Raw genomic sequence first — 53959 nt, 5'->3', positions numbered from 1 at the left:
CCAGTGGTCATGGTCGAGCTGGACCAAAGGTGTGACGGCGGCATGCGAAAAACGGCCATAGGCGGCGTCGCACAGAGTCTGGAGTTCCTCTGCGGTCAGGCTGTCGCCGACGAACGGCGCCATGATCCTCGCGGCGGTCTGCGCATAGGACAGGCCTGCCAGCCCCTCGATCTCTTCGCGAGTCAGGGTCGGCCAGGTCTCGGGCACGTAGAGCCCGCCATCGCTGGCGAGACCGGCCAGGGTCGCACCCCGGAAATCGAGGACGGGGGCGGAGCCACGGGTACTGAGATAGCGCATGATGCGCTGCGGCTTAACGGGGTGCGTTGCGTACCACAACCATTCGATTGCGCCGGATGACCGCCAAAACATAGATAATTGCGGCGATGGCGGCGAACAGGAACCATTGCACCGCATAGGCGAGATGGTTGTTGGGCACGGAATCAATGTCGGGTCGCGGGTTCGCCGCAAGGCCCGCGACGGGCGTGTCGGCGACCAGCAGCATCGCCTGCGGCCGGTGATCGAAAGCCGACTGGATCAGCGAGCGGCCGTCCGGGGCATGGGCGACATAGCCGGTCACGCGCCCGCCCGGCCATGCGATTTCGGCACGCGGATCATGCGTCGTGCCCAGCTGCACCTGCAACGACCCGTGCGGGACCGAACAAGTGGCGATCAGCCGGAACCCCGCCGCCCCCGCGCCGGCGCGGCGGATGGTCACGGGCGGGCGGCAATCGGCGACCGTGCGGCGGAAGAGCAGGCTTTCGTCGGGGGTCAGCGGAAAGGCGATGACGGGACGTGCCGGATTGGCGGCGAGCTGCGCCAGATACGCTTCCTTTTCCGGCAGGCGATCGAGCAACTGCCACAGGCCGAGCGCGACCATCGCCGCGACCGCGAGACCGACGACCAGCGTGGGAAGGATCGGCAGACGCTTCATGCGTCGTCCGCGTCCTCGTCGGGGCGAACCACGGCGCCTTCGCGCGCCTCGTTACGATATTCGGCCGCCATCAGCGCCCCCTTGGCAATGCGCAAGCTGTAGACCACGCCGATCGCGGTCAGCGGCAGCCAGATCGCCATTTGCAGCCACAGCGGCGGATGCAGGGTCAGCTCGACGGTGATCGCCGCGATGGTGATGATCGTGCCCAGGATCAGCGTCAGGAACGCGGCCGGGCCATCGCCGACATTGAAGCGGGTGAAGTCCAGCCCGCACGCGGCGCAAGTATCGGCAAAGGTGGTCACCTTGGTCGAAAAGACCGGCCCTGCAAACAAATGGGGCTGGCCGCAACGCGGACACAGCCCCTGAAATGCCGCCTGCGCGATGGTCGGAGGCGTAAACTCAGCCACTATGAACCGGCGCGCCCCAGCCACCCCAGACATAGATGGTGACGAACAGGAACAGCCACACCACGTCGACGAAATGCCAGTACCAGGCCGCCGCCTCGAACCCGAAATGCTGGCGGGGCGTGAAGTCGCCGCGATAGGCGCGGATCAGGCAGACGATCAGGAAGATGGTGCCGACGATGACGTGGAAACCATGGAAGCCGGTCGCCATGAAGAAGGCCGCGCCATAGTTGATGCCCTTGAACGGGAAGGGCGCGTGCATGTATTCATAGGCCTGGATCGCGCTGAAGATCAGGCCCAGGATCACGGTCAGCCACAGGCCCTTGAGCACGCCGTCGCGGTCGCCCACGCCCAGCGCACCCCACAGGCCGCGCTTCTCGCCGCCGCGCTGGTTGTGGATCAGCGCATGGTGCGCCCAGGTGACGGTGGTGCCGCTGGTCAGCAGGATCAGCGTGTTGAGAAGCGGCAGCTTGAAGGCATCGATCACCTCCAGCCCCTTGGGCGGCCAGGTCGCGGCGATGGCGGCGGCGCCCTCGGTCGCGCGCTCGACCTGTCCGTCGACGAAGCTCATCGCGGTCGGGAAGAGCGCGAAGTCGAAAAAGGCCCAGAACCAGCCGACGAAGAACATCACTTCCGATGCGATGAACAGGATCATGCCGTATCGGAAATGCAGTTGGACGACGGGGGTATGGTCGCCATGATGCGCCTCGCGCACCACGTCCGCCCACCAGCTGCCCATGCAGAACAGCACCGCCGCCAGGCCCGCCAGGAACGCCCAGCCGCCGCCCTGCACGCTGTGCATCCACATGATCGCACCGGAGGCCATGAGCAGCGCCGACATCGAACTGGCCAGCGGCCAGGGGCTCGGCGGCAGGATATGATAGTCGTGGTTCTTCGCGCCAGCCATGATCCCGTCCCTATGTTTTTGCTATTTTGGGGACAGGCTAACCCGCTTTCTTCGCCGAATCCACCGGGTAAAATGTGTAGGACAGGGTGATGGTCTCGATGTCGCGCGCGTCGGGGTCATTCAGGATCTTCGGGTCGATGAAGAAGATCACCGGCATCCGCGCCGTCTCGCCGGGTTTGAGCGTCTGCTGGGTGAAGCAGAAGCACTGAATCTTGGTGAAGTAGCGGCCCGCCTGATCGGGGGTGACGTTGAACGTCGCGGTCCCCGTCACCGGCACCTTCGCGTTGTTGGTGGCGGTGAAGAACACCATGTCGCGCGCGCCGATATCGACGGTTTCGTGCGGATTCTCGGGCTTGAAGGTCCAGGCGAGCCGCGAGGAGACGTTGGCGTCGAAATTGACGGTGATCTGGCGGTGGACGCTGCCCGGCGCGGCGTTCCCACGCTGGGTCGTGCCCTGATAACCCGTCACCTGGCAGAACATGCGGTAGAGCGGAACGCTGGCAAAGGCGAGGCCGGTCATGAACACCACGCCGAAGATCGCCAGCGCAACCGTCCGACCCTGGCGCGTCAGTCGCATCAGTGCATGCCCGACCGGATTTTCGACAGGGTGATGAAGAAGATCAGCACCACCAGAAAGCCGAGCAGCAGCGCCATGGCGGTGGCGCGGGCGCGTTGCTTGGCGCGAATCCGATTCGAATCGTCAGGCGTCATGCCCAACGATCCACCACCAGCGCGCCAAAGAGAAGGAAAAGATAGAGTATCGAATATTTGAACAGCCGCTTTTCCGGCTTCATCGTGTCCTCGGGCTGGGTATGCCGGAAGGCGACGATCGCGGCATAGGCGGCGAACAGCGCGGTCCCGGCGGTCGCGATCACACCATAGATCGGACCCGTCAGCCCCAGCGGCCAGGGCGCGACGGCGGCGATCGCCATCGGGATGGTGTAGAGTCCGATCTGCGCGCGCGTCACCCGCTCGCCCGCGACCACGGGGAGCATCGGCACGCCCGCATTGGCGTAATCGGTCTTCACGAAAAGGGCCAGCGCCCAGAAATGCGGCGGCGTCCACAGAAAGACCAGGCTGAACAGCAGGAAGGGGAGGAGCGCGACCTCACCCGTCGCGGCGGCCCAGCCGATCAGCGGCGGAAACGCGCCCGCCGCGCCGCCGATGACGATATTCTGCGGCGTCCGCCGCTTCAGCCAGACGGTATAGACCAGCACATAGAACAGGATCGAGACGGTCAGGATGCCGGCGGCGACATAATTGACCGCCAGCCCCATCAGCAAGACCGAGAAACAGGCGAGCCCTACGCCGAAATGCAGCGCCGATTCGCGGGTCATGCGCCCGGCGGGCAGCGGCCGCTTGGCGGTGCGCTTCATCAGCGCGTCGAGGTCCGCCTCATACCATTGATTGAGTGCTCCCGCCGCGCCCGCGCCCAGCGCGATGCACAATATGGCGGTGAAGCCGATGACCGGATCGACGCCCACGGGCGCGGCCAGCATCCCGCACAGCCCGGTGAATACCACCAGCGTCATCACCCGCGGCTTGGTGAGCGCCAGGAAGTCGCGCCAGTCGGCGGGAACGAAGACGGAGGAGGGAATGCTGGACATGGGAGCCCCGCATATAGGGCTTGGGGGGAAGGGGGGCAATCGAAGCGGTTGGTTGGTGCGCCACATCCTCACGGCAAACGCACCCCCTCCCGCAGGCGGGAGGGGGCCGGGGGGAGGGCGGGATGTCTCACCGAGACCAACGCCCGTGGCTTTCCCTCCCCCATCCCCTCCCGCCTGCGGGAGGGGCGTGAGACTCATGAAGGTCAGTCCTGCTTCAACGTCGCCATGTCGATCACGAAGCGATACTTCACATCGCTCTTCTGCATCCGGTCATAGGCGGTGTTGACCTCGTCCATCGCGATCATCTCGATATCGGCGGTCAGGCCATGCTCATGACAGAAATCGAGCATCTCCTGCGTCTCGGCGATGCCGCCGATCAGCGAGCCCGCCAGCGAACGGCGGCGGAAGACCAGGTTGCCGACCGAGGGCGACGGGTGCGGCGAATCGGGGACGCCGACCAGGGTCATCGTGCCGTCGCGCTTCAGCAGCATCAGGAACGCGTCCAGGTTATGCGGCGCGGCGACCGTGTTCAGGATGAAGTCGAAGCTGTTCGCGTGCTCCGCCATCTGCGCTTCGTCCTTCGACACGATCAGGCCCTTGGCGCCCAGTCGCTTGGCATCCTCGGCCTTGCCCGGCGAAGTCGAGAAGACATAGACTTCGGCCCCCATGGCGGCGGCGATCTTCACGCCCATATGGCCAAGGCCGCCGAGACCGACGATGCCGACCTTCTGGCCCGGCCCGACCTTCCAGTGGCGCAGCGGCGAATAGGTGGTGATGCCCGCGCACAGCAACGGCGCGACGGCGGCCAGATCGGCCTCGTCATGGTTGATCTTCAGGACGAAGCCTTCCTTGACCACGATATGGTCGGAATAGCCGCCAAAGGTATGGCCGCCCAGCACGGGGTCGGGGCCGTTATAGGTGCCGACGAAACCGGTCGTCTCGCAATATTGCTCTTCGCCGTCATGGCAGGACGGGCAGTGGCCGCAGCTGTCGACCATGCAGCCGACGCCGACCAGATCGCCGACCTGGTACTTGGTCACGTCGCCGCCGACGGCGGTCACTCGGCCGACGATCTCATGCCCCGGCACGCACGGATATTGGGTGCCCGCCCACTCGCCGCGTGCGGTGTGCAGGTCGGAATGGCAGACGCCGCAATAAAGGATGTCGATCGCGACATCGTCGCCCTGCGGGTCGCGACGCTCGAAGGAGAAGGGGGCGAGCGGGGTTTCGGCCGACTGGGCGGCATAACCCTTGGCGGGAGTGGGCATGGAAGCTCCTCTGGAAATCTGTGACGCGAACGAACGAACGCGGCCGCCCATATGGGGGCCGCGCGGTTCGGTGCCAGACGAGCAGAGGGTTAAGTTTTCCGATCGGCGCTGATCGGAGAATTGCTTCAAATCAATATGTTATATTGTCACTAGCGGCTGAACTTATCCCAGGAACCCCTGATTCCAGGTCGACGCATCGTAATTGCCGATATTGGGCAGCACGGTGCGCAGGCCGCTCGAGTCGATGCCGAACCAGCTGGCCAGCGTCGCGGCATATTGGTCGACCGACATGGTGGGGAGCAACCGGCCTTGGCCGACATCGTCGCCGGTGCCGTTACCCACCGCCGGGGCCTTGCCATAGAAACGCTGTCCGTGCACCGCGCCGCCGACGATGAAGTGCATGCCGCCCCAGCCATGGTCGGAGCCGTCGTCGTTCGACTGGAGCGTCCGGCCGAAGTCCGACGCGGTGAAGCTCGTCACCTGATTGGCGACGCCCAGCGCATTGGTGGTGTCGTAAAAGGCCTTCATCGCCGCCGACACCTTGGACAACAGCCCCGGATGCTGCGCGACCAGATTGTCGTGCAGGTCGAACCCGCCCATCGACACGAAGAAGACCTGCCGCTTCAGCCCCAGCGTCTGGCTGACTGCAATCATCCGCGCGACCATCTTGAGCTGGTCGGCCAGATTGTTGTTCGACGGGAAAAGCGGGAAATTGGCCGCCGGAGCGCCCGCCAGCGCGCTGCTGAGCTGCGCCTGCACGTCGAAGGCGCGCTTGGAGATGCGCGCATGTTCGCTCGCCATCGCAAAGCTCGATTCGGTCGTCATCAGGCTGCGCAGCGTGTCGAGCGCGGAGGATGAGCCATAGAGCGTGCGGCTGTTGTTGAGCAGAGCGACCGGGCCGCCGGTGCCGACCGCATATTGGATCGCGGTCCGCCCGGTCAGGTATACCGCATTGCCGCTGGTGTTGATGCAGGTCAGCGCGGCGGTGCCGTTGCCGTTCTGGAACACGTCGCCGATCCGCCCGCCCCAGCCGCTCGTCGCGCCTTCGGGGCTGGACGCCTGGAAGAAGCTCTGCTGGTCGTTGTGGCTGAACAGCTTGGGCGGCAGCCGGACGGTGCGGTTGTTGTACTGCGTCTTGGTCGTCGGCTCGACCAGCGTACCGACGTTCAGCGCGACCGCCATCCTGCCCGCCGCGAACAGCTGGCCCATTTCCGGCATGGCGGGCGACAGCGCATAGCTGCGCCCTCCGGCCAACGCGACGGCGGGGTTCAGGACGCTGGCGGCCAGCGCATCGCGCTGATAGCCGATATTGGCCCGCGCCGCGCGATAGGCGGCAAAGCTCGTCTCGTCATAGGGGACCAGCGTGTTGGCATAGTCGTTCCCGCCATAGAGGAACACGCAGACCAGCGCCTTGTAATCGGACGCGGTGGCCGCCGCCGCCTCGCCGATCGCGGCCAGGCTGGAGACGAAGGGGGTGGCGGTCCCGGCCAGGCCGAGCAGTGCGCTGCGCTTCAGGAAGGCGCGTCTGGATTGGTCTTGCATCATGCTCGTCACCGCAGGTTCAGATATTCGGGGGAGGCCATGGTCAGCAGGATGGCGATGCCGACCCGGTTGATCGGGCCGTTCGCGGCGGTCGCCGCCACGCTGTCGACCGCGCTGCGGATCGTCGTCACGGTCGAGGCCGACAATTGCCCGGCGGCGAGGACCAGATTGACCTCATCGACCAGCGCCTTGCTGTCCGCCGCCAATGTCTGGATCGCGGTGTAATCGGCCTTCACATCGCCGATACCGTTGGCGATCAGCCCGTACATGAAGTTCACATAGCCGACGACGCTCTGTTCGTTGGTGATCTGGAACTCGGGCGCGACTAGGCCGCCGCTTGCCAAACTGGTGCCGGGCGGGGTGTAGCCGGGGCGGTAGAAGTTGAAGACCGAGGGGCTGCGGCCCTTGCTCTGCCCCAACCGGCTGGTCGCGTTGGAGGTGTCGCCGATCGCCCAGGCGTTGGAGGGGGAACTCGCCCCGAAGGCGCGCGCCCAGCCGGTCAGTCGCAGCACCGGCTCGCGCAGCTTGCCCGCATTGGCGGTGGCGGGCAGGGTCCGCGCCTCGCTGTCGAGCAGGATGGTGCGGATCACCGCCTTCATGTCGCCGCGCACGCCCTGGCCGTTGTCGGTGAAGGTGCTGGCGACGCGGCTGATATAGGCGGGCGAGGGGTTGCTGGTCACGAGCCGCTGGATCAGCTGGCGCGAGACGAAGGGCGGCAGATTGGGGTGGGCGAAGATCGTGTCGAGCGCGCTCTTGATCGCCGCCATGCCGCCGCCGCTGACCGTCGTGCCCAGAAAGCTCGCCGTGCCGGTCTCGTTGATCCCGGCATTCATCACCAGCGGCATCCGGTAACGCGCAGGTGTGCTGCTGTCGCTGGTCGCCGGGGCAAGCCCGGTGAAGACGCGGGCCAGCCCCGACACATCGGCCTGATTATAGGTTTCGATCGGCTGGCCGCCATTGGTCTTGGCCGAGCCGTCCATGTTGAGCTGGTAGAGCCCCAGCGTGAACAGCTGCATCAACTCGCGCGCATAATTCTCGTCGGGTTGCGCGCCGGTCGTCGGATTGCCCTTCCGGTTGTTGAGGAAGGTCAGGAAGCTGGCCATCGCGAAATTGGTCGTGATCGCGCCCAGCAGGTCGCGGTAATTGCCGAACGCATTGTCGAGCAGCACGTCGACATAGGCCGCCATGCTGAACGCACGCCAGGCATCGGTCACGCCGTCGACGCCGACCACCAATATGTCGAGCAGCGCCATGCCGATCCGCTGGCGCAGCTGATCCGGCTCGACGATCATCTGCCGCCAGAGCGTCGGGTCCAGCCCGGCCAGCGAATTGCGGTTGGCGGCGGCGTCATAGCCGCCCGCGATCATCCAGTCCCAATGGCTGGTCGCGCGGGGCAGGGCGAACTGGTCGGTCAGCCAGCCGTCATAGCCGCGCGAGACGACCGTATCGATCATGGTCCGGGTCGCGCCCATCGTCGCCTGGGCGAGGAAGCGGCTGGCCTCGGTCGTGGTGGGCGCGGCGCTGACCACCACGACGGGCGTGGTCGAGCCGGCGGGGCTCGCCGAGCCGCCGGAAACGCTGCTGCTGGAGCCGCTCCCGCCCCCGCCGCCACACGCCGCCAGCGCCAGCAAGGGCAGCATCGCGCCGCTGGTCTTCATTGGCGAACGGCCCGCATCCGCGCCGATGCCGGGCGCATCCGCACCCTCGCGCACGGCCGCCGTCACCGGCGCCGCACCTGTATCCCGCCCCATCATTGGATATGTACCCGCTAACCGCCCCAGCTGGGCGACCGGGGCAATTTGGTGTCAATGTGGATAACAAAATATGAAAGGTTCCGCCGCTCGTCGCATCAGCGGGGCTATTCGACCGATCCGGACCTATCGTGACGTACGTGTAATGAAAAAGGCCCCGAAATCCTGTTTCGAGGCCTTGTTCGGATCAAGGGATTGGGGGCAATCAGTCGATGCGCGGCAGCGTCTCGAACTGGTGGTAAGGCGGCGGGCTGGACAGCGTCCATTCCAGTGTCGTCGCGCCTTCGCCCCAGGGATTGTCGCCCGCAGGCTTGCCCGCGATCAGCGACCAGATCAGGTTGATGAAGAAGATCGCCATCCCTGCGGCCATGATCTCATAGCCATGCGTCGCGACCTTGTTCCACAGCGCGAAGGCATCCGGGTAATCGGGATACCGACGCGGCATCCCCTGCAGCCCCAGGAAGTGCATCGGGAAGAACAGCAGGTTCACGCCGATGAAGAAGACCCAGAAATGCAGCTGGCCGAGGAACTCGTTATACATCTTCCCCGACATCTTCGGGAACCAGTAGTAGAAGCCCGCGAACAGCGCGAACACCGCGCCCAGCGACAGGACGTAGTGGAAGTGCGCCACGACATAATAGGTGTCGTGCATATAGTCGTCGATGCCGCCATTCGCGAGCACGACGCCGGTTACGCCGCCGACGGTGAACATGAAGATGAAGCCGATCGCCCAGACCATCGGCGTCTTGAAGGTCAGCGATCCGCCCCACATGGTCGCGATCCACGAGAAGATCTTGATGCCGGTCGGCACCGCGATGATCATCGTCGCGGCGGTGAAATACATCTTCGTGTTCACGGACAGGCCGGTGGCGAACATGTGGTGCGCCCACACGACGAAGCCGACCACGCCGATCGCGACCATGGCGTACGCCATGCCAAGATAGCCGAAGACCGGCTTGCGGCTGAAGGTCGCGATGATCTGGCTGACGATGCCGAAGCCCGGCAGGATCATGATGTAGACTTCGGGGTGGCCGAAGAACCAGAACAGATGCTGGTACAGGATCGGGTCGCCGCCCCCGGCGGGATCGAAGAAGGTCGTGCCGAAATTGCGATCGGTCAGCAACATGGTGATCGCGGCGGCCAGCACCGGCAGCGACAGCAGCAGCAGGAAGGCGGTGACCAGCACCGACCAGACGAACAGCGGCATCTTGTGCAGCGTCATGCCCGGCGCACGCATGTTGAAGATGGTGGTGATGAAGTTGATCGCGCCCAGGATCGACGAGGCGCCCGCCAGATGAAGCGCCAGGATCGCCATGTCCACCGATGGACCCGGCTCGCCGAAGGTCGATAGCGGGGCATAGGCGGTCCAGCCCACGCCCGCGCCCGACCCGAAGAAGGGCGAGGCGAGCAGCAGGGTGAAGGCCGGGATCAGCAGCCAGAAGGACACGTTGTTCATGCGCGGGAACGCCATGTCCGGCGCACCGATCATGATCGGCACGAACCAGTTGCCGAACCCGCCGATCATCGCGGGCATGACCATGAAGAACACCATGATCAGGCCATGCGCGGTGATGAGCACGTTCCACAGGTGCAGCGACTGGTCGAGGCTCTGCGCCCCGCCATGCAGCATCCCGGCCCAGATCCCCAGATACTGGATGCCCGGCTCGCGCAGCTCGGCCCGCATCAGGCCGGAGATCGCGCCGCCGATGATCCCCGCCACGATCGCGAAGATCAGATAGAGGGTGCCGATATCCTTGTGGTTGGTCGACAGGAACCAGCGCGCGAAGAAGCCGGGCTTGTGATCGGCGTCATGATGCGCGTGGTGGTGATCCTCATGACCGACGAATGCCGATCCGGGGTGAAGTGCGGTGTCGGTCATGGCTTATTGTCCAGCGTTGCCGGGGCCGGCCGGATTCCCGGTGGCGCCCTGCGCGGAAGAAGGGGACTGGGCGGGGGTGGCCATGTTGTCGGCCGGACCGGTGACCGCCTCGGCCGCATTGGCCTGGGTGGCTTCGACCTTCGAACCCTCGGCACCCGGCTGCGGGATGACCGCCGCCGACGGCGCGACCGAACCCGGCATCTTGCCGCCCTTGGCCGCGACCCAGGCGGCGAACTGCGCCGGGGGCACGGCCTGCACCGCGATCGGCATGAAGGCATGGCGTGCGCCGCACAGTTCCGAACACTGGCCGAAATACAGGCCCGGCTTCTCGATGGTGAAGCTCGTCTCGTTCAACCGGCCGGGCACCGCGTCCAGCTTCATCCAGAAGGCCGGGATCGCCCAGCTGTGGATGACGTCGTTGGAGGTGGTGATGAGGCGGATCGGCACGCCGACGGGCAGGACGATGCGGTTGTCCACCGCCAGCAGGCGCGGGCCGTCGGCATCGGTACGCGCACGCTCACCCGGCGCGACCTGGTCCTTTTCCTTCAGCATGTTGGCGGTGATCTCGATCCCGCCATGATCCGGATATTGATAGGTCCAGTACCATTGGTTGCCGATCGCCTTCAGCGTGACGGCACCGGCGGGCGCGGGCTTGAACTGCGCCTGGAGCAGGCCGATCGAGGGGATGGCGATCAGGACGAGGACGACGACCGGCCCCAGCGTCCACAAAACCTCGACCAGCGTGTTGTGGCTGGTCTTGGACGGCACCGGATTGGCGGCGCGGCGATAGCGGAACACGACCCAGGCGAGCAGCAGCAGGACGAGCACGCAGATCGCGGTGATGACCGGCACCAGCACGTCGTTGTGCATCCAGTGCGCGAACTCGCCGTTCTTCGTCACCTGCGGCTGGAGGCCAAGGCGGCCGTCGATCGGCAGGCCGACATTGGGATCGATCGTCGTCGCGGGCGCGCCGTCCTGCGCCAGCAGGGGGCTGGTCGGCGCGGCGGTGGCGGGGGCCGCGGCGCTGGTCGGTGCGGTGTTGGAGACGCCCGCCCCCTCGGCGGCGGCCTGCGGCGCTGGCGCGGCTTTCGCGGCGGGCGGCGCGGCCGGAGTCGCGAAGGCGACGCCCGACAGCGCGGCGCATCCCATTCCGGCGGCGATCGCCAGCGCCTTCATGCGTTTGGGCATCCTCATCCTCCGGGGTCCGGACATGCGCTTGACCTCGCTCATCCCGCTCTCGTCTCCCATCTCCCTCGCCTGTCCATCGGTCGTCCGACGAGCTTTGACGGGGCATATGTCGTTTTTGTTAGGCGGACTATAGCACGGGACTTCGCCCCCTCAACCCTAGAGCGTCACATGCCAGATTGCGTGGGGCCGGGTGCGATCCTATGAGGCCGGGTCATCTGACCGATGCCGGAGTTGCCCCCATGACCGATGAAGACGTCCTCGCCGAGTTCCGTGCCGCCGAGGCGCTGCTCGAAGGGCATTTCATCCTTTCCTCCGGCCTGCGCAGCCCGCGCTATCTGCAATGCGCGCGCGTCCTGATGGACCCGGCCCGCGCCGCCCGACTGTGCGAGGCGGTGGCCGCGAAGATTCCGGCCGACATTAAGGCGCAGATCAGCGCCGTCGTCGCCCCCGCCATGGGCGGCGTCATCGTCGGCCATGAAATGGCGCGCGCGCTGGGCGTGCCGGGCATGTTCCTGGAGCGGCCCGAGGGAACCTTCCACCTGCGCCGCGGCTTCCGCCTGGAGAAGGGGCAGAAGGTGCTGATGATGGAAGACGTGGTCACGACCGGCCTGTCCAGCCGCGAGGCGATCGCCGCCATCGCGCGCGAAGGGGGCGAGACGATTGCCGCTGCCTCGCTGGTCGACCGCTCGAACGGCGCCGCCGATCTGGGCGTGCCCTTCTTCCCGCTGATCCGGCTGGACGTGCCGAGCTACAGCCCCGACGAGCTGCCGCCCGAGCTGGCCGCGATCCCCGCCATCAAGCCGGGGAGCCGGGCGGCGGCATGACCGAGCATCTGCGCCTGGGCGTCAATATCGACCATGTCGCGACCGTGCGGAATGCGCGCGGCGCGGGCTATCCCGATCCGGTCAAGGCGGCGATGATCGCGGCGCAGGCGGGCGCGGACGGCATCACCGCGCATCTGCGTGAGGACCGGCGGCACATCACCGACGACGACATCGCGCGGCTGTCGGCTGAACTGACCGTACCGCTGAACCTGGAGATGGCGGCGACCGAGGAAATGCTCGCCATCGCGCTGAAGCATCGCCCACACGCCGCCTGCATCGTGCCGGAAAAGCGCGAGGAGCGGACGACCGAAGGCGGCCTCGACGCCGCCGGGCAGCGCGAATGGCTGGCGCCCATGGTGGCGAAGCTGGGTGAGGCGGGAATCCGGGTCTCGTTGTTCATCGAACCCGATCCGCGCCAGATCGAGGCGGCGCTGCATCTGGGTGTGCCGGTGATCGAGCTGCACACCGGCCGCTATGCCGAACTGGACGGCGAGGCGCGCAGCGTGGAGTTGCGCCGCCTGTCGGACGCGGCGGCGCTGGCGGCGAAGAACGGGATCGAGGTTCATGCCGGGCACGGTCTCACGTACGACAATGTCGCCCCCATCGCGGCGATCCCGCAGGTCCGCGAGCTGAACATCGGCCATTTCCTGATCGCCGATGCGGTGTTCGTCGGCCTGCCCGAAACGGTACGCAAGATGCGCGCCGCCATGGATATCGCGCGTTGAATCCTCCCCGGCACGGGGAGGGGGACCAGCCGCAGGCTGGTGGAGGGGGAGCGCCCCAAAGGACTCGCGTGGTGGAGAACCCCCTCCACCATCGCTGCGCGATGGTCCCCCTCCCCGTGCCGGGGAGGATGGCATGATCATCGGTCTCGGCTCCGACCTCTGTAACATCGAGCGGATACAGGCCGCGCTCGACCGGCACGGGCCTCGGTTCGAGGCGCGCTGCTTCACCGACGTCGAACAGGCCAAGGCGGCCAAACGCCCCTTTACCCGCGCGGGCACCTACGCCAAGCGCTTCGCCGCCAAGGAGGCCTTTTCCAAGGCGGTCGGCACCGGCTTCGCGCAAGGCGTGTTCATGCGCGACATCGGCGTCGTGAACCTCCCCGGCGGTGCGCCGACCCTGTCTTTGACCGGCGGCGCGCGCGAACGGCTTGACGCGATGACGCCGGAGGGCCACGTCGCCCATATTCACTTGACCATGACCGACGATCACCCCTGGGCGCAGGCCTTTGTCGTGATCGAGGCACGACCGGAAGTTTCCGCATGAAGGACGCGGTGTTGGACACGAACCCAGGCTCGCCCGCCGACCCGACGGTGAGCGCACCGCCGCCACCTGCGCAGACGCCGCCCGCCAAGAAGAAGGGCACCGATTGGTGGGCCGAGGTCAAGGGGCTGTTCTGGCTGCTGCTGATCGTGCTGGGCTTTCACAGCTTCATCGCCAAGCCCTTCTATATCCCTTCCGAGTCGATGCTGCCGGGGCTGCGCGTCGGCGACCGTCTGGTCGTCAGCAAGTTCGCCTATGGCTGGTCCTATGTCTCGCCGACCATTCCCAACCCGGTCGCGATCTTCAAGTCGGTGGTCCTGCGCCAGCCCGAGGCGAGCTGGAGCTATCAGCTGCCCTTCATCCACGGCCGGTTGTTCGGCTCGCTGCCCAAACGCGGCGATGTCGTGATCGTGACCCCGCCGGGCACGCATAACGACTATATCAAGCGGGTGATCGGCCTGCCGGGCGATACGCTGCAGGTGCGCGACGGCGTGGTGATCCTGAACGGCAAGCCGGTGCAGCGCGGGCCGCTCCATTATATCGATATTCTCATCGATACGAACAGCCCGTGCAAAGACTATGGCGAACAGGCGCGCGTCCGCACGGCGAGCGGCCAGTGGGTTTGCCACCTGCCGATCGTGACCGAGACGCTGCCCAATGGCCGCCGCTACGATACGGTCGAGATGGGGTGGAGTCCGGGCGACAATTACCCCGCGATCACCATCCCGGCCGACCATGTCTTCCTGATGGGCGACAATCGCGATCGCTCGGCCGACAGCCGCTATTCGCTGGCCGAGCTGGGGCTGGGTGGGCCGGTGCCTTATGAGAATATCGGCGGGCGGGCCGAGTTCGTGACCTTCAGCCTGGACGGCGACACGACGTTGAACCCGCTGAGCTGGTGGAGCTCGTTGCGCTCCGGCCGGGCGGGCCTGTCGCTGCACCCGACCACGGTGAAGGCCGGCGACGGCACCGCGCGATGAGCGATCCGGCCCCGCTGACCGACCGTCCCGCCCCGATCGAGTTCCGCGAAGGCTTTGTCCGGCGCGAGCTGACCCGTGCGGCGATCTGGCTGGGGCTGATCGCCGTGATGGCGATCACCGTGCTGCTGGTCCAGCCGCTGCTGGTGATCTTTGCAGGGCTGGTCTTTGCCACGCTGCTCGACGGTGGGGTCCGGCTGCTCGGCCGGGTGTTGCCGATCGGGCGCGGCTGGCGGCTGCTGATCGTCGTGCTGGCGGTAGTCGTCTTCCTGCTCGGCACCTTCTACCTGACCGGCGTCGAGATGACGCAGCAGGTGACGCAGCTTCGCTCGACGCTGGAGACGCAGGCGGGCAAGGTGACTGGCTGGCTGGCCGAACAGGGGCTGATGCCCAAGACCTCGGACCTGAACGGGCTGCTGAAACAGTCGATGGGGTCGATCGGCAAGCTGACCTCCTGGGTCGGCACCGCCGTCGGCGCAGTCACGACGATGTTCATGATCCTGGTCATCGGCCTGTTCCTGGCGATGGACCCGGAAGGCTATGCGCGCGGCCTGCAATGGTTCGTGCCGCGCGCCGCCCGTGCCGAGTTCGCGGTCACGCAAGCCCGCGTCATGTTCACGCTGCGCCGCCTGCTCGCCGGGCGTCTGCTGGGCATGGCGGTGGAGGGGGTGCTGACCGGCATCGCCCTGATGATCGGCGGGGTGCCGATGGCACTGCTGCTGGGCATCATCGCCGGTATCCTGGCCTTCATCCCCAATATCGGGGCGATCATCACCGGCACGCTGATGATCGCGGTCGGCTTTTCGGCCGGTAGCGATGCGGGCTTCTGGGCGATCGGCACCTATCTGATCGTGCAGACCTTCGACGGCTATGTCGTGGTGCCGATGGTCGCCAAGCGCACCGTCGATCTGCCGCCCGCGCTGACCCTGTCGACCCAGATCATGGCGAGCGCGCTGTTCGGTATCCTCGGGCTGGCGCTGGCCGACCCGATGACCGCCATGGCCAAGTCCGCGCTGCAACGCCGGTCGGCGCGCGAGGCGGAGCAGGACGGCGACACCGCCCGCGCCGAGGCGGATATTTAAGACCGATCGACTTTCGGAGCGGTTTTTCTATCCCTCTCCCCTGGACAGGGGAGAGGGATAGCGGAGCTGGCTAGCGTAGCTTGGGTGAGGGGTTGAGCGAGGCTTTGGCTCGCGCGCCCGCTTGGGCGAGCGCAGCACCCCTCACCCAGCTCCGACTAAGCCTTTGCCGTGCAAAGACTGAGTCTGCGCAACCCTCTCCCCCCAGAGAGGGGCGAGGGAGGGATAGGCATCGTTGATGTCGTCGGGCTAGTCCCCCGCCGTTCTACCCGACCAGCGCGGGTTCGAGCCGCCCCGTCTCGGCCCCTGTCTCACTGGGCGCCCGGCGGCCGCGCGCGGCGACGATCGAGTCGAACAGCGCCAGATAGCGCTCGGCCGAATCCTGCCCCGGTTGCGGCACGGGTTCGGGGCGCGGCGCCACCGGGTCGAGCCAGTGGCGCAGCGCCGCGACCAGCGCCCCCAGATCCTCGCGCGGGACGATCGTGCCCAGCGAGCGATGGGACACGATCTCATGCACCGCCGGGCTCGAATCGGTCGCGACGACGGGGGTTCCGACTGCCAGTGCCTCGCGCAGCACGCCCGGCACGCCCTCATAATCGGACGAGAGCGCCACCACCTGCGCCGCGGCCATCGCGGCGGGGGCGTTGGTGCTGTGGCCGGGCAGCGATACCCGGTGCGACAGGCCCAGTATCTGAATTTGCGCGGTCAGCGCCGGGCGCAGGCTGCCTTCGCCCAGGATCGTCAGGCCGATATCCTCGGGCAGATGGGTCATGGCGGTAATCAGCCGGTCCCAGCGCTTCTGCGGCTCCAGCCGCCCGACGCCCAGGATGCGGCGGCCCGGCGTCGTGGCGCGGGGCGCGGCGACGGGGTCGAGCAGGGTCGGCGGATTGGGGATGACCGCCACCGACAGCCCGGTGGCACTCTGCGCTTCCCGCGCGGTCGCCGGGGTCATCGCGACCAGCGCGTCCAGGAACAGCCGATGCCCCGCCAGCCATTGCCGCTGGCCCCAGGCGATCAGCGCCGCCTGATCGCCGCGATCGACCGCATTGGACATTTTGGCGACGATCGGCGGACAGGCGCCCGCCAGCCTCGCCCGCGTCCACGCCGCCATCGCGGTATAATGATTGCCCGGACAGAAGACGATGTCGGGCCGCACCTGCGCGATCAGCCCGGGCAGCGCGCCGCACAGCCCGCCATAGCGTTGATGCCCCAGCGTCACCGTCTCGACGCCCAGCGGCACGCCGCCCTGGAACTGTCCGTCCTCGTCCCCGAGGATCAGCGTCACGCGCCGTCCCCGGTTCAGCCAGCCCGGCAACATCCGGCCCAGCGCCGCCTCCACGCCGCCACGCATCGCCAGGGCATAGGTCAGGATATGATCGGCGGGCATAGGCTCCGGGCGGCAAAGGACGTTTCGATAATGGGAGCGCTAATCGCCGCTTGTCGCTCAATTATGTCAGTTTCAGCCCTAAGGTGGACACAATCGCGCGACAGAGGATGAATTCTTATTCAGGTGCGAGAAAGCAGTGTTGAGGTTAGCGGGCGCCACCGGCGAACGCCGCCGAGGAATCTCCATAACGTGCAGAATGAACGAGATGACCCCATGACCCCGCAACAGGCCCTGCCTGGCGGCCTGGCCCACGGAGCTGGCGGCGACACCGGCCCGGTGGCGCGCGACATGGCCGCGCTGGAGCCGTTGAAGACGGTCAAGAACCGTTGGCCCGCCATTATCGGCGGGCTGCTGACGCTCGCCATGATCGTCGGGCTGGGGCATGAGCTGCTGGGGCGCGGCCTGGTCGGCCTGAGCCATTCGGTGCCAACCAACCCGCTCTTCTACATCGTCTTTTTCGGCCTCTACATGGCGCTGCCGATCGGCGACTACATCATCTTCCGGCGGCTGTGGGGCATCCCGATCAGCGGCATGGCCGCGCTGATCCGCAAGCGGATCGCGAACGAAGTGGCGTTCAGCTATTCGGGCGAGGCCTATTTCTACGCCTGGGCGCGGGCCAATGCGAAGATGGTCGCCGCCCCCTTCGGCGCAGTCAAGGACGTCGGCATCCTGTCCGCCATCGCGGGCAACGCGATCACCCTGTTGATGATCGGGCTGGCCCTGCCGGTCGGGCGCGAGCTGCTGACCGCGGAGCAGTTGCGGCTGGTCTGGGGATCGATCGCGATCGTCATGGCGACGTCGCTGCCCTTCCTGATCTTTTCGCGGCGGGTCTTCTCGCTCGATCGCAAGACGCTGTGGTGGGTCTTCATGGTCCACTGCATCCGCCTGATCGCCAACTCGCTGCTGGTCGCGCTGGCATGGCATTACGGGATGCCGAGCGTGTCGCTGGGCATGTGGCTGTTCCTGTCGGCGGCGCGGCTGCTCGTCTCGCGCCTGCCGCTGGTGCCCAACAAGGACCTTCTTTTCGCCAATTTCGCGATCCTGTTGATCGGGCAGGATCAGGAACTGAGCGAGCTGATCGCCTTCACCGCGGCGCTGACCCTGCTGGTCCATGTCGTGCTGATCGCAGGGTTCGGTCTGACGGCATTGGTTCGGAAGGTACGCGCATGATTCGCGTGATGAAGATGATGGTGGCGGCGACGATCGCGCTGGCGGCCCTGCCGCAGGCGGCGGATGCGCAGATTCTGGGCAGCGACGCGGCGGCCTGTGCCGGCGGTGGCGGTCCCGCCATCCTGGCGCGGATCGAGGGGCTGAAGGACCGCAAGGGCAATCTGAAGCTCGAGCTGTATCCGGCGAACGAGGAGGATTTTCTCCAGGACGACGGCGTGCTGGTTCGCGCGGGCAAGACGTTCCGCCGCGTCACGGTGCCGACCCCGGCGGGCGGCGGGCCGATCGCGATGTGCATCCGCGTGCCGCATCCCGGCCGCTATGCCTTGCTGTTCACCCATGACCGCGACGGCAAGAACAAGTTCAATTTCTGGAGCGACGGGGCGGGCTTCCCGGCCAATACGAAGCTCGGCCGCCGCAAACCGCCGCTTGCATCCGCGCTGATTGACGTGCCCAACGGGGTGGCGACGACGACCATCCGTGCCCAATATCTGCGTGGGCTGGGCGGTTTCGGTCCGGTGGAGTAAGGAACGGACGATGCGCATCGTCGACGTCAACGAATTCTACTCCCCCACCGGCGGGGGCGTGCGGACCTATATCGACCGCAAGATGTCGATTCTGGCCGAGATGGGGCATGAGCTGATCGTGCTCGCCCCCGGCACCGAGGACGTGGTCGAGGAGCGCCCCGGCGGCGGCAAGATCATCTATATCAAGGCGCCGCGCCTGATCCTGGACACCAATTACGGCATGTTCTGGGACTCCGCGCCCGTCTGCCGCCTGCTCGACGAGCTGGACCCCGACATCGTGGAGGTCTCCTCGCCAGCCAAGCCCGCTTGGTTCGTCGCCAGCTGGCAGGGGCGCGCGAAGAAGGTCTTCTTCATGCACAACGACAATGTCGGCACCTATCCGGTGCGCTGGCTGGACGGCCTGGTCGCGCAGGAGCGGGTGGAGGACTGGTTCAGCTGGTACAGCCGCTACATGAACCGCTTCCTCGACCATTACGACCTGGTGCTGTCCAACGGCCCGGCGCTGGTCAAGCGACTCGGCAAGCGCGGCGTGCGGGTGGACGAGGGGATTCCGCTGGGGATCGAGCGGCATTTCTTCTCGCCCGACCACCGCGACGAACGCCTCCGCGCCGCGCTGTTGGCGCAGTGCGCGCTGCCCGAGGACGCGCATCTGCTGCTCGGGCTGGGGCGGCATCACCCTGAAAAGCGCTGGCCGATGGTCATCGATGCGGTGGAACGCGTGGCCTCGACCCGGCCGGTCGGCCTGATCCTGATCGGCGGCGGCGTCGCCAGCCGGACGCTGGAAAAGCGGATTGCGGGCAGCCCCCATATCCGGCTGTTCCGCCCGGTCTATGACCGCCCGCGCCTCGCCCGGATCATGGCGAGCTGCGACGCATTGGTGCACGGCTGCGAGACCGAGACGTTCGGACTGGTCGCCTCCGAGGCGCTGGCCTCCGGCCTGCCGCTGGTGGTGCCCGATTATGGCGGGTGCGCCGAGGTGGCGAACCCGCTGTTCGCCGAAACCTTCCGCGCGCGCGACGGCGCGGCCTGTGCCGAGGCGATCGAGCGGCTGCTGGCGCGCGACCAGCGCGTGCTGCGCAACGCCGCGCGAGTCGCGGCGGGCAAGGTGTTCAGCGATCGCGACCATGCCGAGGCGCTGATCGCGCGCTATCAGGCGCTGCTGGATGGGGAAGTCGGGGAACGGGTGGCGGCCTGAGCCCCAACCTCCGTTCAGCCTGAGCGAAGTCGAAGGCCAAGGGAATCCCTACCCGCAAGCACAGGGCGTGCGCTTCGACTTCGCTCAGCGTGAACGGAGGGAGGGGGCTGGTTGCGTCAGGCCGCCAGCAAATCCGCATAACGCGACGGCGTGTGCGTCTTCGTCAGCCGCGAATAGGTCTTGTCGATACTGTCGAGCAGGGCAGGCACGCCATTGTCGCCCGGATGCACCGCGACTCGCGCGACGGGGGTCGGGCGCAGGCCGTGGCGGAGCACGGCGGCAGCGGCGAGCGAGCTGAGCTGGCGCCCGCGCGAACGGCTCGCCCAGGTGACGACGGGGCCGCGCGCGATGATCTTGCCATCAGTCGGCGTCCAGACGCGGAAGTGATCCTCCGCCAGCCCGAAACCCGCATCGCCCAAGGCCAGACGCGCTTCGTCCGAATAGAGCCAGGCGGGGGCGATGAAGCCGGTCGCGCGGCGGCCGATGATATCCTCGATCAACGCGGTGCCGCGCTGCATCCGGTGGAGCGCCTCGGCGCGGTCCAGGCCAACGAACTCACCTTCGCCCGCCGTCATGTGCTTGGCCTTCAGCGCGGTCTTCGAGTCGGTATGGACCATATCGTCTTTGTGCGACCAGCCATGGACGAACATTTCGATCCCCATGTCCGCCCAGTTGCGCAGTCGCGTGGCGAAGGGCGTGCCCGGCGCAATGGGGGCGCTGTTCCAATGATCGGGGATGACCAGCATGGCTAGGCGCGGGCCGCCGAGATGCCCCGACAGCCGGTCGTACAGCGCATCGACCGCCCCCTCGAAGCGGGGGGACACGTCATGGATCGAGGCGAGAAGGCGTTTCATCGCGTGGATTTATAGACGCTGATCGTCTCATTGCCCATCGGCAGTTTCGCCGCCAGCCGGTAGCCGTCGGCCATCGCCGCGACGACGCGGGCATGCGCCTGGGGTCGCTCGCCATTATAGGGCGGGCGCATCACGACGACGGCGGGATGCTGCGAGAGGATGCGGGTGATCTCGGCATCCTGGTCGACGCCGGTGGCCCCGGTCTCGCGCGCGCGGCTGAGATGCGCGGGCACGATCCAGCGCGACAGCGCGCAGCGCTGGTTCGCGACATAGAGCATGGTGCTGCCCGAATAGACGTACAGGCAGCCCGGCCCCCTGCCGACCGCCTGGGACAGGGCCGCGAACTCCGCCGCGTCGCCGCGCTCGTGTCGTAAGGACAGCAGCACGATCTGGCCCGCCAACGCCACGGTCAGCAGCAGGGCGACGGTATAGCGCCGCCGCCAGTCCTCGCCCCCCAGCATCGCGGCGGCGGCAGTGCAGGCGGGGAGCAGGATCGGCAGGCCGTAATGGTCGAACCACGGCCGGAACAGCAGCACGCCGACTATGCTCGCGCCCAGCCAAACGGCGAGGAAGGTCCGCTCCCGGTCGCGGCTTGCGCGCTTCAACCCCAGCACGGCCAGCGCCACGATCGGCGACAGGATCAGCGCCATCTGCCCCAGATTGCCCGCCAGCTCGCCGATGGGATCGGGGTTGCGGTGGAAGATCGACAGGAAATTGGCATAGAGGAACGCATCCCACTGGCCGATCGCGGCATAGACCCCCGCCGCCAGCAGGGTGGGGGCCAGCGACAGGACGATCAGCCCGGCGCCATAGGCGATCAGCGCGGCGACCGACCGGCTCCGCCGCCACTCGCTGGCGAGCAGCCAAAGGCCGAAGACCATCCCCTCGAACACCGCAGAATATTTGATCTGGAGAACGATGCCGACCAGCGCCATTGCGCCAAGCCCCAACGTCCGGGAGGCGCGCCGGTCCGATTCGAGGATCGCCCAGGCCGCCGCCATCATCAGCAGATTGTAGAAGACCGGCGCCTGTCCGCCCTGTCCGCCCAGCAAATCCAACCACAGGATATAGGCGATCCCCGCCGCCGTCGCGCCCGCGCCCCAGCCGAGTCGCTCGGCCATCCGCGCGATCAGCCAGCCGGTTGCGACGACGCTGGTCAGTGCCATCGCCTGATAGGCCCATATCCCCGCCGGAAAGCCGAAGGCGGCGGGTATGGCGTAGAGCAGGAACAGCCCGACCGGCTTGCGGTCCCACACATCGACGAACGGCCATGCGCCCTGCCACATGGAATGGCCGGTGAAGAAATAGAACTCCTCGTCCACATGGACCACCGGATTGCCGAAGGTGAGCGCGCGGGCGAGGATCGCCACGGCGAGCAGGATGAGGAGGCGGTGGCCCGAGGGGGGCAAAGGCTTGTGCGTGACCGACATCAGAATAGGTCCGATCTTATTCCTCCCCTGTAAGGGGAGGGGGACCAGCGAAGCTGGTGGAGGGGTGTCCCCGGTGGCGAGGGAATCCTGTCCTATCAGGCCGGGACACCCCTCCGTCAGGCCTTCGGCCTGCCACCTCCCCTGCAAGGGGAGGAATGATCCTATCGCGTCGCGGTCACGAAATAGTCGAGCGCAGTCGAGTCGCTGACCATGAACCCCTTGGTCGGCGAATAGCTCAGCCCCCGCACGTCGCGCACCGACAGCCCGGCGTCGGCCAGCAACGCCGACAGCTCGTCGGGCGTCAGGAACTTCGACCAGTCATGCGTGCCCTTGGGGATCGCGCCCGTCCCCTCGGCCAGCGTGATGAGCGCCAGCCTGGACAGCGGCGTGCGGTTGGGCGTCGACAGGATCATGAGGCCACCCGGTGCCAGCGCATCGGCCAGCCCGCGCACGAATCGCGCCGGATCGGACACATGCTCGATCACCTCCAGCGAGGTGACGAGGTCGAACGTCTCGCCCGCCAGCCCCTCGACGCTGCCCGCACGGTAGTGGATTTCGAGGCCCGACTGCGCCGCATGGGCGGCGGCGACCGCGACATTCTCCGGCGCGGCGTCCAGCCCCGTCACCTCGGCGCCGAGTCGCGCCAGTGGCTCGCACAGCAGCCCCGCGCCGCAGCCGACATCCAGCGCCCGCTTGCCCGATAGCGGCGTGAAGCCCTGTCCATCAGCGTCCCAGTGCAGGTCGATCTGCTCGCGAATGTAACGCAGCCGGGGCGGGTTGAGTCGGTGCAGCATCGCGCTCGACCCCTTGGGGTCCCACCAATCGGCCGCCATCTTTCCGAAATGTGCGGCTTCGGCCCCAATAATGGTAGAATCGTTCAAATGGCTTGCGTTCGTCATGGGGGCTACCTATCAGGACCGCCGTTTTACCCCAAGGAGATTGGCAAAAACCGCATGGCCCGTATCGTGATGAAGTTCGGCGGCACCTCGATGGCCGGAATCGAGCGCATCCGCAACGTGGCGGCGCGTGTCAAACGCGAGGTGGAGGCTGGGCATCAGGTCGCGGTCGTCGTCTCCGCGATGGCGGGGGAGACCGACCGGCTGGTCGGTTTCTGCCGCGAGGCCTCGTCGCTTTACGATCCCCAGGAATATGACGTCGTCGTCTCGGCGGGCGAACAGATCACCAGCGGGCTGCTGGCGATCACGCTCCAGGCGATGGGCGTCCCCGCCCGCTCGTGGCTGGGCTGGCAGCTGCCGATCCATACCGACACGGCGTTCGCGAAAGCGCGGATCGGCGAGATCGACACGACCGCGCTGGACGAAAGCCTGGCGGCGGGCGTGGTCGCGGTGATCCCCGGCTTCCAGGGCGTGGCCGAGGGCAATCGGGTGACGACGCTCGGCCGTGGCGGCTCGGACACCAGCGCGGTCGCGGTCGCGGCGGCGATGAAGGCGGAGCGGTGCGACATCTACACGGACGTCGACGGCGTCTACACCACCGACCCGCGCATCGTGCCGCGTGCGCGCAAGCTGTCGAAGGTCACCTATGAGGAGATGCTGGAACTCGCCAGCGTCGGCGCCAAGGTGCTCCAGACCCGCTCGGTGGGTCTGGCGATGAAGGAACAGGTGCGCGTGCGGGTGCTCAGCTCGTTCGACGACGCACGGGACGAAGACGGACATCGCGGCACGTTGATCGTGGGCGAAGAGGAAATCGACGATATGGAACGCCAGCTCATCACCGGCATCGCGCATGACAAGAACGAAGCCAAGATCACCCTGACCGCCGTGCCCGACCGGCCCGGCTCGGTCGGCGCGATCTTCGCGCCGCTGGCCGATGCGGGGATCAACGTGGACATGATCGTCCAGAACATCGCCCATGCGACCGGCTCGACCCCCGCGTCGACCGACGTGACCTTCACGGTCCCCTCGGCCGACCTCGCCCGCACCCTGGACGTGCTGGAAAAGGCGAGCGGCGACATCGGCTATGCCAAGATGGTCCACGACACGCGCGTCGCCAAGATCTCGGTCGTCGGCGTCGGCATGCGCAGCCATGCGGGCGTCGCCTCGACCATGTTCCAGACGCTGGGCGCGCGCGGGATCAACATCCTTGCGATCACGACTTCGGAGATCAAGGTCAGCGTGCTGATCGAAGAGGACTATACCGAACTGGCGGTGCGTGTCCTGCACACCGCTTACGGCCTGGACGCCGAAGCGGCCTAAAGGCTTCCCCCCTCTCTGGGTTCGGCTTGGGGAGGGGGCTTTCGTTCGCGCGAAGCCGCGAAGACGCGAAGCGTCTTCAAGAAGATGTGTTCGCGCAGAGGCGCTGAGGGCGCTGAGGTGGCCTATCCAGCCGCCATTCTTGCCCTTCAATGATGGCCTGTTGCGGTGGAGATTGCGCTGCCGCGCGCGAAACTTCTCTGCGTCCTTTGCGCCTCTGCGCGAACCAACTTCTTCGCGTCATCGCGGCTTCGCGTGAACCAAAATCTTGCCGTCCGCCCCGCTCCACGGCATGGAGCATCGATGACCGACACCCTCACCACCACCACCGGCGAACAGCGTCTCACCACCCGCATGGCGCGCGGCGCGGAATTTCTGGGCGCCGACATGGCGATCATGGCGGGGGCCATGTCCTGGGTGTCGGAGCGCAACCTGGTCTCCGCCATGTCCAACGCGGGCGGCTTCGGCGTGATCGCGTGCGGCGCGATGACCCCCGAACTGCTCGATACCGAGATCGCCGCGACCAAGGCGATGACGCAGCGCCCCTTCGGCGTGAACCTCATCACCATGCACCCGCAGCTGTTCGACCTGATCGCCGTGTGCGGCCGTCACCAGGTCGGCCATGTCGTGCTGGCCGGCGGCCTGCCGCCCAAGGGCGCGCTGGAGGCGATCAAGGAGACGGGGGCCAAGGTCATCTGCTTCGCGCCCGCGCTGAGCCTGGCCAAGAAGCTGATCCGCTCGGGCGTGGACGCGCTGGTGATCGAGGGCATGGAAGCGGGCGGCCATATCGGGCCGGTGTCGACCAGCGTGCTGGCGCAGGAGATGCTCCCCGAGATCGCGGACCAGATCCCCGTCTTCGTTGCGGGCGGCATCGGCCGGGGCGAGGCGATCGCCGCCTATCTCGACATGGGCGCGGCGGGCGTTCAGCTCGGCACGCGCTTCGTCTGTGCGACCGAATCGATCGCGCACCCCAATTTCAAGAAGGCGTTCATCCGCGCCTCGGCCCGCGATGCGGTGGCGAGCGTGCAGATCGACCCGCGCCTGCCGGTCATCCCGGTCCGCGCGCTGAAGAATGCGGGCGGCGAGCTGTTCACCGCCAAGCAGCGCGAAGTCGCCCAGTCGCTCGACGAGGGCAAGGTCGCGATGATGGAGGCGCAGCTCCAGATCGAGCATTACTGGGCGGGCGCGCTGCGCCGCGCAGTGATCGAGGGCGATGTCGAGCATGGCTCGGTCATGGCGGGCCAGTCGGTCGGCATGGTGACGAAGGAAGAACCGATCGCCGATATCCTCGCGCAGCTGATGGCCGAAGCCGCCGCCGCACTGGTCGCGCGCGCGGCGTAAACCTGTTCCTCCCCTGCAAGGGGAGGGTGAGCGAGCTTTGACGTGCCCCCGGCACGTCAAGATGGTGCCGGGGGCACCATCTCGCTCGCACATATCCAAAGGATGGTGGAGGGGTGTCCCCACTGGCCGTGACACCCCTCCGTCAGGGCTTCGCCCTGCCACCTCCCCTTGCAGGGGAGGAATAACGCGACCTCCAACCCCCTGACATACGCCTCGTTTCATCGCACAGGTTACGACGCGTTAACCTTGATTCGGCATGACGTGGCCCGATAACCGGGGGCGGGGTTTTCCGAGGATCAGGGTCATGGCGAGTTTGCGTATTGTATCGGGTTTGGCGATCGGCCTGTCGCTGGCGGGTTGCGCCGCGCGGGAAACGGCCAAGGTCGCGCCGCCGCCGGTCATGGTCCCGGCCCCGCCGCAATATGTCCGCGCGCCGATGCCCGCCGGTGCGACGCCGGGGATGCGAATTCCGGCGCTCCTGCCCGATGGCAATTACGCCACGCCGAATCGCTCGCTGACCAGCGCCGCCACGGTCTGGCACCTGCGCTCGGGGCTGAACGTCGCCGCGCTCGCCTGTCGCGGGCCGGATGAGGGACAGATCGTCACCCGTTACAACACCATGCTGACCGTCCAGCGGATCGAGCTGGCGGCGGCGGAAAAGCGCTATTCGGCGGAGTATCAGGCGCAGGGCGGCGACTGGCGCGACAGCTATGACGATGCGATGACCCGGCTCTACAATTTCTTCTCGATCACTCCGGTCCGCAAGACCTTCTGCGCCGCCGCCGACGAAGTGCTGGCTGACATCAGCGCCGCCCCGACCACCGCTTTCGACATGAAGGCGGCCGAGCGGCTGGAAAAGCTCAACGCGCCCTTCATCGCCTTCTTCCGCGCCTATGACGCATGGCGGGCGGGAACGATGGTGCCGGTGAAGCAGGGCGTCGCCCCGCTGACCGTCGCGAGCAGCGCTGCCCCCGCCGTCGCCCCGGCCAGCGCGCCGAGCGGCCCGGTCCTGTCGAGCCAGCCGGTGCCCGCCGCCAAGCCCTATACGCCGCCAGTCATCAACCCGCCCTCGCTGAAGGTCGATCCCGCCGCGATCCAGTAAGGATCAGTCGGCGATCCAGAACAGCGATTCGACCGACCGGCCCAAGGCTCGCGCCAACTTGAGCGCGAGCAGGGTCGAGGGCTGGAAGACGCCGTTCTCTACCGTGTTGATCGTCTTGCGGCTGACCCCGATCGCCTCGGCGAGCGCGCCCTGGGTCAGCCCGGCGGCTTCGCGTGCAGCCTTCAGGTCGTTGCCCAGCGTCTCGTTCATCGACTAGCACGCAGTTCCAGCGTCGAAAAGGCGATCAGCGCCGCCATCAGTCCGGCGGTGATGACAACCCGCCCCGCCGAGATGGTGTCGAGGGGGACAAGCGATCCGACGATGACGGTCGCAGCCGCCGCAGCCAGCATGGCCCAGAAGCCTGCCGCCAGACTCGACCGCCGATGGTCGCGTGTCGTTTCGTCGTTCATCAACCGGGATACCGGCCCGCATCGGCTCCAGCGGAACGGCAAAGCGGTGAGGTTGAGTGCGGTCAGCCCTATCATGACGAACCAGGGTGCCAGTCGCTCGGCTCCCTCGCTATGTCCGTGAATCGCCAGGACGGCCGATGCCAGAAGCGTTGTCGCCAGCAGATAGCCGATGATCGCCCGTGCCCGGCTTTGGCGTTCGGCTTTCTCGACGAGACCCATGCGTTCCTCCCCTATTCATCTTGTGTGGTTCACCGGCTGGCGCGCAGTTCCAGCGTGGCGAAGGCGATCAATGCAGCCACGAGGCCGGCGGTGATGACGATCCGGGCCGTCGCGATGGCGTCGAGCAAGGGGAAGCGTGGCAGCCCGGCCAGGAGCGCGGCGGTGGCCAGCATGACCCAGAATCCGGCGGTGAAGCTGGACCGTCGATGATCGCGGGTCGTCTCGTCGTCGAGCAGGGGAGCCAGCTTCCTCCATTCGAAAAGCCGGATGGGCAGGCTCGTCAGGCTGAGGGCCGCGCCACCGACCAGGACGAACCATGAACCGTCGGACACCCGGATGCGGGCGATAGCCATCATCAGCAATATCAAAGCGGTCAGATAACAGACGATCGCCCGGTCACGGCTTCTGGCTTCGGCCTTTTCCACGAGATTCATCACGACCTCCTGTAACCTATAGGTATCATGTAACCTGTAGGTAACAGCGCCGCAAGTGCCTTTCTTCCCCCGGACGGATGGGTTAACGGGCAGCCACCATGATGGTGACGGGAGAAGACCAGCCGAAGGGCGGCCGCTTCGAGGGGCATGAGCATCGCTTCGCGGTGCGCGTCTATTTCGAGGATACCGACCTGTCGGGCGTGGTCTATCACGCCAACTATCTGCGCTATATGGAGCGCGCCCGTTCCGACATGCTCCGCGTGGCCGGGATCGATCAGCGCGCCGCGCATGAGGCGGGGCAGGGCGCCTATGCCGTCACCGACATCGCCATCCGCTATGCCGCCTCCGCGCGGCTCGACGACGACTTGGTCGTCACATCCCGACTGATCGAGGTCAGTGCGGTTCGCGTCGTCATTCATCAGACAGTCAGGTGCGGGGCGGTCAAGCTGACCGACGCGCGCGTGACCGTCGCGTGGGTCGGCCCGAACGGTCGCCCGCGTCGGCAGCCCGCCGACTGGATCGCCATCTACCAACGCCTTGTCTGGCAAGGGGACACCCAACACCCATGAATCCCGTCTTCAACATGGATGCCGCCAGTTTGTCGCCCGTCGCGCTGTTCATCCACGCCGACTGGGTGGTGAAGTTCGTGATGATCGGCCTGCTGCTCGCCAGCATCTGGACCTGGGCGATCATCGTCGCCTTTTCGCGCAAGCTGGCGCGCACGAAGAAGGGCATGACCCGGTTCGAGCGCGATTTCTGGAAGGCCGAGGACATCGACGCCTTTCACCGGATGGAGCAGGACAATGAACTGCCCTCCGCGCGGGTCTTTTCGGCGGGCGTGCAGGAATGGCGCCGCTCGACCGCAGGCGGGCATATCGACCGCGACGGCACGCGCGAGCGCCTCGCCACCGCGATGGGATCGGCCGTGGCGGGCGAGATCGACAAGCTGTCGGACCGGCTGAACGTGCTGGCGACGGTCGGCTCGGTCGCGCCGTTCGTCGGGCTGTTCGGCACCGTCTGGGGCATCATGCGCAGCTTCACCGGCATCGCCCAGGCGCAGAACACCTCGCTGGCGGTCGTGGCGCCGGGCATTTCGGAGGCGCTGTTCGCCACCGCGATCGGCCTGTTCGCCGCCATTCCGGCGGTGATCGCGTACAACCGCTTCAGCCACGGCATGAACCGGGTGGAGGCGTCGCTCAACCGCTTCGCCGACGGGTTCCACACCACGCTCAGCCGCCAGCTCGACTCGGCGCGCTAAGGGACCGCCGCCATGGCCATGAACCTTCCCTCCCGCTCCGGCCGGGGCCGCCGCGCGCCGATGGCGGACATTAACGTCACTCCCTTGGTCGACGTGATGCTGGTGCTGCTGATCATCTTCATGGTGACGGCGCCGCTGTTGACCTCGGGCGTGCCGGTGAACCTGCCCGACAGCCGCGCCAAGGCGCTGGACCAGGAGCAGAAGCCCGAACAGATCGCGATCGACGAACAGGGGCGCATGTTCCTGAACGACGACGAGATCACCGAAGGCGACCTGCCCGCGAAGCTCGACGCGATCGCCGCGCGCAAAGGCCCCGACGGACAGGTGCCGCAAGTCTATCTGCGCGCCGACCGGGCTCTGGATTATGGCCGGGTGATGCGCGTGATGGGCGAGCTGAACCGCGCCGGGCTGAACCGCGTGTCGCTGGTCACCGTTGAGGGCGGACCGTCACAGGGGGCGGGCACCCGCTGATGGAGCGTGGGGAACGGACCGGACTGGCGATCGCGGTCGCAGGACATATCGTCCTGTTCGGCCTGTTGTCGGTCGGCTTTCTGTCGACGCCGAACCCGGAGAAGCTGAAGGTCACGCCGATCGACATCTCGCTGGTCAAGGATGTCGCGCTCGAAGCCGCGTCGCCCAACCCCAACGAGCAGGCCGCCCAGTCGATCGCGCCCGAGGAAGGGCTGCCCGAGGATGCCGCGCCGCCTGAGCCGGTGGAGGCCGAACCCGAGCCCCAGCCCGCCCCGCCGCCCCCGGCGCCGCAGCCGAAACCTCAGCCACAACCCAAACCCCAGCCGAAACCCGAACCGGCCAAGCCCCAGCCGCGCCCGGAACCCAAGCCGCAGCCGAAGCCCCAGCCCAAACCGGCGGAAAAGCCCCAGCCGCAGCCCAAGCCGAAACCCGCGCCCGCCAAGCCCGCCCCGGCCAAGCCGGTACGCGAGGCCAAGCCCGCGCCCGCCGCTCCGGCCAAGCCGAGCCCGGCGGCCAAGCCCTCCACCGCGAAACCCGCCACCCCGGCGCGGGGCAGCGGCCAGAGCCAGACGGCGACCACGGCCAAGCCACGCGGTTCGCGCCTGGGCGACAATTTCCTGAAGGGCCTGTCGCCCGATCCATCGCCCTCCAAGTCGGAAGCGGCCCCGGCAGCAAAGATGGGCGCGCAGCAGCTGGCCAATATCGCCTCGGCGATTCAGCGGCAGGTCCAGCCCTGCGCCAATCGGCAGGTGACGCCGGGACCGGGCGCGGAGAAGATCCGCGTCGCGATCAACCTGCACATCAACCGCGACGGCAGTCTGGCCTCCGAACCGCGCGTCGTCGGCCATACTGGCGTGGACGGGGAAAACGATCGCTATGTCGACCGCGTCGACGCGCTGGCGATCGCGACGTTCAAGGGCTGTTCGCCGCTGCGGGGCCTGCCGCAGGAGCTGTACGACATTCCCAATGGCTGGCGGAACATCACGCTTCGCTACAAGCTGCCGGGATGAAGATGATGCGGCACATATGCATGGCCGGTCTGGTATCGATCGGGAGTTCGGGAGCGGTCGCGCCGGTCGCGGCACAGACTGCGCCGCAAAGCCTGTCCCCTGCCGAGGTCTCGCAGATGCTCCACGTCGCGCAGACGATCCTGCATGACATCCAGCCCTGCGCCAATCGACAGACCAGTCCGGGGCCGGGGGCCGAGCGCATCGCCGTCATGATGCGATTGCATCTGGCCCGCGACGGCGGTCTGGCCGAAGCGCCGCATATCGTCGGGCATGGCGGCGTGAACGCCGACAATGAACGCTATGTCGCGCAGGTCGACGCAAACGCGGTCGCATCCCTGGTGGAATGCGCGCCGCTGCGTGGCTTGCCTACCGAATCTTATGATGGGCCGAATGGCTGGAGCCATTTCACCATGCGCTACAAACTTCCGGGTTGAGGATGATGCTTATGCCCCGTTCCCTGCTGACTCTTCCGCTCACCCTGGCGCTGGCCGCCAGCGCCGTGGGCGCACAGGACGTGCCCGCGCCCGCAACCCAGGATCAGGCTGCCCCCGCCGCCGGGCAGCAGCCCGCCGCCCAGCCCGCCAATGGTCAGGAAGGGCTGGTCGTCGATGTCGAGGGCGGTATCTCCGCGCCGATGCCGATCGCGATCCCCGCCATGCCGACCAGCGCGGTGGTGCAGACTCCGGCGGGCACGACCGATGTGGTGGGGCAGAAGCTGTCCGAGATCATCGCTAACGACCTGCGCAATTCAGGGCTGTTCACGCCGATCCCGCCCGCGCAGCTGCGCACCGTGTCCTTCCCGGAAGTGACCGCACCCGCCTTCGACTATTGGAACGGCACCGGCGCGCAGGCGCTGGTCCAGGGATATGTCCGCGCCAATGGCGACGGCACGCTGACGGTCGGATGCTATCTGTACGACGTGCTGGCCAAGAGCGAGCTGGCGCGGCAGGGCTTCGTCGTGACGCCGGGCGACTGGCGGCGCGCGGCACACAAATGCGCCGACACCATCTATACCAAGCTGACCGGCGAAGGTCCGTATTTCGACAGCCGCATCACCTATGTCTCGGAAACGGGGCCGAAGGCGCATCGCATCAAGCGGCTGGCGATCATGGACCAAGACGGCGCGAACCACCGTTTCCTGACCAACGGCCAGTCGATCGTGCTGACCCCGCGCTTCGCGCCGAACCAGCAGTCGATCGTCTATATGTCCTATATCGACAAGCGGCCCGCCATCTATGTCTATGACATCGGCACCGGGCGTCAGCGTCTGGTGGTGCAGAATGCCGCGACGACCTTCGCGCCGCGTTTCTCGCCCGATGGCCGCTGGATCCTGTTCTCCATGGCGCAGGCGGGCAATACCGACATCTACCGCGTGTCGTCGCAGGGCGGCTCGCCGCAGCGGCTGACCAATTCGCCGGGCATCGATACGGGCGGCAGCTATTCGCCAGACGGATCGAAGATCGTGTTCGAGAGCGATCGCTCGGGCGGGCAGCAGATCTATGTCATGAACGCCGATGGATCGAATCAGCAGCGGATCAGCTTCGGCGGCGGGCGCTATGCGACCCCGGTCTGGAGCCCGCGCGGCGACCTGATCGCCTTCACCAAGTTGGGCGGCGCGTTCCGTATCGGCATCATGAGCCCGTCGGGCGGCGGCGAAAAGCTGCTGACCAACAGCTGGCAGGACGAGGGGCCGAGCTGGTCGCCCAATGGCCGCGTCATCACCTTCCAGCGCTCGACGCAGGGGTCGTCGGGCAAGGCGGATGTGTGGATGGTCGACCTGACGGGCGTGAACGAGCGTCGTATTCCGACGCCGCTCGACGGGTCGGACCCCGCCTGGGGGCCGCTGCGCCAGTAAATTGTTTCGGGGGTTCTACCAATCTGTAGGGAGTTGAGAGTCCGATGACCAAGATCAAGACCACGCTCGTCGTTGCCACTATGGCGATCGCCATGGCGGGCTGCGCCAAGAAGCGCCCCGAAGTGCTGCCGCCAGCACCTGTCAGCCAGGGCAATGGCGTCGATCCCAATGCGGGTGCGAACACCAACCCGGACGGCGCGATCGTTCCCGGCTCGGATGCGGACTTCAAGCGCTCGGTGACGTCGAACACGATCCATTTCGGGCTCGACCAATATGACATCGATCCCCAGTCGCGCGCGATCCTGGACAGCCAGGCGCAGTGGCTGGCACGCTATCCCAATGTCCGCATCACCATCGAGGGGCATTGCGACGAGCGCGGCACCCGCGAATATAATCTTGCCCTGGGTGATCGTCGCGCCAACGCCGCCAAGAACTATCTGGCGGCGCGCGGTGTTTCGCCGGAGCGGATGAACGTCATCAGCTACGGCAAGGAACGCCCGATCGCGCTGGGTTCGGACGAAGCCAGCTATGCTGAGAACCGTCGCGCTGTGACGGTGGTGTTGAGCTGATGTGATAAGGCCCGGCCCTCACGAAGAGGGCCGGGCCTGATTGCGTTGGCTGATTAGGAATGCCTGACCTCCGTTCAGCCTGAGCGAAGTCGAAGGCCACGGGATTCGCGTGCGGCAAAGCGCCAGGCGTGCACTTCGACTTCGCTCAGCGCGAACGGGCGGTGGCGTTACGCCCGGAACGCGCTGTTCAGCAGCTTTGCGAGCCGCAGCCCGCCACGCTTCACCTGTTCGCGCTCGACCGGGGCCATTTCGCGGATCGCGGCTTCATCCATCTTCATATGCGCGGGCGTCGGCTGGCACGGATCGCCGCCCATCGCCGCGGCATAGGCGCGCTTGGCGATCGCCCAGTTTTCGCGGCTCCAGTCCATCACGTCACCCGCCGATTCGCGCCGCCGCTCGGCCGCCGGATAGGCGCGGACGAGCTTGGGCGGGGTCGAGATCGCCCGCTCGGCCAGCAGGCCGTCCCAGATCGAATGAAGGTTCAGGCGCGGCGTTGCATAGGCGCCGTAATCGACATGGGTGTCGTTGCCGCCCTTGTCGCTCTTGTCGCCCGCATGGAGCGGCTGGTGCAGGTCGCCGACGAAGTGGACGAGGAAGGCCAGCGCCATCACCCGGTCCTTCTGCGACGCCCGCTTGTCCTTCAGGATGGCGAGCTGACGTGGAATCTGCGCCGAGACGCAGTCGCCCGAATCGCAGGCCGGAGGCAGGCGGAAGGGCTGGCAGATGTCGATATTCTGATAGTGCCAGACATAGGCATAGCCGAAGCGCGACTTGCCGTTTTCGTCCTTCAGCGGCTTGACGCAATCGGGCCAGACGCTGGCCTCCTCGATCGTCCGCACCGGGCAGGTCGGCGTGTCGAGCGTGCCTTGCGCCTTCAGGATCTCGCGGATCTCCGCGCGGGCATGGGGGGTGATATTGGCCCAGGCGATGGCCGCGACGGTTTCGTGGCCATATTCCCAATAGGCGGCGGCGGGGGAGGCGAGCAAAAGGCCTGCCAGCATCCCGAACAAGATACGCAAGTGCTTCATGGGCCGCCTTTTATCCCTCGTCGGCGTAGATCGCCACCCGATGTTCGCCGAACGCCGTCGCACGGCCGCGATACATGCCCGCCGTCGTCATGCTCCAGGCGATGGTGCCATCAGGCGCGGCGACGATCGTGCCCCCGGTGCCGCCCAGTTCCTTGACCTCGGCCAGTACGGAATCGGCGGCGGCCTGCACGCCTTCGCCGGTAAAGCGGCGGCGCGCGGCGATCTCATGGCCGACGCCGACGCGGATGAAGACTTCGCCGGAGCCCGTGCAGGACACCGCACAGGCCCGGTCGTCGGCATAGGTGCCCGCGCCCACCAGCGGCGAATCGCCGATCCGCCCCCAGCGCTTGCCCGTCACGCCGCCGGTCGAGGTGGCGGCGGCGACATGGCCGTGCGCGTCACAGGCGACCGCGCCGACCGTGCCGTATTTCATGTCGCTGTCGAAGGCGTCGGCATTGCGGGAGAGCAGTTCGTCGAGCTGCCGCCGCCGCTCGTCGGTGTGGAACCAGCTGGGGGAGACCTGCTCCAGCCCCTGTTCCACAGAGAAGCGATCCGCGCCCGATCCGGCGAGAAGGACATGCGGGCTGGCCTCCATCACCTTGCGGGCGAGCGACACCGGGTTGCGGGTGTGCGTCACCCCGGCGACCGAGCCTGCCCGCCGGTCGCGCCCGTCCATGATCGCGGCGTCGAGTTCGTTGGCCCCCTCGCGCGTGAAGCACGCACCCCGTCCGGCGTTGAAATGCGGATCGTCCTCCAGCACGCGCACCGCCGCCTCCACCGCGTCCAGCGCGCTGCCGCCCGCCGCCAGCACCGCCGACCCGGCCTTGAGCGCGGCGTCGAGACCGGCGCGGGCGCCCGCATCCTGTTCGGGCGTCAGCACGTCCCGGGTGATCCGGCCCGCGCCGCCATGGATGACCAGCGACCAGGATGGGGACATGGGCGAAACTCCGAAACTGTCAGGGAAACGCCCGCGCCCCTATCAGATCGCAGCCTTGCTGCCATCCCCCGGCCTCAAGCCTATGAGGGGCCGTAGCCATCTGACGTTGCGACCGATCCCATAAAAGGCCCAGCATCCCGCCACCGTCGCCGCGATCAGGATCAGCGTATCCATCCACAGTGGCCAGCCCAGCCCGCGCAGGGCCAAGGCTACCAGAATGATGATCGTCTGGTGGATCAGGTAGAAGGGGAAGACCGCTTCGGTCAGCGTCCGTCGCCACGGGTGGTCACGGTTCCAGAATCGCTCGGCCACCCCGATCAGCGCGACGACCGCCATCCATCCCTGCACCGCGCGCGCACCCGCAAAGACGATACCCAGCCCCTGCGGCGCCCCCGTCAGCCCCGGCCAGCGCCATTCCAGCCCGCCCGCCACACCGTAGCTGGCGACCGCGATGGCGGCGGCGACCGGCCAGCCGCGCCGGAAACTGTCCAGCACCCGCTCCGACCCCGCCATGCCGAAACCGAACAGCAGCGCAGGGAAATAAATGGCATGGGCCAGCCAGTCGTCGAGCAGGCCATGCGTCTCCGACTGGCCCGGAAACAGGCGGATATCGACCAGCAACAGCCAGACCACCGGCAGCACCGCGCCGCCCCAGCCGCCGAACACCCGGTCGAACCATGCTTGTGCCGCCCCGACCCAGCGATGGCCGACCGCCAGCATCACCGCGGCCGCCATGGTATAGGCCCAGAGATAGCCGACGAACCAAAGGTGATTCCAGGCGGGCGTCGGCACCACGCCGCCGATCGCTCGAAAGCCCAGCCAGTCCCGCATCCAGAAGGTCCAGTAGGATCCAGCATAGCCATATTTGCTGACCAGCTCGGCCCAGATTTGCGGCGGCACCAGCACGCAGACGCCGAAGAGCAGCGGCACCAGAAGCCTGATGCTCCGCCCCCGCGCGAAGCTGAGGATGCTGGGATGCCGCACCGCCAGCGCGCGCGTGGCATAGCCCGACACGACGAACAGCAGCATCAGCCGCCACGGATTGCTCGCCAGCATCGGGATCGCCACCCAGGGCAGGCTCGCCAGCTGGACGTGAAAGCCCCAGGGCACGAAGACCATGCCGATATGATAGAGGATCAGGATCGCGAAGGCGCCGATCCGCAACCAGTCTAGGCCGTAATGGCGGGGGATGGGGGCGGCGGCGGTCATTTAGAGGGTCTGGTACAGCACTGACTTTGAACCGCAACTCGCTGCGCGTATATAGGGGTCCATGTCCATTCGTCCCTGGCGTGATATCGCCCGCCGCCAAAGCCGTCAGATCATGGTGGGCAACGTGCCCGTGGGCGGCGACGCCCCCGTCACCGTGCAGACCATGACCAACACGCCGACCAGCGATCCGGTCGCCACGATCAACCAGATCCGGCGCTGCGAAGAGGCGGGCGCGGACATCATCCGCGTCTCCTGCCCCGACACCGATTCGACCGCAGCCCTCGCCAAGATCACCAAGGCGGCGCGGGTGCCGATCGTCGCGGACATCCATTTCCACTATAAGCGCGCGCTGGAAGCCGCCGACGCGGGCGCGGCGTGCCTGCGCATCAATCCGGGCAATATCGGCTCGTCCGAGCGCGTTGCCGAAGTCGTCCGCGCTGCCAAGGCCAATGGCTGCGCCATCCGCATCGGCGTGAATGCCGGTAGCCTCGAGAAGGACCTGCTGGAAAAATATGGCGAGCCGTGCCCCGAGGCGCTGGTCGAATCGGCGCTCGATCATATCAAGCTGCTGCAGGACCACGACTTCCACGAATATAAGGTCGCGGTGAAGGCGTCCGACGTCTTCCTGGCGGTCGCCGCCTATCAGGGGCTGGCCGAGGCGACCGACTGTCCGCTGCATCTGGGCATTACCGAGGCGGGCGGGCTGATCGGCGGGACGGTCAAGTCCTCGATCGGCATCGGCTCGCTGTTGTGGTTCGGGATCGGCGACACGATCCGCGTCTCGCTTTCGGCCGAGCCCGAGGAAGAGGTGCGCGTCGGCTTCGAGATCCTGAAGGCGCTGGGCATCCGCAATCGCGGCGTGCGCGTCGTATCCTGCCCGTCCTGCGCGCGGCAGGGCTTCGACGTGATCCGCACCGTGCAGGTGCTGGAGGAACGGCTCCAGCATATTCGCACGCCCATGTCGCTGTCGGTGCTGGGCTGCGTCGTCAACGGTCCCGGCGAAGCGCGCGAGACCGATATCGGCGTGACCGGCGGCGGCAACGGCAAGCACATGGTCTATCTGTCGGGTCTGACCGACCACACGGTCGAGGATGCCGATATGGTCGAGCATATCGTCAAGCTGGTCGAGGCCAAGGCCGCCGAGCTGGATGCCGCCGACGTGGCGAAGGCCGCGATCGCGGCGGAGTAATGCCCGCCGTCATACGTATCGCCGCCGCCCTGATCGAGGACGGGGCGGGGCGATTGCTGCTGGTGCGTAAGGCGGGCACATCCTGCTTCATGCAGGCGGGTGGCAAGATCGAACCCGGCGAGGACCCCGTCGCCGCGTTGATCCGCGAACTGGACGAGGAAATCGGCCTGCGTGTCGACGTGGACGACCTGCGGCTGATCGACCGGTTCTCGGCGGCGGCGGCCAACGAGCCGGGATACAGTGTCGATGCGACCGTCTTCCACCTGCATAGCGATCATCACCCGGTCGCCGCCGCCGAAATCGCGGAGGCGATCTGGGTCGATGCCGCGACGGCCGAGACGATGACGCTGGCGCCGTTGCTTCGCGATCATATCCTGCCATGGTGGCGGGCCGATCGGGCGAGGGGGTGACGATATGCGGCGGATTGTGTGGATCGTGATGGGCGCGGTATCGCTGGCGGGCTGCGCGACGGTGGCGCCTGGCAAGCCGCTGTTGAGCAAAAGGGCCTTTCATCGCCTTGCCGCGCGGTGCGGGGTGACGCCGACCGAGTTTGGAAAAGCGCGCAGCGGCTTGCCCTATGTCCGGTTCCGCTATGCCGACGCGGCGCTGGAAAGCGATGTCCGCGCCGCGCCGAGCGTCGATTGCGTGGCCAAGGCGCTCAAGGCCTATCGCTACCAATATTACGGGCCGGACCCCGATCCGGCTCGTCCCGGCACCTGATTCCCAAAGCTCGATCAGAGTCGCAACCCCAGCCGCACGCCCGCGCCGACATCCGGCGCGCCCTTGCTCACTCCGGCGCTGCCCTGCACGCCCAGCGACAGGCGCTGCGACAAAGCGGTGTCCAGCCCTGCGCCGATCTCCTGCCGGTCGGCGACCTGGTCGCTGACCCGCGAGGCGTAGTTATACGAGACGCTAACCTCGCTCGCCTTGCCGATCCCGAGCGCGACGCCGCCGCGCGCGCTGGTCACGTCGCGCAAACGATAGCCATCGGGCTGGCCGACGAAGCTGTGGCCGACCGCCGCGAAGGGCGTGACCTTGCCCGGCACCGCGGCTTCCGCCACCACCGAATAATCCGCCTTGCCGGTCCCCAGCCCGCGCTCAGCCGAGGCAGTGGGCAGCTTGGCGCTGCCGGTCAGCGCCAGGGCCAGATGATGGCGGCGCGGCGGGATGACCTGTACCGAGGCGCCGACCACGGCATCGCCCAGCCCGGAGCGCCGCTCGCGCGTTGCGGGGCGGGTGGGATCGGTGAAGATCGGCAGGCCCAGCGGCCCGCCCGGCGCGATGACATTGCCCGGCGCATCGACCTGTACCACCGGCAGCGCGGCGAAGACCGTCACTCGCTTGCGCTTCGCCCGCAGCGAGAAGGTAGAACTGGCGCTGCGCACCTCCTGGCTGGTGCCGTATTTGCCCGACGCATAGTCCGCCCCGACCGAGGCCGTCACCTGCGCGCCCGCAGGGGCGGCCAGCAGCATCGTCAGACCCGTTGCGGCGATCAGCGTCTTCATTCCCTTTGTCCCTTGATGTTCGGTTCCCAAGGGCAACGGATGCGGGGTGGGGTTTAATCCCGTCTCTTTCATTCCTCCCCTGCAAGGGGAGGGGGACCATGCGAAGCATGGTGGAGGGGTGTCCCGCTCTCGATAGGGTGACACCCCTCCGTCAGCCCTTCGGGCTGCCACCTCCCCTTACAGGGGAGGAATAGCAGCCTCGCCTTTCCCCCGCTGCCCCGGTATCGCCACGGCATGAGCACGCGCACCTCTCCCGTCATCGCCTTTGGCGCGGCTGCGCTGGGTATCGCAATCTATTCGGTCATGGACACGCTGATGAAGCGGCTGTCGATCGACAGCGGAGCCTATAGCGCGGTGCTGTGGCGGTCCTGGGTCGGGGTGGCAATCACCGGGGCGCTGTTCCTGATTCAGGGCGGACGCTGGCCGGGGCGGGAGGCGCTAACGCTGCATATCGCGCGCGGGGCGACCGGGGGCGCGTCGGTGCTGCTGTTCTTCTGGGGGCTGGCGCGGGTGCCGATGGCGCAGAGCATCGCGCTGACCTTCCTCGCCCCGCTGATCGCGCTCTTCCTCGCGGCTTTCGCGCTGGGCGAGACGATCCGGCGTGCCGCGATCCTGGGGTCGCTGATCGCGGGTGCGGGCGTGCTGGTGATCGCGGGCGGCGAGGTTCAGGCGCAGGCATCCACCCAGGTCGTGCTGGGGTCGCTGGCGATCCTCGTCGCCTCGATCCTCTATGCGGTCAGCCTGGTGTTGTTGCGGCGGCAGGCGCAGGTGGCCGGTCCCGCCGAGGTCGCGCTGTTCACCATGCTGGTCATCGCGGTGCTGATGACGCCCGCCGCGCCTTTCGCCTCCGGCTGGCCCGCTGCCCATCAATGGCCCAGCATCGTGATCGCCGCCCTGCTGGGCAGCCTGTCGGCGCTGCTGCTTGCCTGGGCCTACGCGCGGGCCGAGGCGCAGGTTCTGGCGCCGGTGGAATATACCGCCTTCGTCTGGGCGGCGGGGCTGGGCTATGCGGTGTTCGGCGAGCATGTCTCGCTATTCACGCTGGCGGGGGCGGTGCTGATTATTACGGGCTGCGTCGTGGCCGTGCGGCGGCCGGTCGCGCCCGGACCACAGAGCGAGGCAGGTTTATGAGCATCATCCTTCGTCCGGCCGAAGCGGCCGACACCGCCACCATATTGGGCTTCGTCCGGGAACTGGCGGCGTTCGAGCGCGAACCGGATGCGGTCGTCGCCACCGAGCCGATGCTGGCCGAGGCGCTGTTCGGCCCGCGCCCGGCGGCCGAGGCCGTCATCGCCGAACGGGACGGGCAGGCGGTCGGCTTTGCGCTGTTCTTCGCCAATTTCTCGACCTGGACCGGGCGGCGGGGGCTGTATCTGGAAGACCTGTACGTCACGCCCGCCGCGCGTGGGGCTGGCGTCGGCAAGGCGCTGCTGATCCATCTGGCGGGGATCGCCCGGGATCGGGGCTGGGCGCGGTTCGAATGGTCGGTGCTCGACTGGAACACGCCTGCGGTGGAATTCTATCGCGCGATGGGGGCTGAGGCGATGGACGAGTGGACGGTGCAGCGGGTGTCGGGTGAGGCTTTGGAAGCGCTCGCGGGGCGGTAGGATGGGGTTCGCGCAGAGGCGCGGAGGGCGCAGAGATATTGGGCCGGGAGGCGTGCCTCACACCTTTATCTTTGGCTAATGGTGGAGGGATGCTGTCAGCGGCAGGCGAGCCACCCCCGCCTTCTCCCCACCTCTGCGCGAACCAATTTTCTTAGCCGCCGCATATCCCCGCTCCGTTCGGTCTGAGCGTAGTCGAAGGCCAAGGGAAGCCCTCTCCTCAGGTTCCGGGATTACCCTCCCCCAGCCCCTCCCGCCTGCGGGAGGGGAGTAGAAGAAATGTAGAAACAAAAACGCCCCGGCGCGCTGGGCACCGAGGCGTTCCTCAAACCGGAACCGGAAAGGTTCAGGCGCGGCCGGGCACGTCGTGGTCGTGCGGCTCTTCGCCCTTGGACTTGGCGTCCTCGTAGCGCTCGATCGCCTCGGTGACGATGCGGCGGGCTTCGTCGCGGTCGCCCCAGGTGCCGATACGCACCCACTTCTTCTTCTCCAGATCCTTATAGTGGGTGAAGAAGTGCTCGATCTGCTGGAACACGATCTCGGGCAGGTCGTCGCGGCCGCCGACGTTGGAATAGTAAGGGAAGGTCGAGTCGACCGGCACGCAGACCAGCTTCTCGTCGCCGCCGGCTTCGTCTTCCAGGTTCAGGACGGCGATCGGACGCGCGCGGACGACGCAGCCCGGAATGAAGGGCGAGCGCGACACGACCAGCGCGTCGAGCGGATCGCCATCGGGCGACAGGGTGTGCGGCACGAAGCCGTAATTGGCCGGATAGCGCATCGGCGTGTGCAGGATGCGGTCGACGAACAGCGCGCCGGACGCCTTGTCGAACTCGTACTTCACAGGCTCGCCGCCGGTCGGCACCTCGATCACGACATTGAGGTCATCGGGCGGGCTCTTGCCGACGGGAATGAGGTCGATGCGCATCGGATCGGTCTTTCTTGCCAATGGACCGGATGAGTTCCGGTGTAAAAACAATGGCGGGCGCGATAGCGCAACCCGCCATGGCCTGTCGATAGATGTCGGTCAGTCCGCGCTCAGCGCGCCGTGAGCAGACGATCCAGCCCGGTTTCGCCGGTCCCGACCTTCTGCAGACGCGGATAGCGCGGGCCGCCGGTATAATCGATCGTCACTTCGCGGAACACATCCTGGTTCTTTATCACTAACTTGACGGGCTTCTTCGGGTCCTTGGCGGCCAGGATCGCCGCCTTCAGCCGATCGCCGCTATAGCTTTCGCCGTTAACCGCCTGAATCTGGGTGCCGACATCAATGCCCGCCTTGAACGCGGGACTGTCCCAAATTGAACTGGTCACTTCGCCGCTGTTCGCCACCGACAGGCCGATCGAATAGGTGACGTTGGTGCTGCCCTTTTCGCCCTGCTTGAAGGTTGCGGTCGGCGTGTCGGTATAGACCAGCTTGTACCCGTTCATCGCAAAGCCGTTGATCGGCGCGGGCTTGCCCGTCTCGGTGATGCGCTGGCGCAGGAAACCCGCCCAGTCATAGGGGACGATCCCGTTCAGCGTGGCGGCGACATCCTCGAACGTATAGGTCACTTCGCCCCAGTCGCCGTTGCGGATGCCGAAGAACGCCTTGGCGAAGTCGTCGATCGACTTGGTGCCGTTCGACTTCTGGCGGAGCATCGCATCGACCTCCATCCAGACCATCAGGCCTTCGTTGTAATAATCCTCCGACCGCTGCCAGCTGGTCCAGCCCTTGGGCTTGCGCGACGAGATGATGGGGTCGTTGGTGGTGTCGAGCAGATCGCGCCACTGCCGCGCGGGCGCGGTGTCGTAGACGGCGAGGATCGAGGCATATTGGTCCAGCGTATCCTGCTTGGACACCAGCCCTGCCCGCGCCTGGAGCACATAGCCCCAGAACTGCGTCTGCCCTTCATAGACCCAGAGCAGCGAGTTGCGCATCGGCGTCCGGAAATCCGGCGTCCACAGGTCCGCGCCGCGCCGGAACTTGCCGTCCCAGCTATGCGTGAATTCGTGCGGCAACAGGTTGCGACGGCCCGGCCCCGAATCCCAGTCGGTGAAATAGCCCGGCGTCACGCCGTTTTCGGACGAGCGGTGATGCTCCAGGCCGATACCGCCCAGCTGGTCGCTGATCGACAGCAGGAACTCGTAATGGTCGTAATGCTGCGCGCCGAAGGCCTTGACCGCCTGGTCGACCAGCCGCTGGTGCGCGGCGATCTGTTCGGGCTTGGCGTTCAGCTCGGCGGCATTGTCGGCAAAGACGTTCAGGTTGACGCGCGGGCTCAGCGGGAAGACCTTGCCATACTTGCCCGCCAGCACCGGGGAATCGACCAGGATTTCATAGTTGGTCGTGTCATAGGTGTAGGTGGACCCCGACGCCTTGGCCGGAACCGCGCCCGCCGCCGTCCAGCCGGTGGGGAAGATCGCGGTCATCTGGATCGGGATCTGGCGGGTATAGTAACCGGCCGGATAGAGGCTGACCGAATTGGGCTGCAGCGAGATCATCGTCGGGGTGACGGCGATGCGGCCCTGATCGGGCTTGGTCGCCGACAGGAACTGGAACTCCAGGTCGAGCTGTTTCGCGCCCGAGGGCACGTCGATATGGAAGGCGAAGACGTCGACCGGGTCGCGCGTCCAGGGCAGGATGCGGCCGTTCGCCTTGATAACCAAGCCTGCCAGCTTCTCGATCTCGCCACGCGGATTATGCGCGCCGGGCAGCCACTTCGGGAACAGCAGAGCCATCGGCCCCGCCTTGGCGACGGGGATCGTCTCCTTCATGCGGAAGATGCCACGCTCGGTATCGGTGGCGTCGACGACCAGCTTGATCGTGCCCGGATAGGGGGTGTCGACCGCATCGGGGATGGTGTTGACGAAGGGGGCGGCGGCGGCAGGCGCGGAGTTGCCCGGCGGGACCTGTGCGACGGCGGCAGCGGAGGAGGCGAGCAGCGAGGCGACGAACACGGAACGAAGCGAATGGCGGATCATGAAGGGCCTTTTGCGGCGACGAGGAGATGCGGGCAGGTTAGGCACCCGATAGGCCAGTCGTCCAGACCCTTTTGGGCAGCCTCAACCCGATCCGCCGCCCAGGACGTTGACGGTGAAGGCGATGACGCCGAGGTTGAAGATGAACGCCGCGAGGCACTGGCCCGTGACGACGCGGCGCATCCGGCGCGAGGCGATCGACACGTCCGACGTCTGGAAGGTCATGCCCAGCGTCACCGAGAAATACAGGAAATCCCAATAATCCGGCTCGGCGGTGTCGGGGAATTGCAGGCCGCCCGCATCGCCCCCTGCCTTATCCTTGTCGCCCGCGCTGTAGAACAGATGCGCATAATGCAGCGCATAGACGATGTTGGAGAACAACCAGGCGAGGATCAGCGTGCCGACGACCAGCGCGATGGTGACGACGCTGCTCCGTCCGCGCAACTCGCCGCCCACCGCGACCAGCACGACGAACAGCACGATCCCGCAAAAGACGAGAAGGACGGCGCGATTGGCATCGTTGCGCGCGGCGCGAGCCCGCATCTTCGCAGCCTGACCCTGCCGCAGCAGGGGCAGAAGCGACCCGATGAACAGAAGCGCGGCGGCGTCGAACCCGGCGAGGATACCCCGCGTCATCCCCAGAACCGGCACCAGACCCACCGCCGCCCCGATCAGGATCAGCGCGAACAACAAGAAGCGCGGCGGCGCGATCCGGTCGCCGATACGGGTTTGCAGGCGCTGCCAGCGGGAGGTGGTCATGGACCGGGATGTACGCCCGGTGGAGCGGCCTTGGCTATGGGGGCGATCCATAGGAACTGGCCAGATGGGCCATATCATCCGGCAGGTCGACGCCGGCAGCATCCCCATCCAGCAATATCTTGGCGGGCGCCGCGGGGAGAAGCGACAGGAGGAGAAGGATCAGCGCGTTGCGACGCCCCGCTTCCGACAGGCGCGGCCAAAGCCATCCCGATGCCGGATAGAGGGGGATCAGGGACGATCCAGCAGCCACGGCGCGCCGCGCGCGAACGCCACGTCCCAGGCCAGCTGGTCATGACCGGCGACCAGCGTATCGAAGCGCACCGTCGCTCCGGCGGATCGCGCCGCTTCCACCGTATCGCGCGTGTTGACGAGGTAACCCGGCTCGAACAGACCGGCCGTTCCGAACATGCGGACCCGCCCCAGCTTGGCGCCCAGCGCCTTGGCCGCCTGTCCGCTGGATGACAGCGCCAGGACCTTGCCGAACAATTCCGGATGCAGCCCGGCCGTGGCCAGTGCCCAGTGCGCGCCGTTGGACGATCCCCCGATGATCCGGTCGGTGGCGCGGCGCGAGGCGGGATAATCCTTCTCGATCAGCGGGATCACTTCCAGCGTCACGAAGCGCAAATGCCTGCCGAAAGCGGAGGTCGGCGTATCGCCGTCCGTGTTGAAGTCGATCTTATACTCCGGTCCGCGCCGGTCGCAGGCCATGCCCGTGCAACCTGCCTGGCGGGGCGCGGCCGCGTCGATACCGACCAGGATGGCGGGCGGACTGCGATGGGCACGCACGTCCGCCTCGAACTGGGTGGCGAATTTCTCGGCCAGATTGTCAGCCAGATAGAAGACCGGCAATCGGCGTGCCCGATCGATCACCGGCGGCAGATAGATGGTGATGCCCCGCGTCTCGCCCAGCCAGCGCGAGGCGATCATGCGGCGGATCAGACGCGCGGGCGGCGGGGCGATCCGCTCGGGAGCGGGCGGAGCGAGCACTCCGCGCCGGACGTCGCGATGCTCGTCTTTCGCGGGGAAGGTCGCGATGCTCAGGATCGCCTCGTCGATGCGCGGTACCCGCACCGTCACGCCCGCGAGATCGGTGCCAGGGATCGGCTCAAGCGCGGTCTGGACCGAGCAGCACAGCATCGCCCAGCGCTCGACATCGGGGCGGGCGATCATGGTCAGGCGATCGCCCTCCACCCACCAGCGCCGCGACTCGCTGCCCAGCCGCGCCACCGCGTCCGCCGAGGACACGGACAAGGGGAGCGCGCAGGGCTCGGCGATCGGCGAACCGGCATCGCGGCAGGCCGCGACGCGGCTGAACATCTCCGGTGGTGACTGAACCGGGCCGGACGGTGTTTGGGCGGCGGCGACAAGCACCAGCGACAGGGCGAGCATGGCCGATGCTAGGCAGAGGCAAGACGGGGCGTCAAACGTCGTTTGGCCGCACCTCGGGGGTGTCCTGACGCTGGATGGCGAAAAGTTCGGCTATATCAACGCGGTGCCTGCCCAGGGATGGCATGAGGCGTCATGCCCGACTCCGCCCCCCACGCCACCGCGCTTCTCATCATCGACATGATCAACGACCTGGATTTCGAGGGGGGCGAGGATTTGCGCGAACCGGCCGAGGCGGCGGCGGGGCGGATCGTGGGGTTGCGGGATGCGGCGGACGAGGCCGGGGTGCCGGTCATCTACGTCAACGACAATTTTGGCCATTGGCATTCCGAACGCTCCTCGATCGTCGAGCATTGCGATCGCGCGGACAGCCCGGGCCGTGCATTGATCGCCGCACTTCGGCCGCGCGACAGCGACTATTTCATCGTGAAGCCGCAATTTTCGGGCTTCTACGCGACCAACCTGCCGGTGCTGTTGCCGCAACTCGGCGTCAGCCGCGTGATCCTGACCGGGGTGGCGGCGGACATTTGCGTGCTGTTCACGGCAGCCGATGCGCATATGCGCGAATACGACCTGTGGGTGCCGGGCGACACGGTGGCGAGCGAGAGCGACGCGCATCGCCGCTGGGCGCTGGAGATCATGCGGCACAGCATGTGCGCCGAGACCCGCCCCACCACCGAACTGGCGCTGGCCGACTGGCTGTCCCGGAGCGCGTGATCGCACTCTAGCGCACGGGGCTTCGCTACCTTAGATAGCGCCACCTCTATGGCACGGATCGAAACCCCCAAGCGCGTGCGCGGCACGCAGGACATCTTCGGCGACGAGCAGCGCCGCTTTGCGCAGGTGCTGGCCACCTTCGAGCATGTCCATGGCCTCTACGCCTTTCAGCGGCTCGACCTGCCGGTGTTCGAGGATACGCAGGTCTTTGCCCGCTCGATCGGCGAAACGACCGATGTCGTTTCGAAGGAGATGTACACCTTCCCCGATCGCGGCGGCGACCTGCTGACCCTGCGGCCCGAATTCACCGCCGGGATCGCGCGGGCCTATCTGACCGAAGGGTGGCAGCAATATGCGCCGCTCAAGCTCGCGACCTCGGGCGCGGTATTCCGGTACGAACGCCCGCAAAAGGGGCGCTATCGTCAGTTCCATCAGATCGACGCCGAAATTCTGGGCGCGGCCGAACCGGCGGCGGATGTCGAGTTGCTGGTGATGGCCGACCAGCTGCTGCGCGAACTGGGCATCGCCGAGGGCGTGACGTTGCAGCTCAACACGCTGGGCGATGCGGCAACGCGCGACGCCTGGCGCGACGCACTGGTCGCGCATTTCGAGGCGCACCGGGATCAACTGTCCGAGGACAGCCTGGTGCGGCTGGAGAAGAATCCGCTTCGCATCCTCGATTCCAAGGACCCGCGCGACCGGCCGATCGCCGATGCCGCGCCCGATATCGACGCCTATCTGACGCCCGAAGCGCGCGCGTTCTTCGAGGCGGTGACGGCGGGGCTGGACGCGGCGGGCGTCGCCTGGACGCGCAATGCGCGGCTGGTGCGCGGTCTGGATTATTATCGCCACACCGCGTTCGAGTTCGTGACCGACCGGCTGGGCTCGCAAGGGACGGTGCTGGCGGGGGGGCGCTATGACGGGCTGGTCGAGTCGCTGGGCGGGGCGCCCACGGCGGGCGTGGGCTGGGCGGCCGGGGTCGAGCGACTGGCGATGCTGCTCGACGAGCCTGCCAAGCTCGCCATCGACGCGGTGGTCGTGCCGATGGGCGCGGCGGCGGAGTTGCGCGCAACCGGCCTCGTCGCCGAGCTGCGCCGCGCGGACATCGCCACCGACATGGCGTTTCGCGGCAATATGAAGCGCCGCATGGCCAAGGCGAACGACCAGGGCGCGCGCTATGCGCTGATCCTGGGCGATGACGAGCTGGCGAACGGCCAGGTGCAGGTGAAGGCTCTGAAGACCGGCGAGCAGGCGAAGGTGTCGCTCGACACGGTGGCGCAAAGCCTGTCCGACCTGTTGTTCAAGGACGAGATCGCCGAGGATCATGGCGAGCAGCTTCCTCCCTTGGCGCAGCGTTTGACGACGGCATGAAGACCATCTCGGCCGAGCGCATCGCGCAGATCGAGGCGCGACGCGACGAATTGCAGGCGATGATGGCGACGGGGGACCTGCCCTCTGATCGCTTCGTCGCGGTGTCGAAGGAATATGCCGAGTTGGAGCCGGTCGCCAACGCCGCCGCCGAAGTGCGCCGGTTGCGGCAGGAGGCGGACAGCCTGGCCTATATGACGCAGGACGGCGACGACGAACTGCGCGAGCTGGCGGCGGAGGAACTCCACGCCAACCGCAATGCGCTGGCCGAGGCGGATCGCCACCTCGCGCTGGCGCTGCTGCCCCGCGACGCCGCCGACGAACGCGCCGCGATGCTCGAAATCCGCGCCGGGACCGGCGGCGACGAGGCGGCTTTGTTCGCGGGCGACCTGTTCCGCATGTACCAGCGCTATGCCGAGCGGCAGGGCTGGCGAGTCGAGGTCATCTCCGCCTCGGTGCCCGATACCGGCGGTTACAAGGAAGTCGTCGCCTCGGTCGCGGGGGCGGGCGTGTTCGCCAAGCTGAAGTTCGAATCCGGCGTCCACCGGGTCCAGCGCGTGCCGGTCACCGAATCGGGCGGGCGCATCCATACCTCGGCGGCGACCGTCGCGGTGCTGCCCGAAGCGGAGGAGGTCGACCTCCAGATCGACGACAAGGATCTGCGCATCGACATCTATCGCTCGTCGGGGGCGGGCGGGCAGCACGTCAACACCACCGACTCGGCGATCCGCATCACGCACATCCCGTCGGGGCTGGTCGTGATCCAGCAGGACGAACGCTCGCAGCACAAGAACCGCGCCAAGGCGATGAAGGTGCTGCGGACGCGCCTCTACGAGGCCGAACGCGAAAGGTTGGCGGCGGAGCGGGCGGGGACGCGCCGCTCGATGGTCGGCTCGGGCGATCGGTCGGAGCGGATTCGCACCTACAACTTCCCGCAGGGGCGGGTGACCGATCACCGGATCAACCTGACCCTCCACCGCCTGCCGGAAATTCTGGAAGGCGAACTGGACGAACTGATCGGCGCATTGCTGGCGGAGGATGAGGCCGAACGGCTCGCCGCGCTCGATGGGTGAGGGAGGGGCGGTTCGCATAGGGGACCTTCCTCCCCTGCAAGGGGAGGTGGCAGGCCGCTGGCCTGACGGAGGGGTGTCCCGGCCGGCGAGGACGCGCTCCATCACAAATGGTTACACCCCTCCACCATCCTTCGGATGGTCCCCCTCCCCTTGCCGGGGAGGAAGAGACATTGCCAAGCCAGTGGGGCGCTATGGTGGATAGCTCCACCGCCCGCACCGCGCTCGCACAAGCCGCCGAGCGTTTCACCTTCTCCCCCACCGCGCGGCTCGACGCGGAGCTGCTGCTCGCCCACGCCCTGGGGATCGAGCGCAACGCCCTGCTGCTCGACCTGACCCGCCCCGTCCCCGACAGCTTCTGGCCGCTGGTCGAGCGCCGCGCGCGCCAGGAGCCGGTTGCCTATATCACCGGCACGCGCGGTTTCTGGACGCTGGATCTGATGGTCGGCCCCGGCGCTCTGGTCCCGCGGGTGGATAGCGAGACGCTGGTCGATGCCGCGCTCCGGCACTTCAGGGGGCGTCCGCCCGCCACGCTGCTCGACCTGGGCACCGGGCCGGGCACGCTGCTGCTCGCTTTGCTCGACGAGTGGCGGGACACCAGAGGACTGGGCGTCGATCGTTCTGCGCAAGCGCTCGATTACGCCGTCGCCAATGCCGAGGCCTGTGGCCTCGCCGACCGGGCGCGGTTCGTGCGGGGCGACTGGGCGACCGGCCTGGTCGGGCCATTCGACTGCATCGTCACCAACCCGCCCTATATCGGCACCGCCGAGCCGCTTTCGCCCGAGGTGCGCGATTACGAACCCGGAACCGCGCTGTTCGCCGGTTCCGACGGGCTGGACGACTACCGCCTGCTCGCCCCCGAACTGCGCCGCCTGCTTGCCCCCGGTGGAGCGGCGGTGATCGAGATCGGGCATGAACAGGCCGAGGCGGTGACGGCGCTTCTGGAGGCGCAGAATTTCACCGTCAGCCTGCACCGCGATCTAGGCGGGCGGCCCCGCGCCCTCCTCGCGCATTGAACATTCGCCGATGATGCCCCATATTTCACTTGAAGGACCCCGGTTTATCCCGCTAGAGCGGGGCAGGGGCACGCGAACATCGGCATTGTCACCGTTTTTTCGGGGCACCGTTTTTTCGGAGTCTTTGCTTCGGGCCGATGCCCATACCCTTCGTCATGCAGTCGCTGCTGTCCGGCGGCCGTGGCAAGCGCCTCACGGGGCGCGAGAGCTTCGCATCGCGCGAATCGCGCGCGATGTCGGGAAGAGTGGGTCGGAAAAAGTGGACCTTGTTGGTTTGACGACTAAGGACGAACAGCTTGATCAATAATCGGCAGGCCGGCCGCCGTCGCGGTCGTGGCGGCAACAACAATGGTGGGCAGCGTCCGGGTGGCAACCCCGGCCGTTCCGACAATGGCAATCGCATCGACAACCGCGCGCGCGGCAACGCCAACCAGCTGTACGAGAAGTACAAGAATCTGGCGACCGAGGCGCAGCGGCAGGGCGACCGGGTCAACACCGAATATTACTGGCAGTTCGCCGACCACTATTTCCGGGTGCTGAGCGAAACCCGCTCGCGCTTCGAGGAGCAGAATCAGCGCCGCCAGCGCGAGGAATCGCGCGACGACCAGTATGACGACGGCTTCGACAACGATGCCGAGGATTATGGCGACGAGGGCGATCCCATCCGCCCCGGCGAGCAGCAGGGCGAGGTCGAACAGCCGCGCCGCGAGCGCCAGCCTCGCGATAACCAGCCGCGCGAAACCTATGCGCGCGACAACCAGCAGCGTGACGAGCGGCCCCGCCGCGATCGCGACGACCGACCGCGCCGCGAACCGCGCGAGGATCGCCGTCCGATGCGTGCCGAACAGCCTGTCGTGACCGAGGATGCCCAGCCGGTCGTCACGGCGGACGTCGCGGCGGCGCCTCAGGCCGAAGAGGAAGCCCCCCGTCGTCGCGGCCGTCCGCGTCGCGAGCGTGCGCCTGAGATGCAGGATGGCGGCGAGCAGACCGGCTTCGACGCCGATCGCCTGCCGCCCGCGCTGAGTGCCGCACCCGAGGCGGAAGCGGCTGCGGAGGAAAAGCCCCGCCGTCGTCGCGTCCGCGCGGCGGCTCCGGTGGAGCCGGAGGCGGCGGCGGGCTGATCGCTCCCCACGCTTTCGATCGATAAGGACCGGCCTCCGCAACGCTTGCGGGGGCCGGTTTTTTATGGCCGCCGGTCGACATCCTCGTCATGCCCGGTTCCCGAGCTGAGAAAGACCAGCCCCATCAGCGCGCCGGTCAGCATCACCATGCCGCCGATCCCGCCGATCACCCCCAGCATCGTCACCCCGTTGAGCGGGCCATAGACTTCGGCCAGCGCGATCATCGCAAAGCCCACCGCCACGGCGGCGGCGACCGTCATCCACGCCATCAGCCAGCGGAACCGCGCCCAGGCAAAGGCCGCCTGTTCGGGATCGTCTAGGCCGGGTGGGGGAGGGGACATGGCCCGGACTATGGGCGGCCCCGACCGCGCGGGCAAGCCGCGGGTATCAGGCGTCGGAGGTTCGACGCCGTTTCGGCAGGCGCGACCACAGTCCGCCGGCTATTGCATTGATTTCCAGCCGGATCGGATGGCGCAATGCATAGACGACGACCAGCCAGGCGATCACCCCGCCGATCGCCGCTCCGGCCAGCAGCATCAGCCCCACCGCTTCGGGCGGCGCGATCCAGCGATAGACCGCAAGCAGCGGCGCCACCGTCGCCAGCGTCGCGATCAGGCTCTTGGCATAGATGACCGCCAGCCCGCGCCAGGTGAATCCCGTCAGCCGCCGGATCAGCCCGACATAGAGGAGGAACCAGATCAGCCCATAGCCGATGCGCGACACCGCCGCCCATTCCAGGCTGATCGCCGCGCTCACCACCAGCAACCCGATCGAAGCCGCCGTATCCAGCGCGTTGAGCGCCACCAGCCGCCGGATCTTGCCCAGCAGGATGGGCAGTTCGACATGCAGCGGGAGCGCGGCGAAGAAGATCTGCCCCATCGCGATCCAGGCGAGCAGCGGTGCCACCCCGATCCAGCGCGGGCCATAGAGCATCAGCACGATCGGCGTCGCGGCGGCGGCCAGGAACGCCATGGCGGGCCAGGTCGCCGCGCTATAGGCGGCCACCACGCGCTTATAGGGTTCGCCCAGATCGGCACCCGTATCCCGCAACCGGGCGAAGGCCGGATAGAATACCCCGTCGACCGCGCCGCTGACCAGCATCTGCAACTGCGCCGCCAGGCTGGAGGCGCGGCCGAACAGGCCGACTGCGGTCAGATCGAGGATGCGGCCGATCACCAGGTCGGGGCTGCGGCCCCCGATCGCGCCGCTGATATGGAGCAGCGAACTGTTCGAGCCGAAGCGCAGGATCGGCCCCACCCCCGTCAGGCGCGGCGGGAAAGGCGGGCGTATGCCGGACCGCCACTGGCCGATGATCGCGCGCGTCGCCTGCTGCGCCACCGCCGCCCAGGCCAGCGCAAAGGCCGAATAGCCCATCCACGCCAGCCCCAGCGAAAAGCTCGCATTGACGATCGCCGCGCCGACATTGACCAAGAACAGCGAGAAATAGTCCATCCGTCGCTGCAGCATGGCGCTGGGCACGATGCCGAAGGGTACGACCAGATAGGACCCGGCGATGATCGCCAGCAACGGTGTCAGCCGCGCATTGTCATAGAAGCGCGCCACTGGCCAGGCGAGCGCCAGGATGAGCAGGCCGATGCCCAGCGCGAAGATCACCGAGACGGAAAAACAGGTCTCGACCTGCGCATCGCTCAATTCGCGCTCGCCCGCGACGAACCGGCTGATCCCAAAATCCTGCAACACCGACACCATCAGCGCGGCGGACAGGGCGATCGAATACAGCCCCATTTCGGGCGGCGTCAGAAAGAAGCGCGAGATCAGCACGCTGACCACGAACTGGATCGCAAAGGCGATATATTGCATCCCGATCGACCACAGCGCGGCACTACGGATCGACGAAGAGCTCATCCGCGCGACAGGGCCAGGGCGAGCGTCGTCGCTGCGCCGATCCGCCCGCTTCGGGCCAGCCGCGCGACGGCACGCCACAGCCCGGTCACTCGCTCTCCCCGGTCGGCGCGTGTCTCGGCGATATGCCGAACCATCAGGTCCAGCCCTTCCCCGGCCATGGCGCCGGGATTGTAGAGAATGCCCCGCACGACCGCCGCCCGGACGCTGCGGGAAATGCCCTCGCGACCGAAAATCGCATCCAGCGTCTCGATCGGGGGCAGGGTCGTCCAGGGATCGGAAGGATCGGGACGACCCGCCAGCCGCTCCCCCCGGCAGAGACGCGCCATCGCCGCGCCATAGTTCAGCGCGACCGCATGGCGATTGGACACCTGGGTGTCGGAATAGCGATAGCGGAGCAGCCGCTCGGGCAGATTGGCCATGCGCGTCCGCTCGGCCAGCCGCAGCCACAGGTCATAATCCTCGCAATGCCGATAGGCCGCGCGATAGCCGCCCACCGCCTCCAGCAAGCAGCGCCGCATCATGACCGAGGGGTGGCAGAGCAGCGGCCCTGCCTCCAGCGCGGCATGAACCGCTTCGGTCGACACGGGATGGTCGATCGGCCGATCGATCCGATCCTCCCCATTCTCGCGCATCGCGATCACGCGGCTTCCCACCACGCCATGATCGGGATGAGTATCCAGAAAGGCGACCTGTCGCGCGAACCGTTCGGGCAAGGCGATGTCGTCGCCGTCCATACGTGCGATATATTCGCCTCGGGCTTGGGCGATCATCAGGTTCAGACTGGCGATCAACCCGCGATTGGGCTGATGGATCGGCCGGACCCGAGGATCGCGCGCCGCATAATCATCGATGATCGTGCGCGACGCGTCGGTCGACCCGTCATTGACCACCAGCAACTCGAAATCGACATAGCTCTGCGCGAGCAGGCTTTCCAACGCCGCCGCCAGATAGGGGGCGTTGTTATGGACGCTGAGCGCGACGGTGATGCGGGGCGATGTCATACACTTACAGTCATGTCCCTAACCGCCGCGATTAAACAGGCCATTAAAGCCGGTAAACCGGGTTCACATGGCTTGGCCCTCGGCGATCAAGACGCAATTCGACGCTGGCGAGGCTGCTATGTCCAGCCAAGTCCCCGTAAAATCGCTGTTTTTCGCAATT

At 67.1% G+C, this 53959-nt stretch carries 58 protein-coding genes (1 of these 58 running past the window's edge); 28 read left to right on the top strand and 30 right to left on the bottom strand.

Annotation, left to right across the window (positions count from 1 at the left end; all coding sequences use genetic code 11):
- The 12 genes from thrC to coxB form a co-directional block, all read right to left on the bottom strand.
- Positions 1–297, bottom strand: partial view of a threonine synthase gene (gene thrC / locus KV697_RS12065; RefSeq protein ID WP_219018401.1) — the 5' end (the start) only. 1092 nt of this gene lie to the left of the window's left edge; only the first 297 of its 1389 coding nucleotides appear in the window; its start codon is at positions 295–297; its stop codon lies off the left edge, out of view.
- 13 nt (positions 298–310) lie between these two features.
- Entirely contained in the window at positions 311–931 is a 621-nt protein-coding gene (locus tag KV697_RS12060; RefSeq protein ID WP_219018400.1) for an SURF1 family cytochrome oxidase biogenesis protein, read from the bottom strand.
- The gene (locus KV697_RS12055) at positions 928–1371 is read right to left on the bottom strand and encodes a DUF983 domain-containing protein (RefSeq protein WP_219018399.1); all 444 of its coding nucleotides are present in this window, start codon (positions 1369–1371) and stop codon (positions 928–930) included. The genes KV697_RS12060 and KV697_RS12055 overlap by 4 nt, the downstream gene beginning before the upstream one ends.
- A complete protein-coding gene (locus tag KV697_RS12050) occupies positions 1331–2242 on the bottom strand; it encodes a cytochrome c oxidase subunit 3 (RefSeq protein ID WP_056438638.1) in 912 nt (303 codons plus the stop codon). Before KV697_RS12050 ends, KV697_RS12055 begins: the two co-directional genes overlap by 41 nt.
- A 37-nt stretch (positions 2243–2279) precedes the next feature.
- Entirely contained in the window at positions 2280–2819 is a 540-nt protein-coding gene (locus KV697_RS12045) for a cytochrome c oxidase assembly protein (protein WP_219018398.1), read from the bottom strand.
- Positions 2819–2953 (bottom strand): hypothetical protein, encoded by a 135-nt coding sequence (locus KV697_RS20125; protein WP_257575300.1) that lies wholly within the window; start codon positions 2951–2953, stop codon positions 2819–2821. Before KV697_RS20125 ends, KV697_RS12045 begins: the two co-directional genes overlap by 1 nt.
- Entirely contained in the window at positions 2950–3849 is a 900-nt protein-coding gene (locus tag KV697_RS12040; RefSeq protein WP_219018397.1) for a heme o synthase, read from the bottom strand. The genes KV697_RS20125 and KV697_RS12040 overlap by 4 nt, the downstream gene beginning before the upstream one ends.
- Before the next feature lie 203 nt (positions 3850–4052).
- Entirely contained in the window at positions 4053–5117 is a 1065-nt protein-coding gene (locus KV697_RS12035) for an NAD(P)-dependent alcohol dehydrogenase (RefSeq protein WP_219018396.1), read from the bottom strand.
- A gap of 162 nt (positions 5118–5279) precedes the next feature.
- The gene (locus KV697_RS12030; protein WP_219018395.1) at positions 5280–6662 is read right to left on the bottom strand and encodes a DUF1501 domain-containing protein; all 1383 of its coding nucleotides are present in this window, start codon (positions 6660–6662) and stop codon (positions 5280–5282) included.
- Positions 6663–6667: 5 nt separating this feature from the next.
- The gene (locus KV697_RS12025; protein ID WP_219018394.1) at positions 6668–8413 is read right to left on the bottom strand and encodes a DUF1800 domain-containing protein; all 1746 of its coding nucleotides are present in this window, start codon (positions 8411–8413) and stop codon (positions 6668–6670) included.
- Positions 8414–8615: 202 nt separating this feature from the next.
- Complete coding sequence (gene ctaD / locus KV697_RS12020; RefSeq protein ID WP_219018393.1) at positions 8616–10289, bottom strand: cytochrome c oxidase subunit I; 1674 nt, start codon at positions 10287–10289, stop codon at positions 8616–8618.
- Between the two features lie 3 nt (positions 10290–10292).
- Positions 10293–11477, bottom strand: a complete 1185-nt coding sequence (gene coxB / locus KV697_RS12015; RefSeq protein WP_374011359.1) for a cytochrome c oxidase subunit II — start codon at positions 11475–11477, stop codon at positions 10293–10295.
- 239 nt (positions 11478–11716) lie between these two features.
- Here coxB and pyrE point away from each other — a divergent pair, with 239 nt between their 5' ends.
- The 5 genes from pyrE to KV697_RS11990 all read left to right on the top strand — a co-directional run bounded on the left by pyrE (position 11717) and on the right by KV697_RS11990 (position 15626).
- Positions 11717–12301, top strand: a complete 585-nt coding sequence (gene pyrE, locus KV697_RS12010) for an orotate phosphoribosyltransferase (protein ID WP_219018392.1) — start codon at positions 11717–11719, stop codon at positions 12299–12301.
- Positions 12298–13026, top strand: coding sequence for a pyridoxine 5'-phosphate synthase (locus tag KV697_RS12005; RefSeq protein WP_219018391.1), 729 nt, complete (start codon positions 12298–12300; stop codon positions 13024–13026). Before pyrE ends, KV697_RS12005 begins: the two co-directional genes overlap by 4 nt.
- 133 nt (positions 13027–13159) lie before the next feature.
- Positions 13160–13570, top strand: a complete 411-nt coding sequence (gene acpS, locus KV697_RS12000; RefSeq protein WP_219018390.1) for a holo-ACP synthase — start codon at positions 13160–13162, stop codon at positions 13568–13570.
- The gene (gene lepB / locus KV697_RS11995; RefSeq protein ID WP_219018389.1) at positions 13567–14547 is read left to right on the top strand and encodes a signal peptidase I; all 981 of its coding nucleotides are present in this window, start codon (positions 13567–13569) and stop codon (positions 14545–14547) included. The genes acpS and lepB overlap by 4 nt, the downstream gene beginning before the upstream one ends.
- Positions 14544–15626: an AI-2E family transporter gene (locus tag KV697_RS11990; protein WP_219018388.1), complete on the top strand. Its 1083-nt coding sequence runs from the start codon at positions 14544–14546 to the stop codon at positions 15624–15626. Before lepB ends, KV697_RS11990 begins: the two co-directional genes overlap by 4 nt.
- A 262-nt stretch (positions 15627–15888) precedes the next feature.
- Here KV697_RS11990 and KV697_RS11985 read toward each other — a convergent pair whose 3' ends face one another.
- Positions 15889–17010 (bottom strand): glycosyltransferase, encoded by a 1122-nt coding sequence (locus tag KV697_RS11985; protein ID WP_219018387.1) that lies wholly within the window; start codon positions 17008–17010, stop codon positions 15889–15891.
- A gap of 213 nt (positions 17011–17223) precedes the next feature.
- Here KV697_RS11985 and KV697_RS11980 point away from each other — a divergent pair, with 213 nt between their 5' ends.
- From KV697_RS11980 to KV697_RS11970, 3 genes are read left to right on the top strand one after another with little or no spacing between them, the layout of a single operon-like run.
- On the top strand, positions 17224–18180 hold the full coding sequence (locus KV697_RS11980; protein ID WP_257575296.1) for a hypothetical protein: 957 nt from the start codon (positions 17224–17226) through the stop codon (positions 18178–18180).
- Positions 18177–18704: a DUF2141 domain-containing protein gene (locus tag KV697_RS11975; protein ID WP_219018385.1), complete on the top strand. Its 528-nt coding sequence runs from the start codon at positions 18177–18179 to the stop codon at positions 18702–18704. The genes KV697_RS11980 and KV697_RS11975 overlap by 4 nt, the downstream gene beginning before the upstream one ends.
- Positions 18705–18714: 10 nt before the next feature.
- The gene (locus tag KV697_RS11970) at positions 18715–19899 is read left to right on the top strand and encodes a glycosyltransferase (protein WP_219021372.1); all 1185 of its coding nucleotides are present in this window, start codon (positions 18715–18717) and stop codon (positions 19897–19899) included.
- Between the two features lie 116 nt (positions 19900–20015).
- Here KV697_RS11970 and KV697_RS11965 read toward each other — a convergent pair whose 3' ends face one another.
- The 3 genes from KV697_RS11965 to ubiG all read right to left on the bottom strand — a co-directional run bounded on the left by KV697_RS11965 (position 20016) and on the right by ubiG (position 23016).
- Complete coding sequence (locus KV697_RS11965; protein ID WP_219018384.1) at positions 20016–20753, bottom strand: polysaccharide deacetylase family protein; 738 nt, start codon at positions 20751–20753, stop codon at positions 20016–20018.
- The gene (locus KV697_RS11960; RefSeq protein WP_219018383.1) at positions 20750–22183 is read right to left on the bottom strand and encodes a hypothetical protein; all 1434 of its coding nucleotides are present in this window, start codon (positions 22181–22183) and stop codon (positions 20750–20752) included. Before KV697_RS11960 ends, KV697_RS11965 begins: the two co-directional genes overlap by 4 nt.
- A 161-nt stretch (positions 22184–22344) precedes the next feature.
- Entirely contained in the window at positions 22345–23016 is a 672-nt protein-coding gene (gene ubiG / locus KV697_RS11955) for a bifunctional 2-polyprenyl-6-hydroxyphenol methylase/3-demethylubiquinol 3-O-methyltransferase UbiG (protein ID WP_257575294.1), read from the bottom strand.
- Positions 23017–23136: 120 nt separating this feature from the next.
- Here ubiG and KV697_RS11950 point away from each other — a divergent pair, with 120 nt between their 5' ends.
- The 3 genes from KV697_RS11950 (at position 23137) to KV697_RS11940 (ending at position 26839) form a co-directional block, all read left to right on the top strand.
- The gene (locus tag KV697_RS11950) at positions 23137–24399 is read left to right on the top strand and encodes an aspartate kinase (RefSeq protein ID WP_219018381.1); all 1263 of its coding nucleotides are present in this window, start codon (positions 23137–23139) and stop codon (positions 24397–24399) included.
- Positions 24400–24750: 351 nt separating this feature from the next.
- Positions 24751–25737, top strand: coding sequence for an NAD(P)H-dependent flavin oxidoreductase (locus KV697_RS11945; protein WP_257575860.1), 987 nt, complete (start codon positions 24751–24753; stop codon positions 25735–25737).
- A 304-nt stretch (positions 25738–26041) separates the two neighbouring features.
- Positions 26042–26839 (top strand): hypothetical protein, encoded by a 798-nt coding sequence (locus tag KV697_RS11940; RefSeq protein ID WP_219018379.1) that lies wholly within the window; start codon positions 26042–26044, stop codon positions 26837–26839.
- A gap of 3 nt (positions 26840–26842) precedes the next feature.
- Here KV697_RS11940 and KV697_RS11935 read toward each other — a convergent pair whose 3' ends face one another.
- From KV697_RS11935 to KV697_RS11925, 3 genes are read right to left on the bottom strand one after another with little or no spacing between them, the layout of a single operon-like run.
- Complete coding sequence (locus tag KV697_RS11935; RefSeq protein ID WP_219018378.1) at positions 26843–27049, bottom strand: helix-turn-helix transcriptional regulator; 207 nt, start codon at positions 27047–27049, stop codon at positions 26843–26845.
- Positions 27046–27468, bottom strand: coding sequence for a hypothetical protein (locus KV697_RS11930; RefSeq protein ID WP_219018377.1), 423 nt, complete (start codon positions 27466–27468; stop codon positions 27046–27048). The genes KV697_RS11935 and KV697_RS11930 overlap by 4 nt, the downstream gene beginning before the upstream one ends.
- 29 nt (positions 27469–27497) lie before the next feature.
- A complete protein-coding gene (locus KV697_RS11925; protein WP_219018376.1) occupies positions 27498–27902 on the bottom strand; it encodes a hypothetical protein in 405 nt (134 codons plus the stop codon).
- A gap of 98 nt (positions 27903–28000) precedes the next feature.
- On the opposite strand from KV697_RS11925, the gene KV697_RS11920 reads away from it, so the two are divergent.
- The 7 genes from KV697_RS11920 to pal are packed head-to-tail and all read left to right on the top strand — an operon-like array spanning position 28001 to position 33065.
- Entirely contained in the window at positions 28001–28471 is a 471-nt protein-coding gene (locus tag KV697_RS11920) for a YbgC/FadM family acyl-CoA thioesterase (RefSeq protein ID WP_219018375.1), read from the top strand.
- Positions 28468–29160 (top strand): protein TolQ, encoded by a 693-nt coding sequence (tolQ, locus tag KV697_RS11915; protein WP_219018374.1) that lies wholly within the window; start codon positions 28468–28470, stop codon positions 29158–29160. Before KV697_RS11920 ends, tolQ begins: the two co-directional genes overlap by 4 nt.
- Positions 29161–29172: 12 nt before the next feature.
- A complete protein-coding gene (tolR, locus tag KV697_RS11910) occupies positions 29173–29631 on the top strand; it encodes a protein TolR (protein ID WP_219018373.1) in 459 nt (152 codons plus the stop codon).
- Positions 29631–30641, top strand: coding sequence for a cell envelope biogenesis protein TolA (locus KV697_RS11905; RefSeq protein ID WP_219018372.1), 1011 nt, complete (start codon positions 29631–29633; stop codon positions 30639–30641). Before tolR ends, KV697_RS11905 begins: the two co-directional genes overlap by 1 nt.
- 20 nt (positions 30642–30661) lie before the next feature.
- Complete coding sequence (locus tag KV697_RS11900) at positions 30662–31075, top strand: hypothetical protein (protein ID WP_219018371.1); 414 nt, start codon at positions 30662–30664, stop codon at positions 31073–31075.
- Between the two features lie 11 nt (positions 31076–31086).
- Positions 31087–32496, top strand: coding sequence for a Tol-Pal system beta propeller repeat protein TolB (gene tolB / locus KV697_RS11895; protein ID WP_219018370.1), 1410 nt, complete (start codon positions 31087–31089; stop codon positions 32494–32496).
- Positions 32497–32540: 44 nt separating this feature from the next.
- Positions 32541–33065 (top strand): peptidoglycan-associated lipoprotein Pal, encoded by a 525-nt coding sequence (gene pal, locus KV697_RS11890; RefSeq protein ID WP_219018369.1) that lies wholly within the window; start codon positions 32541–32543, stop codon positions 33063–33065.
- A 167-nt stretch (positions 33066–33232) separates the two neighbouring features.
- On the opposite strand, the gene KV697_RS11885 is transcribed toward pal, so the two are convergent.
- From KV697_RS11885 to KV697_RS11875, 3 genes are read right to left on the bottom strand one after another with little or no spacing between them, the layout of a single operon-like run.
- Positions 33233–34093 carry a S1/P1 nuclease gene (locus KV697_RS11885; protein WP_219018368.1) on the bottom strand — a complete coding sequence of 287 codons (861 nt, stop codon included), beginning with the start codon at positions 34091–34093 and terminating at the stop codon, positions 33233–33235.
- 10 nt (positions 34094–34103) lie between these two features.
- Positions 34104–35030 carry an isoaspartyl peptidase/L-asparaginase family protein gene (locus KV697_RS11880; RefSeq protein ID WP_219018367.1) on the bottom strand — a complete coding sequence of 309 codons (927 nt, stop codon included), beginning with the start codon at positions 35028–35030 and terminating at the stop codon, positions 34104–34106.
- A gap of 42 nt (positions 35031–35072) precedes the next feature.
- On the bottom strand, positions 35073–36239 hold the full coding sequence (locus KV697_RS11875; protein ID WP_219018366.1) for an acyltransferase family protein: 1167 nt from the start codon (positions 36237–36239) through the stop codon (positions 35073–35075).
- Positions 36240–36300: 61 nt separating this feature from the next.
- Between KV697_RS11875 and ispG the strand changes: the two genes are divergently transcribed.
- From ispG to KV697_RS11860, 3 genes are read left to right on the top strand one after another with little or no spacing between them, the layout of a single operon-like run.
- Complete coding sequence (ispG, locus tag KV697_RS11870; RefSeq protein ID WP_219018365.1) at positions 36301–37428, top strand: flavodoxin-dependent (E)-4-hydroxy-3-methylbut-2-enyl-diphosphate synthase; 1128 nt, start codon at positions 36301–36303, stop codon at positions 37426–37428.
- The gene (locus KV697_RS11865; protein WP_219018364.1) at positions 37428–37838 is read left to right on the top strand and encodes an NUDIX hydrolase; all 411 of its coding nucleotides are present in this window, start codon (positions 37428–37430) and stop codon (positions 37836–37838) included. The genes ispG and KV697_RS11865 overlap by 1 nt, the downstream gene beginning before the upstream one ends.
- A gap of 4 nt (positions 37839–37842) precedes the next feature.
- Positions 37843–38148, top strand: coding sequence for a hypothetical protein (locus KV697_RS11860; protein WP_219018363.1), 306 nt, complete (start codon positions 37843–37845; stop codon positions 38146–38148).
- 14 nt (positions 38149–38162) lie between these two features.
- Here KV697_RS11860 and KV697_RS11855 read toward each other — a convergent pair whose 3' ends face one another.
- A complete protein-coding gene (locus tag KV697_RS11855) occupies positions 38163–38933 on the bottom strand; it encodes a transporter (protein ID WP_219018362.1) in 771 nt (256 codons plus the stop codon).
- Positions 38934–39167: 234 nt separating this feature from the next.
- On the opposite strand from KV697_RS11855, the gene KV697_RS11850 reads away from it, so the two are divergent.
- The gene (locus tag KV697_RS11850) at positions 39168–40064 is read left to right on the top strand and encodes a DMT family transporter (RefSeq protein WP_219018361.1); all 897 of its coding nucleotides are present in this window, start codon (positions 39168–39170) and stop codon (positions 40062–40064) included.
- Positions 40061–40540, top strand: a complete 480-nt coding sequence (locus tag KV697_RS11845) for a GNAT family N-acetyltransferase (protein WP_219018360.1) — start codon at positions 40061–40063, stop codon at positions 40538–40540. Before KV697_RS11850 ends, KV697_RS11845 begins: the two co-directional genes overlap by 4 nt.
- A 343-nt stretch (positions 40541–40883) precedes the next feature.
- Here KV697_RS11845 and ppa read toward each other — a convergent pair whose 3' ends face one another.
- The 4 genes from ppa to KV697_RS11825 all read right to left on the bottom strand — a co-directional run bounded on the left by ppa (position 40884) and on the right by KV697_RS11825 (position 45643).
- Entirely contained in the window at positions 40884–41462 is a 579-nt protein-coding gene (gene ppa / locus KV697_RS11840; protein ID WP_058745578.1) for an inorganic diphosphatase, read from the bottom strand.
- 110 nt (positions 41463–41572) lie between these two features.
- Complete coding sequence (locus tag KV697_RS11835) at positions 41573–43498, bottom strand: M61 family metallopeptidase (RefSeq protein ID WP_219018359.1); 1926 nt, start codon at positions 43496–43498, stop codon at positions 41573–41575.
- A gap of 81 nt (positions 43499–43579) precedes the next feature.
- Positions 43580–44254 (bottom strand): DUF1345 domain-containing protein, encoded by a 675-nt coding sequence (locus tag KV697_RS11830; protein ID WP_219018358.1) that lies wholly within the window; start codon positions 44252–44254, stop codon positions 43580–43582.
- A 228-nt stretch (positions 44255–44482) separates the two neighbouring features.
- Entirely contained in the window at positions 44483–45643 is a 1161-nt protein-coding gene (locus KV697_RS11825; RefSeq protein WP_219018357.1) for an alpha/beta hydrolase, read from the bottom strand.
- Between the two features lie 132 nt (positions 45644–45775).
- Here KV697_RS11825 and KV697_RS11820 point away from each other — a divergent pair, with 132 nt between their 5' ends.
- The 5 genes from KV697_RS11820 (at position 45776) to KV697_RS11800 (ending at position 50932) form a co-directional block, all read left to right on the top strand.
- The gene (locus KV697_RS11820; RefSeq protein WP_219018356.1) at positions 45776–46357 is read left to right on the top strand and encodes a cysteine hydrolase family protein; all 582 of its coding nucleotides are present in this window, start codon (positions 45776–45778) and stop codon (positions 46355–46357) included.
- A gap of 48 nt (positions 46358–46405) precedes the next feature.
- A complete protein-coding gene (hisS, locus tag KV697_RS11815) occupies positions 46406–47728 on the top strand; it encodes a histidine--tRNA ligase (RefSeq protein WP_219018355.1) in 1323 nt (440 codons plus the stop codon).
- Complete coding sequence (gene prfA, locus KV697_RS11810) at positions 47725–48798, top strand: peptide chain release factor 1 (protein WP_219018354.1); 1074 nt, start codon at positions 47725–47727, stop codon at positions 48796–48798. The genes hisS and prfA overlap by 4 nt, the downstream gene beginning before the upstream one ends.
- Positions 48799–48989: 191 nt before the next feature.
- Positions 48990–49811, top strand: coding sequence for a peptide chain release factor N(5)-glutamine methyltransferase (gene prmC, locus KV697_RS11805; RefSeq protein WP_219018353.1), 822 nt, complete (start codon positions 48990–48992; stop codon positions 49809–49811).
- Positions 49812–50107: 296 nt separating this feature from the next.
- The gene (locus tag KV697_RS11800) at positions 50108–50932 is read left to right on the top strand and encodes a DUF4167 domain-containing protein (protein WP_219018352.1); all 825 of its coding nucleotides are present in this window, start codon (positions 50108–50110) and stop codon (positions 50930–50932) included.
- Positions 50933–50994: 62 nt separating this feature from the next.
- Here KV697_RS11800 and KV697_RS11795 read toward each other — a convergent pair whose 3' ends face one another.
- From KV697_RS11795 to KV697_RS11785, 3 genes are read right to left on the bottom strand one after another with little or no spacing between them, the layout of a single operon-like run.
- Positions 50995–51273, bottom strand: coding sequence for a hypothetical protein (locus KV697_RS11795; protein WP_219018351.1), 279 nt, complete (start codon positions 51271–51273; stop codon positions 50995–50997).
- A 46-nt stretch (positions 51274–51319) separates the two neighbouring features.
- Positions 51320–52798: an oligosaccharide flippase family protein gene (locus KV697_RS11790; protein WP_219018350.1), complete on the bottom strand. Its 1479-nt coding sequence runs from the start codon at positions 52796–52798 to the stop codon at positions 51320–51322.
- On the bottom strand, positions 52795–53799 hold the full coding sequence (locus KV697_RS11785; protein ID WP_219018349.1) for a glycosyltransferase family 2 protein: 1005 nt from the start codon (positions 53797–53799) through the stop codon (positions 52795–52797). Before KV697_RS11785 ends, KV697_RS11790 begins: the two co-directional genes overlap by 4 nt.
- Between the last annotated feature and the right edge of the window lie 160 nt (positions 53800–53959).

It is taken from the genome of Sphingomonas sanguinis, from assembly GCF_019297835.1.
In the GTDB taxonomy this organism is placed as follows: domain Bacteria; phylum Pseudomonadota; class Alphaproteobacteria; order Sphingomonadales; family Sphingomonadaceae; genus Sphingomonas; species Sphingomonas sanguinis_D.
Note: the sequence above shows the minus strand (reverse complement) of the source record. Positions and strands in the feature narration are given on the sequence as shown.

Excerpts from the sequence above, each read along its gene's own strand:
- ppa (WP_058745578.1), bottom strand. The coding sequence starts at position 41,462 with ATGCGCATCGACCTCATTCCCGTCGGCAAGAGCCCGCCCGATGACCTC.
- tolB (WP_219018370.1), top strand. The coding sequence starts at position 31,087 with ATGCCCCGTTCCCTGCTGACTCTTCCGCTCACCCTGGCGCTGGCCGCC.
- KV697_RS11830 (WP_219018358.1), bottom strand. The coding sequence starts at position 44,254 with ATGACCACCTCCCGCTGGCAGCGCCTGCAAACCCGTATCGGCGACCGG.
- KV697_RS11820 (WP_219018356.1), top strand. The coding sequence starts at position 45,776 with ATGCCCGACTCCGCCCCCCACGCCACCGCGCTTCTCATCATCGACATG.
- KV697_RS11965 (WP_219018384.1), bottom strand. The coding sequence starts at position 20,753 with ATGAAACGCCTTCTCGCCTCGATCCATGACGTGTCCCCCCGCTTCGAG.
- acpS (WP_219018390.1), top strand. The coding sequence starts at position 13,160 with ATGATCATCGGTCTCGGCTCCGACCTCTGTAACATCGAGCGGATACAG.
- KV697_RS11860 (WP_219018363.1), top strand. The coding sequence starts at position 37,843 with ATGCGGCGGATTGTGTGGATCGTGATGGGCGCGGTATCGCTGGCGGGC.
- KV697_RS11835 (WP_219018359.1), bottom strand. The coding sequence starts at position 43,498 with ATGATCCGCCATTCGCTTCGTTCCGTGTTCGTCGCCTCGCTGCTCGCC.
- pyrE (WP_219018392.1), top strand. The coding sequence starts at position 11,717 with ATGACCGATGAAGACGTCCTCGCCGAGTTCCGTGCCGCCGAGGCGCTG.
- KV697_RS11920 (WP_219018375.1), top strand. The coding sequence starts at position 28,001 with ATGATGGTGACGGGAGAAGACCAGCCGAAGGGCGGCCGCTTCGAGGGG.
- KV697_RS12040 (WP_219018397.1), bottom strand. The coding sequence starts at position 3,849 with ATGTCCAGCATTCCCTCCTCCGTCTTCGTTCCCGCCGACTGGCGCGAC.
- KV697_RS11825 (WP_219018357.1), bottom strand. The coding sequence starts at position 45,643 with ATGCTCGCCCTGTCGCTGGTGCTTGTCGCCGCCGCCCAAACACCGTCC.
- KV697_RS12045 (WP_219018398.1), bottom strand. The coding sequence starts at position 2,819 with ATGCGACTGACGCGCCAGGGTCGGACGGTTGCGCTGGCGATCTTCGGC.
- KV697_RS11885 (WP_219018368.1), bottom strand. The coding sequence starts at position 34,093 with ATGAAGCACTTGCGTATCTTGTTCGGGATGCTGGCAGGCCTTTTGCTC.
- KV697_RS12030 (WP_219018395.1), bottom strand. The coding sequence starts at position 6,662 with ATGATGCAAGACCAATCCAGACGCGCCTTCCTGAAGCGCAGCGCACTG.
- KV697_RS12025 (WP_219018394.1), bottom strand. The coding sequence starts at position 8,413 with ATGATGGGGCGGGATACAGGTGCGGCGCCGGTGACGGCGGCCGTGCGC.
- KV697_RS11880 (WP_219018367.1), bottom strand. The coding sequence starts at position 35,030 with ATGTCCCCATCCTGGTCGCTGGTCATCCATGGCGGCGCGGGCCGGATC.
- KV697_RS11940 (WP_219018379.1), top strand. The coding sequence starts at position 26,042 with ATGGCGAGTTTGCGTATTGTATCGGGTTTGGCGATCGGCCTGTCGCTG.
- KV697_RS11930 (WP_219018377.1), bottom strand. The coding sequence starts at position 27,468 with ATGGGTCTCGTCGAGAAAGCCGAACGCCAAAGCCGGGCACGGGCGATC.
- KV697_RS11975 (WP_219018385.1), top strand. The coding sequence starts at position 18,177 with ATGATTCGCGTGATGAAGATGATGGTGGCGGCGACGATCGCGCTGGCG.
- KV697_RS11845 (WP_219018360.1), top strand. The coding sequence starts at position 40,061 with ATGAGCATCATCCTTCGTCCGGCCGAAGCGGCCGACACCGCCACCATA.
- coxB (WP_374011359.1), bottom strand. The coding sequence starts at position 11,477 with ATGCCCAAACGCATGAAGGCGCTGGCGATCGCCGCCGGAATGGGATGC.
- KV697_RS11925 (WP_219018376.1), bottom strand. The coding sequence starts at position 27,902 with ATGAATCTCGTGGAAAAGGCCGAAGCCAGAAGCCGTGACCGGGCGATC.
- KV697_RS11960 (WP_219018383.1), bottom strand. The coding sequence starts at position 22,183 with ATGTCGGTCACGCACAAGCCTTTGCCCCCCTCGGGCCACCGCCTCCTC.
- KV697_RS11795 (WP_219018351.1), bottom strand. The coding sequence starts at position 51,273 with ATGTCCCCTCCCCCACCCGGCCTAGACGATCCCGAACAGGCGGCCTTT.
- KV697_RS11970 (WP_219021372.1), top strand. The coding sequence starts at position 18,715 with ATGCGCATCGTCGACGTCAACGAATTCTACTCCCCCACCGGCGGGGGC.
- prfA (WP_219018354.1), top strand. The coding sequence starts at position 47,725 with ATGAAGACCATCTCGGCCGAGCGCATCGCGCAGATCGAGGCGCGACGC.
- KV697_RS11900 (WP_219018371.1), top strand. The coding sequence starts at position 30,662 with ATGGCCGGTCTGGTATCGATCGGGAGTTCGGGAGCGGTCGCGCCGGTC.
- ispG (WP_219018365.1), top strand. The coding sequence starts at position 36,301 with ATGTCCATTCGTCCCTGGCGTGATATCGCCCGCCGCCAAAGCCGTCAG.
- KV697_RS11850 (WP_219018361.1), top strand. The coding sequence starts at position 39,168 with ATGAGCACGCGCACCTCTCCCGTCATCGCCTTTGGCGCGGCTGCGCTG.
- KV697_RS12035 (WP_219018396.1), bottom strand. The coding sequence starts at position 5,117 with ATGCCCACTCCCGCCAAGGGTTATGCCGCCCAGTCGGCCGAAACCCCG.
- KV697_RS11790 (WP_219018350.1), bottom strand. The coding sequence starts at position 52,798 with ATGAGCTCTTCGTCGATCCGTAGTGCCGCGCTGTGGTCGATCGGGATG.
- ubiG (WP_257575294.1), bottom strand. The coding sequence starts at position 23,016 with ATGGCGGCCGATTGGTGGGACCCCAAGGGGTCGAGCGCGATGCTGCAC.
- KV697_RS11865 (WP_219018364.1), top strand. The coding sequence starts at position 37,428 with ATGCCCGCCGTCATACGTATCGCCGCCGCCCTGATCGAGGACGGGGCG.
- hisS (WP_219018355.1), top strand. The coding sequence starts at position 46,406 with ATGGCACGGATCGAAACCCCCAAGCGCGTGCGCGGCACGCAGGACATC.
- tolR (WP_219018373.1), top strand. The coding sequence starts at position 29,173 with ATGGCCATGAACCTTCCCTCCCGCTCCGGCCGGGGCCGCCGCGCGCCG.
- KV697_RS12060 (WP_219018400.1), bottom strand. The coding sequence starts at position 931 with ATGAAGCGTCTGCCGATCCTTCCCACGCTGGTCGTCGGTCTCGCGGTC.
- tolQ (WP_219018374.1), top strand. The coding sequence starts at position 28,468 with ATGAATCCCGTCTTCAACATGGATGCCGCCAGTTTGTCGCCCGTCGCG.
- KV697_RS12050 (WP_056438638.1), bottom strand. The coding sequence starts at position 2,242 with ATGGCTGGCGCGAAGAACCACGACTATCATATCCTGCCGCCGAGCCCC.
- KV697_RS11785 (WP_219018349.1), bottom strand. The coding sequence starts at position 53,799 with ATGACATCGCCCCGCATCACCGTCGCGCTCAGCGTCCATAACAACGCC.
- prmC (WP_219018353.1), top strand. The coding sequence starts at position 48,990 with ATGGTGGATAGCTCCACCGCCCGCACCGCGCTCGCACAAGCCGCCGAG.
- pal (WP_219018369.1), top strand. The coding sequence starts at position 32,541 with ATGACCAAGATCAAGACCACGCTCGTCGTTGCCACTATGGCGATCGCC.
- KV697_RS11980 (WP_257575296.1), top strand. The coding sequence starts at position 17,224 with ATGACCCCGCAACAGGCCCTGCCTGGCGGCCTGGCCCACGGAGCTGGC.
- KV697_RS11945 (WP_257575860.1), top strand. The coding sequence starts at position 24,751 with ATGGCGCGCGGCGCGGAATTTCTGGGCGCCGACATGGCGATCATGGCG.
- ctaD (WP_219018393.1), bottom strand. The coding sequence starts at position 10,289 with ATGACCGACACCGCACTTCACCCCGGATCGGCATTCGTCGGTCATGAG.
- KV697_RS11935 (WP_219018378.1), bottom strand. The coding sequence starts at position 27,049 with ATGAACGAGACGCTGGGCAACGACCTGAAGGCTGCACGCGAAGCCGCC.
- KV697_RS11990 (WP_219018388.1), top strand. The coding sequence starts at position 14,544 with ATGAGCGATCCGGCCCCGCTGACCGACCGTCCCGCCCCGATCGAGTTC.
- lepB (WP_219018389.1), top strand. The coding sequence starts at position 13,567 with ATGAAGGACGCGGTGTTGGACACGAACCCAGGCTCGCCCGCCGACCCG.
- KV697_RS12055 (WP_219018399.1), bottom strand. The coding sequence starts at position 1,371 with ATGTCTGGGGTGGCTGGGGCGCGCCGGTTCATAGTGGCTGAGTTTACG.
- KV697_RS11985 (WP_219018387.1), bottom strand. The coding sequence starts at position 17,010 with ATGCCCGCCGATCATATCCTGACCTATGCCCTGGCGATGCGTGGCGGC.
- KV697_RS11950 (WP_219018381.1), top strand. The coding sequence starts at position 23,137 with ATGGCCCGTATCGTGATGAAGTTCGGCGGCACCTCGATGGCCGGAATC.
- KV697_RS11855 (WP_219018362.1), bottom strand. The coding sequence starts at position 38,933 with ATGAAGACGCTGATCGCCGCAACGGGTCTGACGATGCTGCTGGCCGCC.
- KV697_RS12005 (WP_219018391.1), top strand. The coding sequence starts at position 12,298 with ATGACCGAGCATCTGCGCCTGGGCGTCAATATCGACCATGTCGCGACC.
- KV697_RS11875 (WP_219018366.1), bottom strand. The coding sequence starts at position 36,239 with ATGACCGCCGCCGCCCCCATCCCCCGCCATTACGGCCTAGACTGGTTG.
- KV697_RS11905 (WP_219018372.1), top strand. The coding sequence starts at position 29,631 with ATGGAGCGTGGGGAACGGACCGGACTGGCGATCGCGGTCGCAGGACAT.
- KV697_RS20125 (WP_257575300.1), bottom strand. The coding sequence starts at position 2,953 with ATGACGCCTGACGATTCGAATCGGATTCGCGCCAAGCAACGCGCCCGC.